At 42.1% G+C, this 57671-nt stretch carries 51 protein-coding genes, 1 tRNA gene and 1 pseudogene (1 of these 53 running past the window's edge); 29 read left to right on the forward strand and 24 right to left on the reverse strand.

Annotation, left to right across the window (positions count from 1 at the left end; genetic code table 11):
* Positions 1-409 precede the first annotated feature (409 nt).
* The 5 genes from HWQ39_RS29125 to HWQ39_RS29145 all read right to left on the reverse strand — a co-directional run bounded on the left by HWQ39_RS29125 (position 410) and on the right by HWQ39_RS29145 (position 6025).
* The gene (locus tag HWQ39_RS29125) at positions 410-955 is read right to left on the reverse strand and encodes a hypothetical protein (protein WP_292853199.1); all 546 of its coding nucleotides are present in this window, start codon (positions 953-955) and stop codon (positions 410-412) included.
* A gap of 128 nt (positions 956-1083) precedes the next feature.
* Positions 1084-2310, reverse strand: a complete 1227-nt coding sequence (locus HWQ39_RS29130) for a type II secretion system F family protein (protein ID WP_292853201.1) — start codon at positions 2308-2310, stop codon at positions 1084-1086.
* Positions 2311-2436: 126 nt separating this feature from the next.
* On the reverse strand, positions 2437-3561 hold the full coding sequence (locus HWQ39_RS29135; RefSeq protein WP_292853203.1) for a type IV pilus twitching motility protein PilT: 1125 nt from the start codon (positions 3559-3561) through the stop codon (positions 2437-2439).
* Positions 3562-3647: 86 nt separating this feature from the next.
* Positions 3648-5651 carry a type II/IV secretion system protein gene (locus tag HWQ39_RS29140; protein ID WP_292853205.1) on the reverse strand — a complete coding sequence of 668 codons (2004 nt, stop codon included), beginning with the start codon at positions 5649-5651 and terminating at the stop codon, positions 3648-3650.
* 227 nt (positions 5652-5878) lie between these two features.
* Complete coding sequence (locus HWQ39_RS29145) at positions 5879-6025, reverse strand: hypothetical protein (protein ID WP_292853207.1); 147 nt, start codon at positions 6023-6025, stop codon at positions 5879-5881.
* A gap of 286 nt (positions 6026-6311) precedes the next feature.
* Between HWQ39_RS29145 and grpE the strand changes: the two are divergent.
* Together grpE and dnaK are read left to right on the forward strand one after the other, a co-directional pair.
* A pseudogene (gene grpE, locus HWQ39_RS29150) lies at positions 6312-7051 on the forward strand (nucleotide exchange factor GrpE).
* A 226-nt stretch (positions 7052-7277) separates the two neighbouring features.
* Complete coding sequence (gene dnaK, locus HWQ39_RS29155) at positions 7278-9236, forward strand: molecular chaperone DnaK (protein WP_292853327.1); 1959 nt, start codon at positions 7278-7280, stop codon at positions 9234-9236.
* A 248-nt stretch (positions 9237-9484) separates the two neighbouring features.
* On the opposite strand, the gene HWQ39_RS29160 is transcribed toward dnaK, so the two are convergent.
* Positions 9485-9700 carry a hypothetical protein gene (locus HWQ39_RS29160; protein WP_292853209.1) on the reverse strand — a complete coding sequence of 72 codons (216 nt, stop codon included), beginning with the start codon at positions 9698-9700 and terminating at the stop codon, positions 9485-9487.
* A 227-nt stretch (positions 9701-9927) separates the two neighbouring features.
* On the opposite strand from HWQ39_RS29160, the gene dnaJ reads away from it, so the two are divergent.
* From dnaJ to HWQ39_RS29185, 5 genes are all read left to right on the forward strand, one after another.
* Entirely contained in the window at positions 9928-11058 is a 1131-nt protein-coding gene (gene dnaJ, locus HWQ39_RS29165; protein WP_292853211.1) for a molecular chaperone DnaJ, read from the forward strand.
* The gene (locus HWQ39_RS29170; RefSeq protein ID WP_292853213.1) at positions 11058-11315 is read left to right on the forward strand and encodes a sulfurtransferase TusA family protein; all 258 of its coding nucleotides are present in this window, start codon (positions 11058-11060) and stop codon (positions 11313-11315) included. The genes dnaJ and HWQ39_RS29170 overlap by 1 nt, the downstream gene beginning before the upstream one ends.
* Positions 11312-12418, forward strand: a complete 1107-nt coding sequence (gene rsgA, locus HWQ39_RS29175) for a small ribosomal subunit biogenesis GTPase RsgA (RefSeq protein ID WP_292853215.1) — start codon at positions 11312-11314, stop codon at positions 12416-12418. Before HWQ39_RS29170 ends, rsgA begins: the two co-directional genes overlap by 4 nt.
* 180 nt (positions 12419-12598) lie before the next feature.
* Positions 12599-13591 carry a 2-hydroxyacid dehydrogenase gene (locus tag HWQ39_RS29180; protein ID WP_292853217.1) on the forward strand — a complete coding sequence of 331 codons (993 nt, stop codon included), beginning with the start codon at positions 12599-12601 and terminating at the stop codon, positions 13589-13591.
* A 327-nt stretch (positions 13592-13918) separates the two neighbouring features.
* A complete protein-coding gene (locus HWQ39_RS29185; RefSeq protein WP_292853219.1) occupies positions 13919-15508 on the forward strand; it encodes a glycoside hydrolase family 57 protein in 1590 nt (529 codons plus the stop codon).
* Between the two features lie 198 nt (positions 15509-15706).
* Here the strand turns inward: HWQ39_RS29185 and HWQ39_RS29190 are convergent, their stop codons facing one another.
* The 3 genes from HWQ39_RS29190 to HWQ39_RS29200 all read right to left on the reverse strand — a co-directional run bounded on the left by HWQ39_RS29190 (position 15707) and on the right by HWQ39_RS29200 (position 17474).
* A complete protein-coding gene (locus tag HWQ39_RS29190) occupies positions 15707-16060 on the reverse strand; it encodes a DUF5615 family PIN-like protein (RefSeq protein ID WP_292853221.1) in 354 nt (117 codons plus the stop codon).
* On the reverse strand, positions 16057-16287 hold the full coding sequence (locus tag HWQ39_RS29195) for a DUF433 domain-containing protein (protein WP_292853223.1): 231 nt from the start codon (positions 16285-16287) through the stop codon (positions 16057-16059). Before HWQ39_RS29195 ends, HWQ39_RS29190 begins: the two co-directional genes overlap by 4 nt.
* 248 nt (positions 16288-16535) lie before the next feature.
* Entirely contained in the window at positions 16536-17474 is a 939-nt protein-coding gene (locus HWQ39_RS29200; RefSeq protein ID WP_292853225.1) for a hypothetical protein, read from the reverse strand.
* A 178-nt stretch (positions 17475-17652) separates the two neighbouring features.
* Between HWQ39_RS29200 and HWQ39_RS29205 the strand changes: the two genes are divergently transcribed.
* Positions 17653-17988, forward strand: a complete 336-nt coding sequence (locus HWQ39_RS29205; RefSeq protein ID WP_292853227.1) for a hypothetical protein — start codon at positions 17653-17655, stop codon at positions 17986-17988.
* Between the two features lie 246 nt (positions 17989-18234).
* Positions 18235-18453, forward strand: coding sequence for an AbrB/MazE/SpoVT family DNA-binding domain-containing protein (locus tag HWQ39_RS29210; RefSeq protein WP_292853229.1), 219 nt, complete (start codon positions 18235-18237; stop codon positions 18451-18453).
* Between the two features lie 22 nt (positions 18454-18475).
* On the opposite strand, the gene HWQ39_RS29215 is transcribed toward HWQ39_RS29210, so the two are convergent.
* From HWQ39_RS29215 to HWQ39_RS29240, 6 genes are all read right to left on the reverse strand, one after another.
* Positions 18476-23602: a hypothetical protein gene (locus tag HWQ39_RS29215; protein ID WP_292853231.1), complete on the reverse strand. Its 5127-nt coding sequence runs from the start codon at positions 23600-23602 to the stop codon at positions 18476-18478.
* Positions 23578-24909, reverse strand: a complete 1332-nt coding sequence (locus HWQ39_RS29220) for a P-loop NTPase fold protein (RefSeq protein WP_292853233.1) — start codon at positions 24907-24909, stop codon at positions 23578-23580. The genes HWQ39_RS29215 and HWQ39_RS29220 overlap by 25 nt, the downstream gene beginning before the upstream one ends.
* A gap of 1223 nt (positions 24910-26132) precedes the next feature.
* Positions 26133-26477, reverse strand: a complete 345-nt coding sequence (locus HWQ39_RS29225) for a DUF1815 family protein (RefSeq protein WP_179067221.1) — start codon at positions 26475-26477, stop codon at positions 26133-26135.
* A gap of 960 nt (positions 26478-27437) precedes the next feature.
* A complete protein-coding gene (locus HWQ39_RS29230) occupies positions 27438-27653 on the reverse strand; it encodes a DUF2839 domain-containing protein (RefSeq protein WP_292853235.1) in 216 nt (71 codons plus the stop codon).
* A 17-nt stretch (positions 27654-27670) separates the two neighbouring features.
* Positions 27671-27844, reverse strand: a complete 174-nt coding sequence (locus HWQ39_RS29235) for a hypothetical protein (protein ID WP_292853237.1) — start codon at positions 27842-27844, stop codon at positions 27671-27673.
* Positions 27845-27877: 33 nt separating this feature from the next.
* On the reverse strand, positions 27878-29455 hold the full coding sequence (locus tag HWQ39_RS29240; RefSeq protein WP_292853239.1) for an ATP-dependent DNA helicase: 1578 nt from the start codon (positions 29453-29455) through the stop codon (positions 27878-27880).
* A 135-nt stretch (positions 29456-29590) separates the two neighbouring features.
* Here HWQ39_RS29240 and HWQ39_RS29245 point away from each other — a divergent pair, with 135 nt between their 5' ends.
* A complete protein-coding gene (locus HWQ39_RS29245) occupies positions 29591-30553 on the forward strand; it encodes a M48 family metallopeptidase (RefSeq protein WP_292853241.1) in 963 nt (320 codons plus the stop codon).
* An 89-nt stretch (positions 30554-30642) separates the two neighbouring features.
* On the opposite strand, the gene HWQ39_RS29250 is transcribed toward HWQ39_RS29245, so the two are convergent.
* Positions 30643-31518: a type II CAAX endopeptidase family protein gene (locus tag HWQ39_RS29250; RefSeq protein ID WP_292853243.1), complete on the reverse strand. Its 876-nt coding sequence runs from the start codon at positions 31516-31518 to the stop codon at positions 30643-30645.
* Between the two features lie 148 nt (positions 31519-31666).
* The gene (locus HWQ39_RS29255; protein ID WP_094350106.1) at positions 31667-32104 is read right to left on the reverse strand and encodes an AbrB family transcriptional regulator; all 438 of its coding nucleotides are present in this window, start codon (positions 32102-32104) and stop codon (positions 31667-31669) included.
* A gap of 1470 nt (positions 32105-33574) precedes the next feature.
* Here HWQ39_RS29255 and HWQ39_RS29260 point away from each other — a divergent pair.
* Complete coding sequence (locus tag HWQ39_RS29260; protein ID WP_292853245.1) at positions 33575-34582, forward strand: succinate dehydrogenase/fumarate reductase iron-sulfur subunit; 1008 nt, start codon at positions 33575-33577, stop codon at positions 34580-34582.
* A gap of 74 nt (positions 34583-34656) precedes the next feature.
* On the opposite strand, the gene HWQ39_RS29265 is transcribed toward HWQ39_RS29260, so the two are convergent.
* The 4 genes from HWQ39_RS29265 to HWQ39_RS29280 form a co-directional block, all read right to left on the reverse strand.
* Positions 34657-35181 carry a Tol biopolymer transporter periplasmic protein gene (locus HWQ39_RS29265; RefSeq protein WP_292853247.1) on the reverse strand — a complete coding sequence of 175 codons (525 nt, stop codon included), beginning with the start codon at positions 35179-35181 and terminating at the stop codon, positions 34657-34659.
* 69 nt (positions 35182-35250) lie between these two features.
* On the reverse strand, positions 35251-35811 hold the full coding sequence (locus HWQ39_RS29270) for a hypothetical protein (protein ID WP_292853249.1): 561 nt from the start codon (positions 35809-35811) through the stop codon (positions 35251-35253).
* Between the two features lie 47 nt (positions 35812-35858).
* Entirely contained in the window at positions 35859-36776 is a 918-nt protein-coding gene (locus HWQ39_RS29275; protein WP_292853251.1) for a Ycf66 family protein, read from the reverse strand.
* Between the two features lie 247 nt (positions 36777-37023).
* On the reverse strand, positions 37024-37143 hold the full coding sequence (locus HWQ39_RS29280; protein WP_292853253.1) for a photosystem II reaction center X protein: 120 nt from the start codon (positions 37141-37143) through the stop codon (positions 37024-37026).
* A gap of 285 nt (positions 37144-37428) precedes the next feature.
* On the opposite strand from HWQ39_RS29280, the gene HWQ39_RS29285 reads away from it, so the two are divergent.
* The gene (locus HWQ39_RS29285) at positions 37429-37722 is read left to right on the forward strand and encodes a YggT family protein (protein WP_292853255.1); all 294 of its coding nucleotides are present in this window, start codon (positions 37429-37431) and stop codon (positions 37720-37722) included.
* Positions 37723-37804: 82 nt separating this feature from the next.
* Here HWQ39_RS29285 and accC read toward each other — a convergent pair whose 3' ends face one another.
* Complete coding sequence (accC, locus tag HWQ39_RS29290; protein ID WP_292853257.1) at positions 37805-39148, reverse strand: acetyl-CoA carboxylase biotin carboxylase subunit; 1344 nt, start codon at positions 39146-39148, stop codon at positions 37805-37807.
* Between the two features lie 182 nt (positions 39149-39330).
* Here accC and HWQ39_RS29295 point away from each other — a divergent pair, with 182 nt between their 5' ends.
* The 12 genes from HWQ39_RS29295 (at position 39331) to HWQ39_RS29350 (ending at position 49110) form a co-directional block, all read left to right on the forward strand.
* The gene (locus tag HWQ39_RS29295; RefSeq protein ID WP_292853259.1) at positions 39331-39519 is read left to right on the forward strand and encodes a hypothetical protein; all 189 of its coding nucleotides are present in this window, start codon (positions 39331-39333) and stop codon (positions 39517-39519) included.
* A gap of 62 nt (positions 39520-39581) precedes the next feature.
* Positions 39582-39662, forward strand: a tRNA-Leu gene (locus HWQ39_RS29300).
* A 502-nt stretch (positions 39663-40164) separates the two neighbouring features.
* Positions 40165-40794, forward strand: coding sequence for a chorismate lyase (locus tag HWQ39_RS29305; RefSeq protein ID WP_292853261.1), 630 nt, complete (start codon positions 40165-40167; stop codon positions 40792-40794).
* Between the two features lie 659 nt (positions 40795-41453).
* Positions 41454-43184, forward strand: coding sequence for a DUF3352 domain-containing protein (locus HWQ39_RS29310; protein ID WP_292853263.1), 1731 nt, complete (start codon positions 41454-41456; stop codon positions 43182-43184).
* 174 nt (positions 43185-43358) lie between these two features.
* On the forward strand, positions 43359-44426 hold the full coding sequence (gene ccsB / locus HWQ39_RS29315; protein ID WP_292853265.1) for a c-type cytochrome biogenesis protein CcsB: 1068 nt from the start codon (positions 43359-43361) through the stop codon (positions 44424-44426).
* Between the two features lie 199 nt (positions 44427-44625).
* The gene (locus HWQ39_RS29320) at positions 44626-44934 is read left to right on the forward strand and encodes a KGK domain-containing protein (RefSeq protein WP_179066929.1); all 309 of its coding nucleotides are present in this window, start codon (positions 44626-44628) and stop codon (positions 44932-44934) included.
* A 167-nt stretch (positions 44935-45101) separates the two neighbouring features.
* On the forward strand, positions 45102-45788 hold the full coding sequence (locus HWQ39_RS29325; RefSeq protein ID WP_292853268.1) for a hypothetical protein: 687 nt from the start codon (positions 45102-45104) through the stop codon (positions 45786-45788).
* 104 nt (positions 45789-45892) lie between these two features.
* Complete coding sequence (locus tag HWQ39_RS29330) at positions 45893-46039, forward strand: hypothetical protein (RefSeq protein ID WP_292853337.1); 147 nt, start codon at positions 45893-45895, stop codon at positions 46037-46039.
* A gap of 284 nt (positions 46040-46323) precedes the next feature.
* Positions 46324-46578: a SemiSWEET transporter gene (locus tag HWQ39_RS29335; RefSeq protein ID WP_292853329.1), complete on the forward strand. Its 255-nt coding sequence runs from the start codon at positions 46324-46326 to the stop codon at positions 46576-46578.
* A gap of 128 nt (positions 46579-46706) precedes the next feature.
* The gene (locus HWQ39_RS29340) at positions 46707-48362 is read left to right on the forward strand and encodes a radical SAM protein (RefSeq protein WP_292853331.1); all 1656 of its coding nucleotides are present in this window, start codon (positions 46707-46709) and stop codon (positions 48360-48362) included.
* Between the two features lie 90 nt (positions 48363-48452).
* Positions 48453-48641, forward strand: a complete 189-nt coding sequence (locus HWQ39_RS29345) for a CPXCG motif-containing cysteine-rich protein (RefSeq protein ID WP_012411100.1) — start codon at positions 48453-48455, stop codon at positions 48639-48641.
* 19 nt (positions 48642-48660) lie between these two features.
* Positions 48661-49110: an SRPBCC family protein gene (locus HWQ39_RS29350; protein ID WP_292853269.1), complete on the forward strand. Its 450-nt coding sequence runs from the start codon at positions 48661-48663 to the stop codon at positions 49108-49110.
* Between the two features lie 21 nt (positions 49111-49131).
* Here HWQ39_RS29350 and HWQ39_RS29355 read toward each other — a convergent pair whose 3' ends face one another.
* Positions 49132-49950 carry an SDR family oxidoreductase gene (locus tag HWQ39_RS29355; RefSeq protein WP_292853271.1) on the reverse strand — a complete coding sequence of 273 codons (819 nt, stop codon included), beginning with the start codon at positions 49948-49950 and terminating at the stop codon, positions 49132-49134.
* Between the two features lie 328 nt (positions 49951-50278).
* Here HWQ39_RS29355 and HWQ39_RS29360 point away from each other — a divergent pair, with 328 nt between their 5' ends.
* From HWQ39_RS29360 to HWQ39_RS29380, 5 genes are all read left to right on the forward strand, one after another.
* Positions 50279-50470: a chlorophyll a/b-binding protein gene (locus tag HWQ39_RS29360; protein ID WP_292853273.1), complete on the forward strand. Its 192-nt coding sequence runs from the start codon at positions 50279-50281 to the stop codon at positions 50468-50470.
* 318 nt (positions 50471-50788) lie between these two features.
* Positions 50789-51550, forward strand: a complete 762-nt coding sequence (gene crtW / locus HWQ39_RS29365) for a beta-carotene ketolase CrtW (protein ID WP_292853275.1) — start codon at positions 50789-50791, stop codon at positions 51548-51550.
* A 99-nt stretch (positions 51551-51649) separates the two neighbouring features.
* Positions 51650-52621: a 7,8-didemethyl-8-hydroxy-5-deazariboflavin synthase subunit CofG gene (gene cofG, locus HWQ39_RS29370; RefSeq protein WP_292853277.1), complete on the forward strand. Its 972-nt coding sequence runs from the start codon at positions 51650-51652 to the stop codon at positions 52619-52621.
* Between the two features lie 110 nt (positions 52622-52731).
* Positions 52732-53988, forward strand: a complete 1257-nt coding sequence (locus HWQ39_RS29375; RefSeq protein ID WP_292853279.1) for an FAD-dependent hydroxylase — start codon at positions 52732-52734, stop codon at positions 53986-53988.
* A gap of 418 nt (positions 53989-54406) precedes the next feature.
* Positions 54407-56281, forward strand: a complete 1875-nt coding sequence (locus HWQ39_RS29380; protein ID WP_292853281.1) for an iron uptake porin — start codon at positions 54407-54409, stop codon at positions 56279-56281.
* Positions 56282-56335: 54 nt separating this feature from the next.
* Here the strand turns inward: HWQ39_RS29380 and HWQ39_RS29385 are convergent, their stop codons facing one another.
* Positions 56336-57671, reverse strand: the 3' portion of a protein-coding gene (locus HWQ39_RS29385) for a site-2 protease family protein (RefSeq protein ID WP_292853333.1). The gene runs 185 nt beyond the window's last position; the window shows 1336 of its 1521 coding nt (coding positions 186-1521); its start codon lies beyond the right edge, outside the window — the gene reads right to left on this strand; its stop codon occupies positions 56336-56338.

Genomic DNA, 57671 nt, shown 5'->3' on the forward strand with positions numbered 1-57671 from the left:
ATCAAAACCTACGCTCTTATGGCGTTATTGCTGCTTAATTTTGTCCGAAGTATTGTTAATGAAGTCGAGGATCTAAATTCAGCTTAAGTAAGTCATATTGCACGTAGAGTGCGTTATGTTACGCGATGCAAAACCTGCATGTACTTAGATTTTTGAAAAAATCAAATTGGATTGCTATAGGATAAAAATATATTTATTTAGCTTATATTCACTAAAATAAATTTAAAATAAATCTTAGATTCTGTTTTTAAGCAATTGTACTGATTTCGCTTCAAACTAATAAATATAGTCAATACAAATTTTCAAACGGAGAAGATTAATATATGAGTTTGATAGATGATATATTTATGACTTTGTACAGTACGTAATTCCTATAGAATTGGTATAAATTTTTCTAACCAGGTGGAATTTATGGAGAGAAAATTTCTGTGAAATTTTCCTCAAGCAGTGAATCTGGTGTTTGCATAATAATAAATGGGAGTTCGGCTCCCACCAGACCTCTGGGGATGCGTTCTACAGTCTCACTAAAAACGACAAATAGAGGATATATAGTATTAGCTCCCTCACTCAAAATATGACTATGACGGAGAGGCATCAACCACTCATAATGATTGTCCAAGTAGACTTGAGTTTGTCGCCAACGTCCTAATAAATCAGAAAAGTCTTCGTGAGCGCGATGAATAAAAACTAAAATTTCGGCTCCAGTTTTGATTTTCCATTCTGGATCGCACATTAAAATTGCCACATCACAGGGTAAGCAAATTGTTTGTGGCGCTGTTGTAGCATTCCGAAGACGGACAATTGGCAAGGGTATAGTGATAACACTTTCATCTGGACGACGCAGACTAGGGATCATCTCCAAGTATGGACGATATTGCTTTAGTAAGGCGATCGCAGCTAGATGATTGCTGTACTCTGCTAAACTTGCTTCGTAGTGAGATTTTTGCACAGTCATAGTTTATTAAATAGTGAGGAATTAGGAATTAGAAGTTAAGAACAAAATTAATAAGTTAAGAATTAACAGTTTAGAAATAAAAAGTTTTAACTCCTAACCCCTAACTTCTAACTCCTACTATTAATCCCTTATCCCAGCTTTTCAAATACCGCAAACATAGGCAGATACATCGCTAATAAAATTGTTCCAACCATTCCCCCTAGAACTACAATCATCACCGGTTCTAAAATACTGGTCATTGCTTTTACTGCTTGCTCAACTTCATCTTCATAGAAATCAGCAACTTTCATCAACATTGCATCTAATTCTCCAGTTTCTTCTCCGATACTAATCATCTGAATTGCCATAGCTGGAAAAACGCCATCACTTTGTTGTAAAGCAATGCTAATCATACCTCCTTGTTGAATTTCCATGCGGGCTGCGTCTATGGCATTGGCAATTACTTGGTTTCCTGATGTATCTCGGACGATTTCTAAGCAAGTTAAAATTGGTACACCTGAACGAGTCAAAGAACCAAAAGTCCGGCTAAAGCGGGCAACCGAAGATTTTTGAATTAAGTCACCAAACAATGGCATCTTGAGGGAAAGACGATCAATTGTGATGCGACCAACAGGAGTTTTAGCGTATTGTGTAAAGGCAAATTTTAGTCCAATAAGAGCAGCAAGCAGGACGAAAGCACCCGGACTTCTCAAAAACTTACTAGCATCCATCAAGAATTGCGTTAGAGGTGGTAATGAGATTCCAATTTGTGTAAAAATCGTGGCAAAAATCGGAATCAGAAAAATGGTCATGCCTAGAAAGATCGCAACTGCGATAAAACCCACGACCGTTGGATAAGATAATGCTGATTTGATTTGGTTTTGTAGACGAGCAACATCTTCTAACAACTTAGCTAAACGATTCAATACTTCGTCTAGAACACCACCAACTTCGCCAGCTTGAATCATACTCACATATAATCCATCAAAACAGTCAGGATGCTTCCGCATTGCCTCTGAAAGATTCATTCCGCTTTGAACATCGGTGCTAATCTCCACCAGGGCTTGTTTCAGTTTAGTATTACTACACTGTTCAGAAAGTACCCCTAGACTTCTAACGATCGCAACTCCCGCATTCATCAAAACGGCAAATTGACGCGAAAAAACGGCTTTGTCTTTAACCGAAACCTTAATTAAGGAATTTTGGAAATTTTTGAAGGCAACATCTGGCTGAAATCCCTGAGATTGTTTGAGTTCTTGGATGACAAAACCTTGATCTCTGAGATTAGTCCGAGCTTGTACCAAGGATTCGGCAACAATTTTTTCTGTTCGAGAATTTCCTTGCGAATCCCGAACACGGGCAACGAAGTTTGGCATAAAATAAATTCAAAATAGTTGTTATTAATTGGCATGGGGCAATTTTATTTTGGATTTTGGATTGAGGATTTTGGATTAAATTTCAATCTAAAATCCAAAATCTAAAATCATTACTTCCCACTTCCTTTAATGCGCTTTGGCAGCCGCACCTGGTTTAGCACTTGCTGCTTGTGGCACAGAAGTACCGATGAGACGTTGGATTTCATCTGGCTTAGAAGTCTTAGACATCGCCGCTTCAAAGGAAATGGTTCCTGATTTGTAAAAATCGGCTAAAACCTTCTCCAGAGTTTGCATCCCCAATTTGCCACCAGTTTGAATAGCTGAGTAAATTTGAGATGTTTTGCCTTCTCGAATCAAGTTAGAAATAGCAGGAGTAACAATCAGAATTTCTTGAGCCATCACCCGACCATATTCACCAGGTTTAGGGCTTTTCTTGGAAACCAAGGTTTGGCTAAATACTGCCACTAAAGAGTTAGACAACTGCACCCGCACCTGGGTTTGTCTTTCATGGGGGAAAACGTCAATAATCCGGTCAACCGTTTGTGCAGCCGAACTGGTGTGTAGCGTGCCAAATACCAAGTGTCCTGTTTCTGCTGCGGAAATCGCCAAAGAAATTGTTTCTAAATCGCGCATTTCCCCTACCAGAACAATATCTGGATCTTCCCGCAAAGCTGCTTTCAAAGCATTAGCAAAACTCTTAGTATCTTCACCTAGTTGTCGCTGGTGAACCAAACTTTTAATTGGTTCGTAGACAAATTCAATTGGGTCTTCCACTGTTAAAATATGCTCTGCCTTGGTGCGGTTAATCAAGTCAATCATTGCCGCTAAGGTTGTTGTTTTGCCGGAACCTGTAGGGCCTGTCACCAGAATTAGCCCTCTGGGCTTATCTGTCATTTCCCGCACGATATCTGGCAAACCTAATTTTTCAAAGTTAGGAATCTTAGAACTTAATGCCCGTAAACAAGCAGCATAAGAACCACGTTCTTTATAAACATTGACCCGGAAGCGAGCTAAACCTTTAACACCATAAGAACAATCCAACTCCCAGTTCTGCTCTAAGGTTTTACGCTGGGTGTTGTTGAGCATACTAAAAATTAGCCTTTGACATTGATCAGCTGTTAATACATGTTCACCTATGGGGGTGAGTTTACCACTGATGCGAAAGTAGGGAGGCAAACCTGCGGATAAATGCATATCCGAGCCACCCAATTCAATCAATTGCTCCATCAAGTCTTCAATCATCATTTCCATAGTTCTGCTTCCTTTTAATATTTGTTATTTGCTCTTTGTCATTTGTTTTAAGTTAGTAAGTATCAACTAATGACCAATGACTAGTTTTAAAACCGAGCTGTCATACAGTAAGGACAATCCAACCATTCTTGTTTCAATGTGGCCTCGCAACTTCGGCAGGTAAGACCAGTCTTGCGTTTTGCTTTTAACTCGGCTTCCAAACCAGTATCAGTAAACGTCACCCGTTCTACTTCTTCTAGGGTGGTGGAACCTTCACGCACTAAGTCCAAACTGTAAGCCAGCAAGGTTTTCATCCCTTCTTCTATTGCCACTTCTTTGATGCGTTCTGTGGGTGCATCTTCGTTAATGAGAGTTTGGAGGTTTTCGGTGACTCGCATAACCTCATAAACACCACAACGCCCTTTGTAGCCGACGCCATTACATTTTGGGCAAAGCTGATTTTTGGCTTTGGCTTCGGCGATCGCATCTAGTGTCAAGGTGTTAGCTTTATAGAAGGTGACTCCGACATCAGAGGAAGCTGATAGACCATAACGAGCCAATTCTTCGGTTGTGGGAGTGTAGGGAATACGACATTCAGAACAGACACGCCGCACCAAACGTTGAGCTAGAACACCAATTAGGGAACTAGAAACCATGAAAGGCTCAATCCCCATTTCTCCCAGACGAGCGATCGCACCTGGGGCATCATTGGTATGTAAGGTAGTTAATACTAAGTGACCGGTCAAGGCAGCTTCAATCGCTGTTTTTGCCGTTTCCTTATCCCGCGTTTCACCCACCAGCAGCACATCTGGATCTTGACGTAAGAAAGCCCGCAACGCGGTAGCAAAATCCAGCCCTTTTTCTCGAATCACCTGTACTTGAGTAATCCCTGGAAGGCTGTACTCAATTGGGTCTTCTACAGTACTGATATTAATTCCGGGATCATTCTTTTCTGAGAGTGCAGAATACAACGAGGTTGTTTTCCCAGAACCAGTTGGCCCAGTTACCAAAATTAGACCGAAGGGACGGCTAACCATATCCTGGACAATATGTAAAGTCTCTGGATCGGTAATTAACTTATCTAATCCCAGTTGGGTAGAGGAGTTATCCAAAATCCGCAGCACCACCTTTTCCCCGTAGCGACTGGGTAAGGTATTCACCCGGAAATCGACTTTGCGTCCCTCAAACAGCCGTCGGATACGTCCATCTTGAGGTAGACGGCGTTCTGCAATGTCTAGATTGGAGATGATTTTAAATCGGGCTGTCACCGCCGGGATAATTTTTTTCGGTAGGGGATCGAAAGCTTCGCGGAGTACGCCATCCTTGCGAAACCGAATGCGTAAATTTTCTTCTTGCGGTTCGATATGAATGTCAGAAACGCCTTCATGCAAGGCTTTAGCCAGGATTCTATTAACTAGGTTGATGACTGGGGCATCCTCTGCACCCTTCATCGCTGCCCCTAGATCAGCCTCCATTTCTTCAGGAGCATCTGAAATATCGAGATTTCCGAGGTTTTCTAAATCCTGATTAATATCTGTAAACTTTTCTTGTTCCAGGTGCTTCTGTTTAACAGCCATTTCATCCAAGTATTGGTTGATTAGCTGTTGGTAGTCTTCCTGGGTAATCACCATCCGCTGCAATGCCAAGCCTTGGGGGCGCAAGATGCGATTCAGGTCATCAGAAGCTTCTAAATTATCTGGAGCGACCATCGCCACTAAAACTGAGGGTGGGGTTTGGTCTTCGTGTTTCGACAGTGGTACTAAACGATGGCGACGACAGATATCCACTGGGATCAGGGTTTCAATCAGATTCCCCATCATCGTATTGCCAACAGAGTTGACTTCAGGATCGAGGAATTCAACTCCGTATAGGATTTTAAGTTCAAATAGCTGCTGTTTTTTATATTGCCTGAGCAACTCAGGCGATAGTTGTTGCCCAGTGATTGACTCTAGTACTTCCGTTAAGGGTCTGCCAGATTTGCGGCTTTCAATTAGTGCCTGCCTCATCTGTTCGGTATTGACATAGCCAGATTGGACTAGCTTATTGCCGAAGGGCGAAAACTCTGTTCTGGTAGTTAGAGCGGTACTGCGCCGTTGTGGTGACGAGTTCATAAATGAGCAATTGATTTGGGGAAACCTCTACTTAAAGTATTCCCAGCCTGGGAGATAGAATTGTCATTTCCCAAAAAAGTGCTAAGTCACCGAAACAGTTCTGAGTGCTGAGTGCTGTTAGCAATAGCGAGGCGTTTAGTTGCAAAAAAATTGTAGGTTGGGTGGAGCGGAGCGCAACCCAACATATATCAGGATGTTGGCTTTGGCAAAGCCTCCAACGCCACTTGCTACAACGCGGGGAACCCGTGCAACGCAGTGGCTCCCCAACCTACGTCTAAAGAAAAATTGAGTGTTTTAAACCCACGGAGGTGGGTAAAGTCTCGTGTAGACAAGCCAGTGCGTTGGGCGGCTCCGCCGACTTGTTCGCGTAGCATCTCCCCCTGGGAGAAGCAACTGGCGCGCGGTTTCTAACCGCCCTTTTACTAAACCCCTACAGCGCGCCAATCTCCCCAGTCCCTAGTCCCCAGTCCTACTCGTTCGGGTTCCCGCCTTCGTAGTGTCTGGGCTAACGTGTTCACCATTTGTCACAATAAGAGGACGGTTAAATCACTTCCAGGAACTTCTCGGCAACAAAATCAGCCCCAGTGGCAAGTCGTGGATGACGACGGCTGCAAACTGTGGAGATACACTGCCATAAATAGAAACTGGAATGAATGGACAATGATCGATGAAAATAAACAGATAAACAATACAGCCAGCAATTGGGTGAACCAACAGAGGTAAAGCAAGCAATGATGAGTGACTCTCCAGCCCAAATTAATTTCAATGAATCTGGTAGTGAGGTGACAGAACAAGTGGCAGCCCAAACAGGAGATACGGCTACTATCAATCCAGACAATAGCTTCGCTGCAACCGAGAAAACTGAAGTGGACAGGGCAGCTTTGGCAGAACTGACTCAACAAATTGAGTCCCTCAAAACGCAGCTAGAAGAACGTAGTACTCAATATATGCGGATTGCTGCTGATTTTGAGAATTACCGGAAACGCACTAGTAAAGAAAAAGAAGACTTAGAGTTGCAGGTGAAGCGGAATACGATTTTGGAATTGCTGCCAGTGGTCGATAATTTTGAGCGGGCGCGATCGCACCTCAAACCGCAATCTGATGGCGAAATGACTATGCACAAAAGTTACCAAGGCGTTTACAAACAATTAGTAGATAGCCTGAAGCGCTTGGGTGTATCACCAATGCGTCCCGAAGGTGAAGAATTTGATCCTAACTTGCACGAAGCAGTAATGCGGGAACCTACGGATGAACATCCTGAAGGAAGAGTGTTAGAAGAGTTAGTGCGCGGATATTACTTGGGCGATCGCGTGCTACGCCATGCAATGGTCAAAGTAGCTGCTCCCAAGGAGGATAGCCCTGCTACACCGGAAGATCAGTCGAGTTCAGCCAACAGTTAAGCTGTAATCGCTCGCCTCGCTGACCTGAAGTGCCTGGGTTCTAGTAAGGACGAGCATCGCGTACCTAAATAAAAACAAGGCTTTGGATAACTCTCTGTGTTTTAACTTCTCTTTTGCTACCAGCAATAGAGGTTCCACAGACGTTATCCGCTAGCCTTTGTTCTTAGAAAAAAAGTTAGTGCGCGATATATTACAGCAGAATAAATCAGTAAAAATACTGGCAAATATGGGAAAAGTTATTGGGATTGACTTAGGCACTACTAACAGTTGCGTCGCAGTTTTGGAGGGCGGTCAACCACTGGTGATCTCCAATTCTGAAGGGGGACGAACTACTCCAAGTATTGTGGGATTTGGGAAAAGTGGCGATCGCTTGGTTGGTCAATTAGCAAAGCGCCAAGCCGTAACCAATGCTGAAAACACAATTTACAGTATTAAACGATTTATTGGGCGGCGTTGGGAAGACACTGAAATAGAACGCACTCGCGTCCCATACAACTGTATCAAAGGTCGAGATGAGACCGTTGATGTCCAAATTCGCTCAAAAAACTACACACCACAAGAATTATCCGCCATGATCCTGCAAAAGCTGAAGCAGGATGCGGAAAACTTCTTGGGTGAGGAAGTCACTCAAGCAGTGATCACGGTACCCGCATATTTCACAGATGCCCAAAGACAAGCAACTAAAGATGCTGGTACGATTGCTGGATTAGAAGTACTGCGAATCATCAATGAGCCAACAGCTGCGGCTTTAGCTTTTGGATTGGAAAAGCAAGACCAAGAGCAGCTAATTTTAGTATTTGACTTGGGAGGCGGTACTTTCGACGTATCGATCCTGCAACTTGGGGATGGCGTTTTTGAAGTTAAGGCGACTTGTGGTAATAACCACTTGGGTGGAGACGACTTTGATAATGCGATCGTCCTTTGGATGATGGAACGTTTCCAAGAACAAGATAAAATCGACCTTTCTCAAGATAAGATGGCGCTGCAACGCCTGCGGGAAGCGGCGGAAAAGGCAAAAATTGAACTCTCCAGCATGGTGAATACCTCCATCAATTTGCCCTTTATTACATCTGATGACACCGGGCCAAAGCATCTGGAAATGGAACTCAGTCGTTCTAAATTTGAAGAACTGGCCGCAAAATTAATTGAAGCGACTATCGAACCACTGATCCAATCGCTCAAAGATGCCGATCTTAAACCAGAAGCCATAGACCGGATTATTTTGGTAGGTGGTTCTACGCGCATTCCCGCAGTTCAAAACGCGCTAATTAAGTTTTTCAACGGCAAAGCTCCCGATCGCTCCATCAACCCTGACGAAGCCGTAGCATTAGGAGCAGCTATCCAAGCAGGTGTATTGGGTGGTGAAGTCGATAATCTCTTACTCTTGGATGTTACCCCTCTGTCCTTGGGAATTGAAACCTTGGGTGAAGTGTTCACCAAAATCATTGAACGCAACACCACAATTCCTACGAGTCGGTCACAAGTTTTTTCCACCGCAGTTGATGGGCAAACTTCAGTAGAAATTCACATCCTCCAAGGTGAACGGGCAATGTCACGAGATAACAAGAGTCTCGGCAAGTTTTTGCTCGCCGGAATTCCCCCATCGCCCCGTGGTGTGCCGCAAATTGAAGTATCCTTTGAAATCGATGTCAACGGCATCCTGAAGGTTTCTGCTCAAGATAAAGGTACTGGTAGAGAACAGAGTATCAGGATTACCAATACAGGTGGTTTGAGTAGCAACGAAGTCGAACGGATGCGCCAAGAGGCCGAACTGTTTGCTGAAGAAGATAGAAGACGTAAAGAACTGGTTGAACTCAAAAACCAAGCAGATAATTTGTTGTTCAGTTACGAATCCACCATCAAAGATAACAGCAGCTTTATCGGCGACCAGATAAAAACCTTAGCCAGTGAAAAAGTTTCCCAACTCCAAGCGGCAATGATTGACTCCAGCATTTCCACTGTGGAATTTAAGCAGCGCTTAGACGACTTCCAACAAACCCTGTTTGCAATTGGTGCTGATGTCTACAACCGAGCTAACAGCCAAAGTGATGAGATTGAGAAGGATTCAGCTAGTCTTTTTACTCCAGAAGTAGATTCACCAATGAACGGTACACTAATACCACAATTCAACTTTGATTTTGACGAAGAAAGTACTACACAGGCTGATTATGAGGCGATAGATTAAGGGTTGGGATTGGGGACTGGGGACTGGGCACTAGGGACGCAGAGCGAAAATTCCTCTTCTCTGAACCCTTTCCTCCTCTACACCTGTAACTCCTCAGACCCCTTACCTAATCACCAATCCCCAATCCCTAGTCCCCAGTCCTCTAAGTTGCAAATTTTAATTAAGACATTTTAATATATCTAAAATATTTAGCGAAGTTTCACAAGACCCCAGCGGTTTGCTAGATTGTAGAAGCAAATTACTTTGGGCTAGGCAGTGTGCCAGTTTAGATGCACTTCCATTGCATAAGGGTGGTTTTCCACACCTAATGGTGCGGCTAGCCCATCTGGTTGATGGGCGGGGTTTTCCTCTGCTACGTAGCACAATTGTAAAAGAGACAGCCGACTCGGCAGTGAGAAGTCTGAGCAAAGGCTTTCTCTGCTCTTAACTTCTATAGCTTTTGTCGTCTCCCACGAGGAAAGCATCTGTTACTCAAGATTTGTCGGTGATTTTTGTAAAAGCTAAAGGGTAAAATCAATTTATTAACAAAAATTAATTTTATCTTCTGTCTGACCTCCGGCAAGCCACCCTCTAAAGGATACTGTGTTGCTCTTGCATATCTGTCAAGCAAAACACTTTTCCATAGGGTAGCAAGTGACCGTGATCTTCTACTGACTTCTGCTTTCTTCCTTCTAACTTTTACCTTTGCTATATGGCCCGCGACTATTATGAAATCCTGGGTGTCTCTCGTGACACCGACAAAGAAGAAATCAAACAAGCCTATCGCCGTTTAGCCCGGAAGTATCACCCAGATGTGAACAAAGAACCGGGAGCGGAGGATCGCTTTAAAGAAATTAACCGCGCTTACGAGGTACTCTCAGAACCAGAAACCCGCGCTCGTTATGATCGCTTTGGCCCTGAGGGTGTGTCTGGTGCAGCTGGCGCGGGCTTTCAAGATGTCGGTGATATGGGTGGCTTTGCCGATATCTTTGAAAGCATTTTTAGTGGCTTTGCTGGCGGTATGGGTAATCCCACGCAACAAAGACGACGCAGTGGGCCTGCAAGGGGCGATGATCTGCGGCTAGACCTGAAGTTAGACTTTCGGGAAGCAGTATTTGGCGGCGAAAAAGAAATTCGCATTTCACATTTAGAAAATTGTGAAGTATGTAGCGGTTCTGGTGCTAAACCGGGAACCCGTCCTCGGACTTGTTCGACTTGTAGCGGTTCTGGTCAAGTCCGCCGTGTCACGAGAACACCCTTTGGCAGTTTCACCCAAGTCTCAACTTGTCCCACCTGTAATGGCACAGGGATGGTAATTGAAGATAAGTGTGATGCCTGTGATGGTAAGGGCGCAAATCAAGTCACAAAGAAACTCAAAATTACCATTCCAGCAGGGGTGGATAATGGCACACGCTTACGAATTTCTAGTGAAGGTGATTCCGGTCAACGTGGTGGCCCTCCTGGAGATTTGTACGTTTACTTGTTCGTGAATGAGGATGAAGAATTCCAACGGGATGGCATTAATATTCTCTCGGAAATCAAAGTTAGCTACCTACAAGCGATTTTAGGTTGTCGGTTAGAGGTAGATACGGTAGATGGCCCAGTAGAACTGATTATTCCAGCCGGAACTCAGCCGAATACGGTGATGAAGTTGGAAAATCGCGGCGTACCCCGCTTGGGTAATCCCGTCAGTCGTGGGGATCACATGCTGAACGTATTAATTGATATTCCCAATAAAGTCACCCCAGAGGAGAGGGAACTATTGGAAAAACTGGCTAAAATTAAGGGCGATCGCACTGGTAAAGGTGGTCTAGAAGGATTTTTGGGAAATTTATTTAAGTGATGATGCCCTCTTCTGTTTCAACTCCCGATGCTCAACTTGATTTACGCGGCACCCCTTGCCCGATTAATTTCGTGCGGACAAAATTACGTCTGGAGAAAATGCCATTGGGAGGTTTACTAGAAGTCTGGCTAGATCCAGGTGAGCCGATTGAGCAGGTTCCTGATAGTTTGACAATGGCAGGTTATCAGGTGGAACAAATTACAGACTGCACTAGTTATTTTTCTCTGCTAGTGCGTCGTCCAGTTGCTAGCCAATGACAGGGAAAAATTTTGCCGCAACTGGACAGTTATTGGGTACGGTGGTGGCTGTACAGGCCAATTTTTACCGAGTACAGCTGGAACAAGAGGATGGGGAGCAGGGGAGCAGGGGAGCAGAGGAGAAACTAGATTTAAATCCCTCCCTCCTCCTCTGTACTCGTCGAACACGCCTGAAAAAAATTGGACAACAGGTGATGGTGGGCGATCGCGTTGTGGTAGAAGAGCCAGATTGGGCTGGGAGACGGGGTGCGATCGCTGAGGTTTTACCCCGCCAAAGTGAGTTAGATCGTCCGGCGATCGCCAATGTCAACCAAATTCTATTGGTATTTGCTGTAGCCGATCCGCCTTTGGAACCTTATCAGCTCAGTCGGTTTCTGATCAAAGCTGAGTCTACTGATTTAGATGTGCTTTTATGCTTGAATAAAAGTGATTTAATTTCACCGCCAGAACAGCAACAAGTTAGCGATCGCCTTCTTGGTTGGGGCTATGAACCGATATTTATCAGTGTCAAAGATGGTATAAATACTGAGCAAGCCGCCAGATATTTGAGCAATAAAATTACTGTCATTGCTGGACCATCTGGCGTAGGTAAATCCAGCCTGATTAATACGCTGATTGACTCTGCCAAGCTGCGAGTTGGAGAAGTTTCGGGCAAACTGGCTCGTGGTCGTCATACCACTCGCCATATAGAATTATTTGAGTTACCTAAGGGTGGTTTACTGGCAGATACTCCCGGCTTTAATCAGCCGGATATGGATTGTATACCAGAAGAATTAATCCATTATTTCCCAGAAGCCAGAAAGCGGTTAGCTGTTGCTAGCTGTCGATTTAGTGATTGTCTGCATCGAGACGAGCCTGAATGTGCGGTGCGGGGAGACTGGGAACGATATGAACATTATTTAGAATTTTTGGACGCGGCGATCGCTCATCAAACACAGCTACATGAACAAGCCGATCCAGAATCTACGATGAAGTTAAAAAGCAAAAGCAAAGGCAAAGGGCAGAGTCAATACGAACCCAAGCTAGAAAGTAAAAAATATCGTCGAATTTCTCGGAAGACTCAGTTACAAGACTTGCAAGAGTTATATCGGGATGAAGAATAAAGCTGTACCAATAAGCTCATCCAGAATCAACTCTCAAGTTAAAAAGCAAAGACAAAGAGCAATTCCCAAAACTGACAATATTCAAAAGTCCCGCAGCTAGGCTTGTCGTAGACATCGCTCCTTTAAACGTCAAGGTATTATGTACTCGAACACCGTGCAGCATAAAGCCTGAGGTTTTGCATGAAAGTAGCAGTTTTCAGTACAAAAGCCTACGATCGGCAGTTTTTGTCAGCTGCAAATTCTCCCACCCAACACGAATTAGTGTTTTTTGAACCCCGCTTAAATCGGGATACGGCTATCCTTGCTGCCGGATTTCCGACGGTTTGCGTGTTTGTACACGATCAGGTTGATGCTCCAACTTTAGAGCTTCTCGCCTCAGGGGGAACTCGCTTGGTTGTCCTTCGCTGTGCAGGGTTTAACAATGTAGACTTGCAAGCCGCAGCAGACTTAGGAATTACTGTTGTGCGTGTTCCTGCCTATTCACCTTATGGAGTAGCAGAACATGCCGTAGGATTGATTTTGAGCCTAAATCGCAAAATTCATCGTGCTTATAACCGTGTCCGAGAAGGCAATTTTTCCCTAGATGGACTGTTGGGATTTAATTTGCACGATCGCACAGTGGGAATTGTCGGTACTGGCAAAATCGGTCTGATTTTAGGACAGATTATGAAGGGATTTGGCTGTCACCTACTCGCCTATGACGTTTATCGCAATCCAGAATTGGAGGCGCTAGGTGGAAAGTATGTAGAACTACCTGAGCTATTTGCTAATTCCGATATTATCTCTCTGCATTGCCCCCTGACTCCTGAAACGCATCACTTGATTAATACTGAGGCAATAGAACGGATTAAGCCAGGTGTGATGCTAATTAATACTAGTCGAGGAGCGCTGATTGATACCCTTGCAGTGATTGAGGGATTAAAGTCTGGTAAGATTGGCTATCTCGGTGTGGATGTCTACGAACAAGAATCAGAATTGTTCTTTGAGGATTTGTCTGGCGAAATTATTCAAGATGATATTTTCCAACGTCTGACAACGTTCCCCAATGTACTCATTACTGGACATCAAGCCTTTTTTACAGCAGAAGCTCTCTACAATATTGCAGAAACAACTTTTGCTAATATTACCGATGTTGAACAGGGTCGTGCTTGTGCGAATGAAATTCGCATTTAAACCTTTAGCAATATAGCAGTTCTCGTTCAAGAGAGGTACACCCGTAGGGACAATACCCTGCGGGAAGCCGCAACTCTTGGAGAAGCTCCGCGATCGCGTCTACATAAATTGCCCCTACGATAGATGTGGTTCAAATACATGAAAACTGCTGTAACTTAAGTTTCAGTACAACAGGTAGGAAAGAGCCAAAAACTTTGCGTTTTACTGACAGTATTGATTGAGAAAAAATCATTAACTACTCTTACGATCCCCATAAAGTCTTAAAATATTGTTAATTTCAGCCAAACCTCTCGACCTTCAACTTACAAGTATCACCCCAAAATCACTATGGCTATCGGCTACGTCGCGCTTGTACTCCACGCACATCTGCCCTTCGTTCGTCACCCAGAAAGTGACTACGTGCTGGAGGAAGAATGGCTCTATGAAGCCATTACAGAAACCTACATCCCCTTATTAAAAGTATTTGAAGGCTTAAAGCGAGACGGTATCGACTTTAAAATCACGATGAGTATGACACCACCTCTAGTGTCGATGCTTCGCGATCCTCTGCTTCAAGAACGCTATGAAGCACACTTAGCCCAACTAGAAGAACTTATAGCATTAGAAGCAGAACATAATCTCAACAACGGACATCTTCGTTATTTAGCTGAACATTACGCTACTGAGTTTAGCGAAGCGCGTCAGCTATGGGAACGCTACGGCGGTGACTTGGTGACTGCTTTTAAGAAGTTCCAAGACAGTAACAACCTGGAAATCATCACTTGCGGTGCAACTCACGGCTATTTACCGTTGATGAAAATGTATCCGCAAGCAGTGTGGGCGCAAATTCAGGTAGCCTGCGAACATTACGAGCAAACCTTTGGACAAGCACCTAGAGGCATTTGGTTGCCTGAATGTGCCTACTATGAAGGTTTAGACCGGATGCTAGCCGATGCTGGATTACGCTACTTCCTCACTGATGGACATGGTATCCTTTACGCCCGTCCCCGTCCGCGTTTTGGCACTTACGCCCCAATTTATACAGAAACCGGTGTTGCGGTCTTTGGTCGAGATCAGGAATCTTCCCAACAGGTATGGTCTTCTGAGGTGGGCTATCCTGGGGCAGCAGAATATCGAGAATTTTACAAAGATTTGGGCTGGGAAGCAGAATATGAGTATATTAAGCCCTATATTATGCCCAATGGTCAACGGAAAAATACGGGTATTAAGTATCATAAAATTACGGGGCGTGGCTTAGGACTTTCAGATAAGGCGCTCTACGATCCCTATTGGGCTAAAGAAAAGGCAGCAGAACACGCTGCTAATTTTATGTATAATCGAGAGCAGCAATCTGAGCATCTCTATGGTATAATGCAGCGTCCACCAATTATTGTTTCGCCTTATGACGCAGAGTTATTTGGACATTGGTGGTATGAAGGCCCTTGGTTTATCGATTACCTATTCCGCAAGTCGTGGTATGACCAAGGAACATATAAAATGACCCATTTAGCGGACTATTTGCGGGAGCAGCCGACGCAGCAAGTCTGTCGTCCTTCGCAGTCGAGTTGGGGTTTCAAGGGTTTCCATGAGTATTGGTTGAATGAAACAAATGCATGGATTTATCCGCATTTGCATAAAGCTGCTGAACGGATGATTGAAATCTCGCATCTGGAACCAGAGGATGAGTTGGGATTGAAAGCATTGAACCAAGCAGCCCGGGAACTGCTATTAGCGCAATCTTCCGACTGGGCATTTATTATGCGGACGGGAACTATGGTACCTTATGCAGTCAGACGGACGCGATCGCACCTGATGCGGTTCAACAAACTCTATGAAGACGTTAAAGTGGGCAAAATTGATAGTGGTTGGCTCGAAAAAGTCGAGTTAATGGATAATATCTTCCCCGAAATCAACTATCGTGTCTACCGTCCGCTATAGTTTCACATAAAGTAATTAACGAAAATCGGCGGGAATCCCAGTCTTTGAAGGGATGGGAGGAATAGCCGTCCGCCGATTTAGTTATTAGTACTAAGACTTTTAACATCCCAAACTTACGCATCATCTACCAGAACACAAGGCGCGATCGCATTTTATAAGGATTGCACTCTTCATACCATCTGCGATCGCATCTAAAATTCACGTTATTTTACGAATGCGAATACTTTTCGATGAAATAACAGTAAAAGCTCCTAATAATTCATCTGCGTGTTGATTAATGGCATTGGCAATAATTTCTGCTTTATCATTTGGAGATAAACCGAATAACCGAATTAATACCACACCTGTTGCAATTCGACGCAAACGGAATACTAACTCACCGAAATCTTTATCTGATGTCAATAAAATTGCAACTTCATTATTAGCCAAGTTCAAAACTTCATCGTCAGAAATTCCTGGTTCCATTTCCACAACATACAAAACTTCGTGACCATCAATTCGCAGACGTTCAACGATTTGCCAATCTAAATTTTCGTCCCCTAAAAACTTCAAGAAGCTTTCTCAGTGGTTGGATAAATCACATCATACCGCAAAGCTTGAGCCGCAAATGCCAAAGCTGCTTTAATTCCTTCATCGCTTAGTCGAGGATGCGCTTCGAGTATTTGCTGAGATGTTTCACCCGCAGCCAGTTTTTCGAGAATGAATTCAACTGTGATACGAGTTCCTGAAATGACAGGTTTGCCCATCATTATTTTTGGATCGGATACAATTTTTTGCATGAATTAAAATTATTTAGATAGATGATTAATATATAACGCGATATAAGGACGCAGTGGCAAGGGAGAAACAATAATGGCACAGAAACCCCATTCAATAGCTCAAACTCTCTGCCTGAACCATCTTCCCAGGCAAGAAACTCTTCAAAAGTCAGTGGTTGTGTGACGGTTGCATACATCGCCCTCGCTCTCTTGCTGACGGGTACTTCACTCAATGCTACCAAGATGTACAGCTTTGTCTATGACTTCAATCATCCCATAGGTCTTGGATGGACACACCTTTCTAAAAGTTTTTGTGTCTTTCCTAACAAATTATATGCAATAATACCTGATGTAATATCACCATCCAGATTATCGTAGAAGTACGAAGAATGAGCATCTTCTGCTCCAACAACCATTGCCATATCTGATTGACCCATATTGTTTAATGTTTTCTCCATCCCGTTTGCATACTGCCACACATAGTGATCGCAGAATAATAAATCTGAGCTAATTTCATCTTCTATGGCAGCTTTGAGAGGATAGGCAATTAAGTCAGAGGAATGAATTATATTTACCCATCTCAACTTCTGCAATCCAGCAGTTTCTTCTTTGTTAGAATTTTTTAAATAATAATTGATAACCGAGAAATCAATATCTAGCATTTGCTTAAGGAATAAGAGAGGAGAACCCAATGTCGTAATGCTAGCTAAATTTAACAGATTTAGTTTCTTACGAAAAATAAAAGCTGGATCATCATTATCTAAAGTATCTGAAAAAATGAGATCCCACAGAATTAAACTACCTAGAGAATGAGCTATCAAATGAATTTCTTGTTGATTGGAGTGGTCATTTAAGAACTGACTCAGTTGTTCAACGATAGTTTTACGTATTGCTTTACCGCGATCGGGATTTTGATAGATTAAAAAATCACTTAAAAAATTACTGATTATCTCATTTCTTCGTTTTTTGTATCTGTAAATATCATCATACGAACCTTTATATTCTTTATGTTGTTCACAAAGTCTAGAACAATCTTTCTCAATATATCCAATAGTTTGATGTTTCTTATTGTTGAATAAATTTCCCCAGAAACTTGAGTAAAAGTTTGCAGGGGTTGCTAGTTTTTTGTGGATTTTTTTTATGAGTACGTTAGCATATCTAGAATTATGAGTGTTGACACCGTGGATAAAGAATACAAGCATACTCATGAGTAATTACAGCTATAACTACTAGAAATTGTACTGTTATATATTTCCCCATAATCAACCTCAAATTACTGCGCTATAGAACAATTGTTATTTGATGTTGAGCCGTACAAATTTCGGGGAACACTAAACTTGAAACCCCAAGAAGTCTGTTATATCAGTATTTACTAGAGGATATAGTATGGACGAATTCGTAAGGAAAGCAGCTGGAATAGGTTTGCCTGCAATTATACTTATAATTACGATGGCTACTACAGGTCTTACCGGAGCTGCTGCTATTACAGCAGCTTTAGCAATGTTGGGGCCAGGAGGGATGATAGGTGGTATAGTTCTGCTGGGAATAATAGGCTTGGCAGCTGATATGCTATCTAAGTTTGGCCTAGAGACATTGTTAATAGCCATCTATAGACAGCGCCTACAAAATGGGGAAACTCGTAATAATATCTGCCAAGAAATTAACTGGTTACCTATTTCTGGAGATTTAAGGCGCAGGCTTAGAGAAGAATTTGGGTGCTAATTGCTTTAAGTAAGCGATATTTGTTAGTGAGTATGGCCCCACCTGCTAAATTAAGGAGAGATTCTAGGAATGGGATCGCCTACGGTGGGGCCTAGTCCATCGCACAAATGCCACTTATCCTCTTTCACATCTCCACTATTCTGAAAATAATTCCTGACGCAATTACAAGCTTGCGCCAACAATTTTTCTAGACTGGAGTCAAAGTCTAAATTGAGGACATAAAAACGCTTAAACAACAAACACACTATGCGGATTACACCTGACGGTCAGATTACCATCCCTCCTGAAATCCGAGACGTACTAAACATTTCTCCTAACCTAGAATTAGCATTTGAAATCGAAGGCGATCGCCTCTACTTCAAGAAAATACAACCTATCGATCAAATCTCAACCTGGATTGACACCATGCGGGGTTGTGCTGCTGGAAACTTCACCACTGACCAAATTTATGACCCTCACCCGTAGCGACGATTAATCAAATAGGCTATCACCTACTAGAACACAAGGCACGATCGCTATTCATTACCTTTTGATTAGTCTGCAAATAATCATGGAGCAAATGGCAACCCTGCGCTAGTAATTTTTCTAGTTGGATATCTGCCAAATTCTGTAAAATCACCGTACCATTAGCACTTCCCGCAGCCAAAGTTTTGCCGTCATGGCTGAAAGTGACGCTGGTTAACTCATCTTTATAACCTTTCAAAGCAATCAGTAACGTCCCTTCTCGGTTCCAAAGCCTCATGTTGTCATCACTGCTGGCTACCAGAGTCTTACCATCGGGGCTAAAACTGACACTGATGAAACTATCGCCATCTCCCGTGAGATTATTTAGTAATTCACCGTCTCGGCTCCAAATCTTCACTGTGCTATCAATACTAACTGAAGCGATCGCCTGACTATCTGGCGACCAAGCAACCCCATTTACTCGGCGGATATGACCAGTTAATGTGTATAGCAATTTACCATCGACACTCCAGATTTTCACGGTTTTGTCATCACTAGCTGAGGCTAGCAACTTGCCATCTGGACTAAAGCTGACCCAATTCACCGCGTCTTGATGTCCCTGCAAGGTGTTGAGCAGTTGACCGTTACGACTCCAAAGTTTGACTGTTTTATCTTTACTAGCTGAGGCAATTACTTGACCATTAGGCGACCAAGCAACACCCAAGACGGCATCATTATGACCTTGTAAGGTGTTGAGTAATTGACCGTCATCACTCCAAAGTTTTACCGTTTTATCTTTACTAGCTGAAGCAATTACTTGACCGTGGGGGCTGAAACTAACGCCCCAAACTTGGCCTTTATGCCCTGTGAATGTACGGAGAAGTTTACCGTCTAGACTGAAAATTTTTACAGTTTTATCTCGGCTTGCTGCTGCTAAGGTGCGATCGCCTGGGCTAAAACTGATGCTAGTAACCCAGTCATCATTATCGGCTTTGGGCTTTCGCAGCAACACATCGTCCCAATGCCAAAGTTTAATAGTTTTGTCCCGACTGGCGGAAGCAAGGGTGCGACCATCTGGGCTGAAGCTGATGCTGTTCACCCAATTATTGTGCCCCTTCAGGGTTCCCAGCAATACACCTTCAGAACTCCAGAGTTTGATTGTCTCATCGGTACTTGCAGAAGCGATCGTTTTTCCATCGGGGCTAAACGTGACGCTGGTAACTCCAGCACTATGCCCCGATAAGTTTCGCAGTAGCTTACCTTTCAGATTCCACAGTTTGATAGTCTGGTCTAAACTAGCAGAAGCAATAGTTTGACCATCGGGCGACCAAGCTACACTTTTGATTGCATCTTCATGTCCCTGTAAGGTGTTGAGTAATTTCCCGTCCCGACTCCACAGTTTCACCGTCTTGTCAGCACTCCCAGAAGCTAGGGTTTGACCATCAGTTGACCAAGCGACACCCAAAACTGCACCATTATGTCCCTGCAAGGTTTTGAGTAATTTACCTTCCCGACTCCACAGTTTCACCGTCTTGTCGGTACTCGCTGAAGCGATGATCTGACCATCAGGGCTAAAACTGACACTATTTACTACAGCTTGATGCCCTAATAGAGTTGCAAGCAATTGACCCTCTCGACTCCAAAGTTTTATTGTTTTGTCTTGACTGGCGGAAGCAAGGATTTGACTATCGGGGCTAAAACTGACGCTATTGACTACATCATCATGCCCCGACAAGGTTTTGACCAAGCTACCATCGGGACGCCAAAGTTTGATTGTATTATCCGCACTGGCTGAGGCAATTAAAGAGCGATCGCGATCGCTGCTAAATGTAACACTATTTACCCCAGATATATGCCCTTCTAAGCGGTTATACTCCCTTACCCCCGAAACTGCTTGATAAAGCGCCGTCTGCACTTGCTCTCTTGTATAGGAATCGACCCAAACTGTTTGTTGTAATTTTTTCCCCGCCTTTAAACCTTCCTTTAAAGCATCAATACCTTTTTGTGAGGCAAAAAGGGCTTCACTGGATACACTCAGGGTTTTAATTTCGCTATCTATTGCTGTGACTATGGAAACACTTAATCCTAATATGGCGAGAACGGAAGCAGTTAGGGCAATTTTCAGCGAACGATTTAATTTAGCTTCACTGAGCCTTTGTTGTTCTTGACTCTCTGCGAGTTTAGCTGTTAACTCTTTTTCTTTAAGTTCAGCTCGCAATTGCTCAATTTCTAACTGGCTTAATTCTTCCCGCTTTTGTAACTCCCGCAATTCTGTTAATAAATCTAATCCTTGTTGGGTATGAGGAACTACGAATTTAGAACGCTGCTTATTTTGGAGTTCGCTTTTAAGTCGCTCAATCTCGGCTTTACTTTGTTCTACTTTGTAGCGTAGTTGGTTAAGTTGTACCTGTAAGCTCGATTCTTGTTGTTGTAGATAACGAATTAAGTCTACTAAATAATCGTGAATCAGTTGATAGCGTTCTGGGACATCAGGAAATAGAACCACTAAACCGGAACTAACTAAAATATCTAATACTAACTCTAACTTGCCAGCATCTTCTAACTCTGCTAGCTGCGCTGCTAATTCAGCACGAGTTTTGAAAGGTCGGTTGTTGCTTTCATCTGTTAATAAATATAAGACAAGTAACGCGGCTCGTTCATTTTCTGGGCCGCAGTCTTTAATCAGTTCCTTAAGATATCGCTCGATGAGTTTGTTGGGTCTATATGGCTGATATTCTTCTAGTGTAGTAATGCGCTCATCTTGGATTTGCGCTCCCACAACTTGTAATTCAATGGGGCGGACTTCTCCAAATTCAGTTGATAAATCTTCGATTAAGGCATCAATTAAAGCCGGTTCTAAATTAAACTGCGATCGCTCGGTCAATTTTCGGATAATTGCTTTAGCATATTCTGGCGAAAAATTATTTAATTGATAGCGGATATGCTTGTCGAGAATATTATTATTAATCGCTTCTAGTGCCGAAAGATGTTTAAAGTCTAACAAGCGATGTAAATAATCTTCTCGCAAGGAAAGGATAACTTTGACAAAGGGTATATTCAGGCAGTCGCTAATAAATTTATCAAATTCTTGCTTTTGATTGCGATCGCTATAACCAAAGAAAAATTCTTCAAACTGGTCAAAAATCAAAACTGTGATCAGATGGTTGTCAGCATTTTCTTTTAGTTGTTGTAAAATTCTGAGGATGGTAACAGGTGTGCCAGAGTAGGGTAAAACTTCTGGTTCAATGGCTGCTTCTGGCTTAATATCAGCATAAATAGCAAGGGATGCGTCACAAAAGATCGCCTCACTTAAAGATTTCCCTAATTCCCGCGCCCAATCGGTGTAAACTTGCAGTACCACAGGCACGGCTATTTGATCGCCAATGGCTCGATTTTGCAGTGCTGGAACTAAACCTGCCGTGACGGTGGAACTCTTACCCACCCCTGACTGTCCGTGAATCACCGTCAATTTTTGATCGGCGCGGCTAATTCTGCCAATTAAGTTATTAATATCACGCTCCCGACCGGAAGCCGCAATTTCTAAAGCAACGCTGCTACTTCCAGAAGGTGCCATCAATGCGGGGTTTGTCGCCTGTCTTTGGGGTTGCAAGCGTCCTGCGCCAATAAAAGCCCGAAAACCGTACTGCTGCTCAACAGAACGCCGTTTCTGTCGAATGCAATAGGCTTCTAGATAGCGCCCTTCTTCAAAGTATAGCGATCGCAGTGTCCGTAATAAGCGAATATAACGATGGGCATCGTATTGATGGGCACTGTTTTCTAAGGCTGCTGGTAGTTCTTTTGTTGCCTTGTCTAAGTATTCATGAGCTACTACTAGTTCACCTAAATTTCGCTGTGCCTTCGCCAACACTAAATAGTAAATTTGCCCCAATAATAATGGAAATAAGCAGTTATAAGGGTCGTTCTGCTTTTGCGCCTCACCTAATTTCAGCAGTGATACGTGTGCTAAAATACTTGCCTGTACCCACCGCGACTGCTGTACAGCCACTTGTGCCAGAAAACCGTAGTCACAAGCTAATTGAATTTGACTACCATAAGTTTGATGTAACTCCAAAGAATTTTGAGCAACTGTCTGCAACTCTTCCCACTCTTGCAGATATTGCAAAACCTCTGCAAGTTGATTAATAAATCCAGCCACTATATCTAAACGCCCAGCTACCTGCAAGATATTTAAGCACTGCTGAAAATAAGATTTAGCTGTATTCCAATGGCGGCGGTTTTCTGTTTGATTTTGCTCTGCAAAACGGCAGTAACACAGCCCAATATAAAACAATAAAATTCCCTGTCGCAGCAGTAGGGGAGATGGGCGATTAGGAGGCATAAATGAAGAAAATACCCCCTCATTTCCCCCTGTCCCTGCTTTCTCAGTTTCCGCCAACTTTTGCCAAACTTGCAAGCTTTGCTGAAAATGGTTTAAAGCTTTATTGATGCGATCGCTAATATAATTATCTAGACCAAAAACAAATTCTAAACTAGCGTATAATTCTGGCTCTAAGGTAATACCACGATTGTGCAATTCTCTAATGGCAAAGTGAAGTTCATAGCTATGTTCCCAGACTTGCTCGACAGTGGAATAATGCTTTGCAACTTGCAGATTTTGATGTTGTGCAGCATCACTAAGTAACACCGTAGCAAATAAAGAGTCAGTTTCCTGTTGCAGAAATTGCAGCAGTGATTGAGTTGTCATTTCAAACCGAATCGGTGTCGCCGCCCAACTAGCAAAATCTGGTGCCAAACGGACTACTTTTTGCAATATTTCTTCATTCACCCACAAAATCATCGGAAATGGGTGACGTTTGCGAAATTCATCCCGAATATGATTAATAGACCTCAATAAATCATCGATTCCATCTACTGACTCTAAACCCAAAATCATCAACGCCGATGGCGGACGATCTTCGGTGAGCAGTTGTAAATGAATACTTGTATAAAGACTTCTAGCATTATGTGGCAAAACGACCTTTAAAATTTGGTGTCCTCCTGAAGAGAGTTCTTCGAGTCGTTGCAGCATTCGCTCTTGCAAAGCTCGATAATTGCAGCACACCAAGACTAGAGAAAATTGACCGCTAGAAAGGGTAATTGCTCTCCCTAAACTCCGCAGAGCTTGCTCATTAGCTGCTCTGACATCTACTTGTGGGTGTCGTTCAACCATGATTTAAATTTTTCCGTCTCTGCTAAAACTGGGTTGACGGCAAACCAAGCTCCCTGATGATCGCGGTATTCAAATACAAACAAACTTCGCAAGAGAGTATAGTATTCTATATCACCTCTAACTCTCTGCTGTTGCACCACCTGAAAGATTAATTCCCACTCCTGGGGATCGATGGCGTTAGCTCGGTAATCTCGCTGTCTTTGAATCACCAATTCGACACACTCCCGCTCAAAGGGTGGATCTTGTTCTCGCAGACAGTCAAACAGCAACCCTAGTAAGTCGCGCACATGACCACCACTAATCAAGCACAATCGATCTAAGGTTTCTAGACTATCAAACACTTCTGTAATTAAGCCTAACCGATCGCTAGCTAAAATGTCTGGAAAAGCTCTAGCTAGCACCATTTGGCGCAACATTGTTAGCCCTTGCGGAAAAATCTCGCCAGAGCGCAGACGTACAGGTATCATCGGCAAAACTTTTGGTGCAACTCCACCCCCCAAACGATGCTGAAGTTCGGCGCTATCGTTGGAAAAAGTCAAGGCTAGGGGAATAGTGTAGACTACATGACAATTCAGTTTGCGTAATTGTTCACCACGCTGAATAAATAAATATTCTGGCAGCGATCGCCCCGATGGTAAAGGTCTAATTGCGACTCGATCCAAGTTATCAACAATCACTACCAGTCCTTTTTTCCCCCTAGCTTTTAGTTGCTTGATGGCAGGTTCTAGTAATTCTTGATTAATTGACTGTAAAATGTTTGCTGTTCGCGGTTCTAGATAATCTCTTAGCCGCCGCCGCAATTGGGGACTTTCTTTAGTTTTAGCTGTAATTTTGGCAATTCCTACAGATAACTCTGCTTCTACCCCAAGTTCAATAGGCGTTTGCAGAAAATCGACAATTTCACCAAACAACTTGGTAAAATAGGCAGGTTTGAGCCTAATTTTCATCGCTTCTAAGCTTTCACTTACCTGTCCTGCGATCGCTAACAAAATATCAGTCACATCCACATCGGCCATTTCTAAGACGTGGGTAGACTCAAAGTAAACTACATGAAATTGCTCCACTTCTAACTCAGCTTGCAGCCGCAACAACTCCGTTGATTTTCCACAACCGAGATGCCCAGTAAATAGCTGACAAGTTGGAGCATTTGGAGAGATTCGAGCGATCGTGCGCTGCAAAGCCTCGATAATTTTGCCACCCCGTACCGCAGCAAAATCGATATAGTATCGGCGATCGCTAAGGTTTCCTATAATTAGAGGTCTGCTCGGATTGCAAGCCTGATAAAATCTTTCTAAATCTAGGAGCATAACTAATCAAGTTCACTCAGGAATGGGGATGAAAAAATTTACTAGATAAATATATTTATTTTAGGTAATTTATGCCTTCTTTTAATCAAACTACTAACTAAACTAGCAGTATTCTGGATAATTGTTTATATCTATAGGAATCCGATAGCGAAGCGGTAGCGAGTCATCGAGCGTCTTTGATTACTGAACTTACTTGTGTAAGGAGGGAACTCCTAACTCGGAAGAAGGGAATAGACGTGTACTGAGTTTTTTCACCCAATCAAATACGAGTCCTATATGTTTGATATAGCATATATTAATAATGATGTTTGAGTTAAATTAAGCAAAAATACTACTATAAGTACAAATAGCAAAAATATCTAATATCAAATAAGGTACTCTTATGAATATTAAAAATATCCAACACAAAAAAAGGTACTGTTAAGTACAATTTTGTCGCTCTCTTGAAGGGAGCATCTCAACGAAAGCAAATATACCAAGCAATTAGAAATCGCGGCTACAAAAACCAAGTCCGCCTATGCAGACTCAAAGAATTTGAAACCCACGGAGGTGGGTTATGTCTGTATAGCCGCGACTTCTGGTCGCCAAGGTTAGTAATAATTTAGACTTTTCCAACATCCTCTAAGCTATCTGAGAGATTTTTTCAACTTCAAATTATTGTTAATAATCTGACCGAAAACGAAAAGTATACAAGCCCCTAAATTTATTTATCGGGATCATTAATTCATTAATTTTGAATTCGGAGCTTATCCCTTTGGGGATCTTGCTACGCGCAGCGTCTCCAAGAGTTGCGACGTGACTCGCTCAATTTTTCAAAACTTCAATATCTCTTATTTCTATTTTTCCTCTGCCTAGAGTCACAAAAGCGGGTAAAGCACTTTACTTCTTGCCTTGGTCTTTACCTTTGTAATCACATCACTGGCGGTAAAGTTAAAAGTTCTCAAATGTACTGTTGTGAATCGCGTTGCGCCGAATGTAGCTGCACAAATAAAGTCCGCATGCGCGGACTAACGCCAAAATAGGGTTTCAAATTTAATCTGACGAGAGTAATAAAAGAGCGTTAGTGAGGTTTTGGCAAATCCAAAAAATTTGCGATGGGCAAGCTACGAGCCAATCACTTAATGGTAATGGAGAATGGGTAAGAGCGATCACTAACTAGGCCACTATTACCGATTACCAGTTACCGATAATCAATTTATAACTTGCCATCGATCTTTGGAAACTTAATACTTCTTGGCAAGAGTTTTAGTGCCTGTATCAGTTTGCATAGATTGCTTGACAAGATTAGCCAGTTCGTCTAACTGGCTAATTGCTTCCGCACCTTCTAGCTTCATTAATTCGCGGTCATCCCGCATTTCCGTCCAAGTGATCCCGTAATCGGACACTAAAAACCGAATTAGATGGTTATCACCCAAGCTAACCATAAATGATGCACTATTCATTTGGTCGCCACAGGTGTAGCAAGACGCGGGATACCCACGCCGCTCAAGTACAACCGCCAATGCTTGCAGGTTCATTACCAAGTCTTGGACGAATTGTCGATGTTGATGTGCTAGTCTCAGAAACACTTTTGTCCTCCAGACACCACAGTTATTTGAGTCTCTTTTATATTTTCTTTAGATTTTCTCATCCACTGGTATTGTAAACTATTCACTACAATTACCAGACAGATAATATTGAGTCGTTAATTGACTACCTTGTTTAGGGTAGCGGATCGGGGTTTTGAGGGCCGTATCAAACTATTCAGTTTGCAAATTCAAAATCTCGGACAGAATTGCTAAATTTAACTATATCTTTATACACTTCTGTCAGGGTAGATTCTTACAAGAAGCGATCAGCCTTAAGAGTAACTTAAATTTAGCACTAGTCAAGTGCGGAAAAGCTATATATTTCGTTTTTATTGATGACATTTAGCCAAGTTGACTATAAGTAGAAGCTATGACATAGTTTTACGTCACTATAGTGTCTTTTACTCAGATATTTGGTCTATTCTCTTTCTACCGTAGATTTTGGTATAGACAAATGACGAAGTATACCAAACTCATTCCTCCTGTATACATAAAGTTAAACAGATGACAGTGCAAATCTCATATTCCGTGCTAATAGTAGGTCAACCGTAGCTCTTTACACAAACTTCACGTAATTGATAGACTAATAGGCTTGGGTTAGCAATAAGAATTAAATAACATACAAACATACACAAGTCTGAAATAGTTTACTCACCTGGTTTTTCGTGTCAGTTTTACCCCACCCTAACCCTGCCCTTATAAAGGGCAGGGAACTAGATTTATTTTTTCCCACCTTTCCAAGGGGGGATTAAGGTTTTTCACAAAGCCAAGTTGATTGATAGACAAAACAAATCAACCCAACACTGACAATACCTAAACTCAGGAGAGCAATGTTGTCATTTAGGCAATATTTTTAACTATTTTGGGAATATAAACCGCCAATTTGACAATTTGGTGCAATCTTTCACCAATAATTACGAATTACGTAGCTTGCTTCTCGCCGGAGGCGAGTATTACGAATTAGTAGACTACTTGCCACCAACCGAAAGCTGGGCCGATAAAACGGATAGTTGCCCATCCTACAACCATAATACCAATGCCTATCCAGGCACCACGAGTAGTCCAAGCGACAAATTGTTCGCCTTGATTTTTTGTGATGGGAACCCAAGGCAAGATGCGAGCCTCTTGACCGTATGTTTCCTTCTGTGTGGTTTTACGACGTTTTGCTTCACCCATAATCAGCAACTCAAATTTTACTTAGGTTCTAAATTTATTTTGCCAGGAATCATCGCTACAGAGAGGCGATGAATCGCATATCTTTTATAAGCTGATAATAGTGCTTGCTTTGAAGCGATCGCATTTTGGTTGACAAAATTTAAATTGAGTATGGGGCATTGGGCAAAATGCTCCGTTATCGCTAACAGCACTCAGCACTCCTAAAGGGCATTGGTAACTGGACTTTAGGCGGAATTTTCATCATCGGTATTAGAAAACAGACTCGGATCGAGATAGTTGATGCGTGCCAGAGGACTTAAAGCTGCGAGAATTTGAGCGCCGTAGCTGCGGTTAACTACACGACTATCAAGTAAAGCTACGATTCCTTGACTTTCTCGTACTGGAGCGATCGCACGTTGTAATTCATTTAAAGCTGCTGGCAACAAGTATAAACGGAACCAATCTTGATGCGATCGCTTATAAAGAGCTACTCTACCAGCTACCAGGGGATTTTCCAAAGATGGTAGGGGTAAAGTCGCAATGATTAACAGATGAGGTGCTGGCAAAACTCGTTGATGTTCTCGCCAAAATTCCCAACCGCTAATCAAAATACCATTTTCATCCAAACAAGTTTTTTCTACTTGTACCCGCGAACCAAACTCTGAGGCCAAAATTGTCGCAACTTGAGATTTTAGTGGTACATCCCCCACCAAGATAACCGTCAATCCTGGTACTGTCGCACTTAAACAAACCAGTGTGCGGACTTTGTGAATAAATGCCGCTTGAAACTCTGGTGTGTTAGGTAGAGGCAACTTATAAGGTACATAAAGTTGAATTGCTTCTGCTTGACTCTCCGAAGAGAATTTTAGGCAAGTTAAATCTTCCAAACCCAGGCGTTGGCGGAAAAGGGGAGCCTCAGTTTCCGGTTCGATGGCGCTACCAACTAAAACGACTGGTTGTCGCTGCCAAATTGGCGAGAGTATTTCGCCTAATTCCATTGGGGCGTAGTGCAAAGAAAATAAACCTTGTCGATGGGCAATAGTCGCCCAGAAGAGAGGAGGGGGGGCAGGGGAAGCAGGGGAGGTAGGGAGGAAAAGATTTTCATCAAGGGTTTGAAATTGTTGCCAGAATTGTTTCCAAGGTTCTGGCAGTGATTGTACTGACTCTAAAGCCAAATACAGACGACTCAAAATTTCTATTTCTGGCTGGGAAATTAGATAGCACTGATATGGATTAGCCGGATGCTGGAAAAGTTCGTGTGTTAGTTGTATCCGTGCTTCGCGAATTGCTTCAGCTTGGTTTGGGCAAGCCAGCATCAGTTGATCCCAGTCATGGGGTTGAATATGTTGGGTAAGTTGATCGCGCACCCAATCTTCGAGATCGTCTACCCCATCAATAATTGTAGGAATACCTTGGGGAAAGCGATCGCCACCAGCCAATTGTCCTCTTAACCAAGCTTCTGGGGAGGTTAACAGCAGCCCTTGAAACTGGGCATCAGGCCAAGCGTCACCTGTTCTAATCGATTTATTGGTTGGTAGCCACTGCTGTAGGCGGGGAATTTCCACCCGCAGCAGAAGTTGCTGCACTGCTTCTTGAGCAACAATAATTACAGGGCCATGCCACATTAGGGCTGATGCTACGAAACTAGTACGATACCGCCCTTGATAACCACAAACTGCCCCGACTTGAATTAGGGCGCTACGTCCCAGGCGCAAGGCGCGTGCTACCAACCGTGCCATCGTCAAATGATGGGGCCAGGAAGGGAACCCCGCTTGCGATCGCAAAAAGTTATGTAGTGACAAATGAACTTCTGCCTCAATCACACGCTTACAATTCCATACAAAGTGACTTTTACTGCCAATTGCCCCATTTCTATTATCTTGTTATTTGTCCTTTGTCATTTGTGATCCAAAAATAATGACCAATGACCAATGACAAATCACCCAATACCCTGAATTATGCCAACTTACACAGGAATTTCCAGCGAAGCCTTCAGGCATCCACTAGATCGCCAAGCCGAGCAAGCTTTACGAAATTTACCAGGATTTGATTTAATCGCTCGTAAATTTGTGGAATTTATCTACGAACGCCCTCAATTAGTCTATCTAATGGGTAACACCATCCAAGTCGGGCCGCGTCAATATTCCACTATTTACCAGATGTTTCGCGAATGCGTCCGGGATTTAGATATTTACCCAGAACCAGCACTGTTTGTCTCGCAAAATCCCGAAGCAAATAGCTATGCGTTGGGGCAAGAGAATCCTTACATAGTTATAAATACAGGGATATTAGACTTACTAGACGAAACCGAGATTCGGACGGTGCTAGCCCATGAACTGGGGCATATTAAATGTGGTCATACTATTTTAATTCAAATGGCGATGTGGGCGATGAATGCTGCCTCTGCCTTGGGAGAATTGACCTTCGGCATCGGTAATATTGTCACCCAAGGCTTGATTTACGCCTTTTTTGAGTGGCGACGCAAAGCCGAGTTATCGTCAGATCGTGCTGCACTACTAGTGGTGGATGACTTGAATCCGGTGATGTCAACGATGATGAAACTCTCTGGCGGTAGTCACAAATATGCCAATGAGTGTAGTTTACAAGAGTTCATCAAGCAGTCAGAAAATTATCAAGCGCTAGATGAAGATGGACTGAATCAGATATATAAATTCTTGATCTACAATGGCGCTCAAGGTAGTATGTTGAGCCATCCTTTCCCTGTTGAACGCTTGCATTACTTACGGTCGTGGGCAATATCCGAAGAATATCAGCAAATTCGCCGAGGAAATTATCAGCGATCGCCTGCTTCTGGATCGGTAAACGTTTCAGCAGAATCTTCTGAAAATCAAACAGAAGCTTTACGCCGTCAAATTGAAGAATTACAACGGGAAATCGACAGAATCAGAAGGAATCAGTAGTTTTTAGCACTAAAGGTGGATTTAGATCCCCGACAACTTTTACGAAGTCGGGGATTTGGGTAGCAACTTTTTACAGGAAATTAAAATCCTTAAGAGTTTAACCAGATAATTACTCCAGTTCCCAGTACACAAATAATTCCCGCCAAGCCAGCTAGGGGTTTGTTATTTTTACCAGTGAACCAGTCAGAGACTTTACCAGTGTAAGTAATTAGTTCTGCTGTATCTATGGTAGCGATCGCCCATACCCATCCCGCGTGCAGTCCCCAAGCTAAACCCAAATTATCACTGGCGGCAAAGCGTGCCAACACCAGCACCATTCCCATCAGCCATAATCCAGGCAGTTGGGGTAAAGTTTCGCGTTGTTCCCAAACCAGATGTAACAAGGCAAAAATTAAGCTAGAAATTACTGCTGCTACCCAAACTGGGTAATCTTGCGCTAATTCTGTGAACAGGAAACCGCGAAAAATTAATTCTTCTATGCCACCGACTAATAACGCTATTAAGAAAATCGGTAGTAATATGGGTAGTAGTAACTTGAAATTCGTCTTTTCAAAAGAACATAAACCTAACCCGAATTGTCCACCAAATACAATAGCTAGACTCCCGACTCCCAAAGCAAAACCTAGCGCTAAATAGCCAAGAGTTGAAAGATTAGCAACAAAGCCGTAATCTGAAAAAGATTTATTAGTCAGCCAAACAACTCCCCAAAGAATCAGAGGAGCTAATAGGTAAAGTGACACCAATAATGGCATTTTCTGCTCTGGTTGCAAAGGTTTAGGGGGTTGCCAATTGAGCAAAATTGCTGATACTGTCGCTACTGGCAACCAGCAAACTATCCAGCAAACAAAAAATGCCACCACTATCACTAGTGCTGGTGCATTTTCTATAAATGCCAGTAATGCATTGACCGAAGGCTCAAAGAAAGTTATCAAAATAAATAAAAAAACACGATAGACTTCTTGCATTATAGATTTCTTGCCGATTAATCAAGACTCTACTAAATTTGGTGACTTCTGCAAGGAGTCTAATCGTATTTTTTACCTGGTTATCAGTTTGCTGTTGGGCTAGGGACAAGTTATCATCACCTGAAACTTATCCCTACCATCAGCAAATTTACTCTTCGTCTTCCAAATCTTCGTCTGATTCGTCAGAATCTATATCTTGTGAGGTTAGTTTTTTATCACTTTCACCTAGTTGAATCAGGTGAATATGTTTGTATCCCAGTCTAATTTCAAACTCATCTCCAGCCTTTAAGCCCATTGCTTTGGTATATGTAGCACCAATTACAATCTGACCATTTTGATGGACACTAACCCGATATGTCGGTTCGCGGCCACGACCATCTTTCGGTGCTTCTGGACTTAGAGGAATTCCCCTAGCAGATAGCAAAGCGTCATAAAAATCGGTGAGATTGACACGCACCTGGTTATTCTTAGTAACAGTGTAATAGCCGCACTGTTTAGCTCTTTCTCGGCGTGGTAATGTGGAAAGTTCTTTTACTTTAGCAAGTAGTGCTTTTCCGGTTAATGGCGCGGTTGCAGTTTCAGTCATTATGCTCAAATTTTCCTTACTCTCTCCAAGCTGATAAACAATGTAGTCTTATGCCAGCATTTGACTTTTTAGCATTTGCATAGAGCTACTGAAGACCCTAATGTAACGGGTGAATTCCTGCCGATAGGAGCCAAAAGCACTTCTATATATGGTTGTCTACAACCAACTAGAGGCTATAGTTACCATAGACATTAATTTTGGTGATGTTACGGCACTTTTAACCATTATTCGCCATCAGAAAGAAAACTATTTTTTCCTTTGGCGCTATTGTAGCGGTGTAACTTTCAATCACCTTTACAAATGGGGTAGGTTCTACTGCAAATAAGTCGTAGACGCAAAAAATTGCAGGTTTTTCACTTTCAGTGCTTGCCTTTCTTGCCAATGAACAAGTAGAGTTTTCTCTACTCGTCCTCCCAAGCTTAGGACAGCATAGTATTTTAATAGAGTCCTACGGGCATACACCCCTTTGTCCTGCCAGTAGAGACGCGAATTCTCTTGTCTCTACATTACGAATCAACAAAGCAGTAGTAACCGCGCTGATACGGCTATTGATTCTGGTTTTGTCACTTCGTAATTTTATATTAAATACTAGCATGGACTAATAATAGCAAAATAGTTGTTTAATTTTGAATTAAAGTTGCTGGTAAATTTTTATTTAAATTCCTGGACTTGAAAGTTGAAAAAAGCAGTGACGATTTTCTTAACCCTTTATTGCAAGCCTGAGCATTGCCATCTAGATTTTATAAAAATTTATATAATTGAGACGAGCAGTTTTGACCAATGAGTTCAATCCAATATTTTCTAGATTGAGAGCAAGCCAAAAACCAAAAAGTCTCGCCTATCAGGGTTTCGCGGTTCTCTAACTTTTATTTGAAAGTGGTGAGGATTTTTCCTCGGTTTATTATCTTCAGGTCAAAAGTGGTAAGAGGATTTTGCACGTCTGTCTATGGGAAGAACAAATCTCTTAACATCTGCCTAGTGATTGATTGCTACTACTATATATTAAACATGGGCTTTCACACTTCTATATAATCAAAAAATTCTGCCTTCGCTACGGCCTGACAGAATTTTAGAGTCAGGACTGCTTGACTCTAGTTGACATCAAGATGTGTTGCTAACCTGACATGCATTTCATTTGGATATGCTCGCTAGGTCAAAAATTAACCTAAGTTCCTTTTTAAGCAAACCCTCTTTCCTTTATATTCCCAAATAGGTAAATTCAATGCAAAGCGGCAATTACATTTTTGGCGTTTTAACTCAGAATTTGACAAAATTCTTGTTTAAAGGGCTGCTACAAGTAAAATTTTAATGGTTATCCTTAAACTAGAATCAGTTGCCTTTTAATCGTCAGTCTATTAACATCAGAGTTTGAATTAAGGGCAAAAAAGTATAGCTCACTTTTCGGAACTACCTGCTTGACCCATGATTTTTGAGGCTGGCAGAGCAATTTTAAAATTTTGGTTAATGGTTATGGAAGTTATTTTTAAGGTCATTCGACAGCAACAAAATGCCTCCCCTGTTGTACAAACCTACCTGCTAGAGGCAGAACCAGGTAATACAATCTTGGATTGCCTCAATCAGATTAAGTGGGAGCAAGATGGAACTTTGGCATTTCGCAAAAATTGCCGTAATACCATTTGTGGTAGCTGTGCTATCCGAATTAATGGGCGTTCAGCTTTAGCTTGTAAAGAAAATGTTGGCAGTGAACTTGCCAGATTACAACAAATACCATCATCCCCAAGTAAAGTAAATGCGATTCCTGAAATCACGATCGCGCCTCTTGGCAATATGCCCGTGATTAAAGATTTGGTTGTAGATATGAGTAGTTTCTGGAATAATCTTGAGGCAGTTGCCCCTTATGTGAGTACAGCAGCACGACAAGTACCTGAAAGAGAGTTTTTGCAAACACCACAAGAGCGATCGCGCCTCGATCAAACTGGTAACTGTATTATGTGCGGTGCTTGTTATTCTGAATGCAACGCCCGTGAAGTTAATCCCGACTTTGTAGGGCCTCATGCCCTTGCCAAAGCTTACCGAATGGTAGCAGATTCCCGCGATAGCGATACCGAAAATCGTTTAGAAAGCTACAACGAAGGTACTAAAGGCGTGTGGGGTTGCACCCGTTGTTTGTACTGCGATTCAGTTTGTCCAATGGAAGTTGCACCATTAGAACAAATCACCAAAGTTAAACAAGAAATTCTCACCCAGAAACAAGCCGACGATAGTCGCTCAATTCGTCACCGAAAAGTATTGGTAGATTTAGTTAAAGAAGGTGGTTGGATTGATGAACGTCAATTTGGTTTACAAGTTGTCGGTAATTATTTTCAGGATTTAAAAGGATTACTCAGTCTTGCACCCCTCGGTTTGCGAATGATCCTCCGGGGTAAATTTCCCCTATCATTTGAACCTTCAGAGGGGACAGAACAAGTGCGATCGCTCATTGAATCTGTGCAACAAGAAGTAGGGAATAAGGAATAGGGAATAGGGAATAGGGAATAGGGATTAAAAGAATTCTTTCCCAGTCCCCAGTCCCTAGTTCCCAGTCCCCAATCTCAACGCGGTTCTTGAGGTATATTCAACGGCTGTCCATAACGGTCATATACTAAAACATCCCACTGCCCGTTATTACTAGATTCAAAGGCAATCCTGCTACCATCAGCGCTAATTGTAGGGTTGCGGACTTCCGCTTGCAAGTTATTAGTCAAATTCCGCGATTGGCGTGTTTCCCGGTCGTAGAGAAAAATCGCCGATCGCCCCTGACGGCTAGCACCAAAGACAATATAACGACCATCTTGAGAAACACTGGGATGATTTGCGATCGCATCAAAGGAGTTTAAACCTGGTAAATCAACCAAATCACGAGTCACCGTATCAAACATATAAACATCTTGGCTACCCCGTCGGTCAGTAATAAAAACAATGTATCTCCCAGAAATTTGGGGGTTTAATTCCGACGCTAAACTATTAAGACTCCGACCCCCTGGATCAAAGGGATAACTCAAAATTCGAGGGTAGCCAAAACACCCAGTCAATAAACTTAAGCAGAAAAATACAGGTATAAAAAAAACACGTTTCATATAATTTAGTCATTAGTCATTAGTCATTAGTCAATAGTCTCACAACTCCTAACTCCTAACTCCTAATTCCTACGGAGGTGAACCTACGGTTGCACCGTTGGGAATATCTAACTCAATATTTGGCCCCCGGTCTAAGACTTCAATATCCCACTGTCCACGGGTGGCGGTTTCAAAGACAACATAACGTCCATCTGGGCTGATATTTGGTTTTCTAACCCAGCCGCGATAAATTGGTGTGACAATTTGCGACTGTTGTGTAGCGCGATCATAAAGCGCTACCACTGGTCTACCTTGATCACTAGTAAGATAAGAAATATAACGCCCGGTGTAGCTCAAACTTGGACTTTCGGCAATTGTCTCCTGTCGGTTTATTCCCGGTGTGTTAATAAACAGTTGCCTCTCCAAATCGTATACCAAGAGTTGCTGATTACCGTTTCGATTAGATACAAACGCTAAAAAGCGCCCATTTCCACTCAAAGCAGGTTGCTCCTCGGTGTAGCGACTGTTGAGGGAAGTAGGCCCTATAGGGATATCATTAGAACCACAAGATACAAGTAAACTTGTTAAACCAAAAACCAGGCTCCAATGAATTGGTCTTTGGAGCCAAAATGTCGGCGTAAATTTTTCCACCTCAACTGTTTTCCGTCGCCTCTAAATCTACTTCCACACCAAATGTTTTAAACATCGTCATCAAAATCGGTCAAATTATCTGGCCGCTCATTTGGTTTTTCAATTGGATTGTATGGCACATAATCAGTTGGGATTGCATCATCATCTTCGCGTGGTCTTCGAGGAGTTGAGTCAGTGGATGGACGACGCCTTCTCGGTCTGGGAGCAACATCATCTTCACTACTTTCGGGACGCTGCGGGCCATTATTACTGCGGCGAGAGGGTTTTCTGACTTCCCCACTCGAACTTTCCCAATCATCAACTTGCCTAGATGAAGAACCCCAATTTTCTTCTTCAGAGCTTTCAGAAGGGCGATTTACAGGACGACCAGAAGTCCGCCGACGCGTTTTGTCAGTTGGAGCCTGTCTTTCACTACTGCTACTGCTGTTACGGCGTTCTGTACGACGGGGGGGTTGCTCCTCGTAATAGTCATCACGTGTTGAAATCTCATCCCTACTACCCCGAATTCGGGGACGCACGGGGCGATCCTCTTCTTCATAAGGTAGTGGATCTAAGTCTGCATCCATCTCAGCTTGATACTTTCTGCGATCATTGTACGAATAGCGATCGCTAACTGGTCGATCTTCGTCCACAATCGGAGTGTTGCGCTTTGCTTGCTGGGTAGCTATACTCCGCAGGCGAATACTTTCAACTGCAAAAAATACAGTTGTGCCAACTAAAAGTAATTGACCAAATTGTAGAATTGGGTCTAGCCGCCATCCTTGAAACACGAGAATAAAGCCGCAAAGCAAGCCGACTGCCGCAAAAAAGATATCTTGATCCCGTGACAATTCTGGACGCACAGTGCGGAGAAAATACAGTGCTGCCCCAGCCACAGCCAGGAAAATTCCTAGAATACTGGCTGAGTTTGCTCCAAAATTTACCTGAGCCAGAAAACTGGCTGAGTTCAGCCCAAAATTTATCATTGCTGTTTTCCCAATATCAAATCTATGTTAGCGAGTCACAATTAAAATCACTACTGTAATTAGTCACGAAATATTGAAGCTTCAAAGCCTCTGGCAAAGAAGCTCTGAAGCTATTCACCGAAAAGTAAAAACACATACTTCTGTCATCTACAACCGCCACCAGCCGCAGAAATTGCTGCTTTTAGTGCAATTAAGTAGATAGCTGACAGACATTTGATTACGAGAGTTAAATTAACTCTCATAAGCATTATGAACGCTGAATTTTATCCTTTTGGCTAATGAAAATTAGACCAACTGTAACAGGTACTACCACAATTGCAGCACCCCAAGCCAGACTCCAAAGAAAATTTGCTAAAGAAGGCGTCATACTTCTAAACCTTTTTTTACACACTTCATCCTAATTTTAATAGTGTATTACTTTCTTGAGAAGCCTCTAACTCCGAACTGCCAAACTTGGTAACTGCTGTGAGGGAGTTTGCTTTTCTATTCCAGAAGGAAATGGCAGCATTTGGTTAAAATAATGATGAGAGTGCTTTACAAAGCTTCAAACTATTGTTGTAGCGATGTCTACGACGGGCTACGCCTACACAAAGCCAGGCTTGCCCTTGCCCAAGTTTTTTCTTTCTGTACAGATAGATAGTAGCTGAAACCGATGACTGGTGTTAACCTGACTGCTTGGATTCTTGGCCCTGTATTAGGGGTGATGACATTTTTATTTATATTTCGTATCATTCTCACTTGGTATCCGCAAGTGGATCTGAATCGTTTGCCTTTTAATTTAATATCTTGGCCCACTGAGCCATTTTTAATCCCGCTGCGAAAGCTAGTGCAACCTATAGGGGGAGTAGACATTACACCGATTATTTGGGTTGGTATCTTCAGCCTGCTGCGAGAAATCCTACTAGGTCAACAAGGATTGCTGACTATGCTATCTCGTGTGAATTAGGGATGGGGTATTGAAAAGAGGCAGAGGAACAGGGTGCGGGGGGCGGAGGGGAAAATTCTTCTCCTCTGCTCCCCCCAGTCCCCTAACCGTTCATTTCCTGCACAAAATTTGTATAGACTTTACCCTGCAAAAACTGTGGAGTTTCCATAATTTTTTGATGAAACCCGATGGTAGTGGGTAGTCCAGTGATGGCACATTCCCGCAGTGCGCGTTTCATCCGGTTAATAGCAGTGGGTCGGTCTGGGGCCCAAACAATTAACTTGCCAATCAAGGAATCGTAGTAAGGCGGGATTTGGTAATCTGTGTAAACGTGAGAATCAATCCGAACACCAGGGCCGCCAGGGGGAAGATAGCCGCTGATCCGTCCAGGAGAAGGGCGAAAGTCATGATCGGGGTCTTCAGCGTTGATTCGGCATTCGATCGAATGGCCTCGTAATACTACTTGGTCTTGGGTGAGATTGAGTCTTTCCCCTTGGGCAATGCGGATTTGTTCAGCAACTAAATCTATCCCCGTAATCATCTCTGTCACAGGGTGTTCTACTTGAATCCGGGTGTTCATTTCCATAAAGTAGAATTTACCGGATCTATCCAAGAGAAACTCGATAGTACCTGCACCACTGTAATTAATGAATTGGGCAGCTTTAACAGCAGCTTGTCCCATCTTCTCACGTAGGTCTTGGTCGAGAGCCGGACTAGGAGCTTCTTCTAGTAGCTTTTGATTCCGGCGCTGAATTGAGCAATCGCGTTCACCCAAGTGAATGACATTACCATAGTTATCCGCCAAAATTTGAAATTCGATGTGGCGGGGACGTTCAATAAATTTTTCGATGTAAACGCCAGAATTACCAAAAGCTGCTCCTGCTTCCCCTTGGGCTGCGAGAAAAAGTTTCACAAACTCATCTTCAGAACGCACTAGGCGCATACCCCGTCCACCGCCACCGGCTGTAGCTTTAATCATTACTGGATAGCCCATATCCTTGGCGAATCCTAATCCTTCTTGCTCGGATTCTACCAATCCCTCACTACCTGGTACTGTCGGGACTCCAGCTTTTTGCATGGTTTCTTTGGCAGTGGATTTATCGCCCATCCGTCTCATAGCTTCTGGAGTTGGGCCGATAAAAGCAATATGATGGTCGGCACAGATTTCCGCAAACCGGGCATTTTCTGCCAAAAAGCCATAGCCTGGATGAATGGCAGTGGCATTGCGTGTCAGTGCAGCGGCAATGATATTGGGAATATTCAAATAACTTTTACTGCTAGCAGGTTCGCCAATGCAAACCGCTTCATCAGCAAGTTGGACGTGGAGAGCATTACGGTCAACGGTGGAGTGAACCGCAACTGTGGCAATCCCCATTTCTTCACAGGCGCGGAGAATGCGAAGGGCGATTTCTCCCCGATTGGCAATTAATATTTTGTCAAACTTCATTTTTTAGTTTCGATATCATTACCAGTAGATTGACATTTTCTCTGATCCAACTTGAAACAACGCTTCCGCATTATTTCAAATTATTGCAGGAGATTCGCCACCCTGATTTTAAGCAAACGTAAGATTGCAGGCTTGTTGCCTTTAAGGGTCTTACTACACTAACAACATTGCTGCTGTAAGTCTTGGCTAGACTACCAAGCTGGGCTTTTGCAATTGCTTACGGCGGGCGGGTACGCGATGGCTACGCCCGCCGCAGGCATCGCACCGCGCCGAACACAGTCGCTCTACCCTTTTTAATATCACTTGTGCAGCTGCTAGATTTCTGTCAGTCTGATACCGCCTTGAAAAAATTTATATTTTTGAGCAACTGAATTTAGATATCACCTTACTATAATTATTTTCTTATGCTATAGTCTATCTTTAGACAAACCATGCGGATGTGGCGGAATTGGTATACGCGCACGCTTGAGGTGCGTGTGGCTTTGCCTTGCGAGTTCGAGTCTCGCCATCCGCATTTTAGCTTGTCTAACCATAGGGTCAATAGTCAAGGATCAAAAAATCTCAGACTATTGACCCTTAAATATAAGTTTTAGTTAGTATTCTAGTGATTGTCTGAAGTAATGAAGTGTTACTAGATACTAGTCAAGTTTGCATTGTCAAAGTACTAGTACCGCAAGGCGGAATTAAAAATTAAAAATTAAAAATGAATACAGCGTAAGCGTTTCATTGATTTTGAATGGGTGGTTTATTTACGTCGTGTTGTACTAGTTTTTTGTAAGAAGTATTCAGGAGTCAGAATGGGCTAAACCTTAGCTATCCGCTAACAGGGTTGAATTCTGTACGACTGGATAATGAATATTGGTTAAAAGCGAGTGGAGTAGTGGGCGAAACTACTATTAAATATTCTCGCATTAAAACTCAATCCCTTTATGGGTGGAGTTTTCTGAATTTTGAATTCTGTATTCTAACTCCTGATTTATGCTTTTATAGAGATACGTGAAGTTTTGTAAAAAGCATTGACTATTACTTTTACGCCCACAAACAACCTAACAGTGCCACCAGCTTGGCATCGCCTGGCTCCGATTTGGCAAGGAGGGGAGGAAATAATTCAACAAAGTTTGGCTCACACTCAGCTAGCACCTGCTTGGCAACTAATGCTTTTGGGTGACGGCTCCCCAACACGTCACTTAGAATTGCTCACGGGTGAGCCTGTAGAAGTAGATGTTATTGATATGTCATTGATTGGTATGGACTTGGATGCTGCTCCTGAGTTAATCCAAGCTGTCCCAGGGCCTCGATTGCGACGACAAGTATGGCTACGTACTGTTTCTGGTCAGAGATTAGCCTATGCTACTTCATGGTGGGAAGCCAGTCATATTGATGAGTATTTGCAAAACCGTTCATTACCAATTTGGGCAAGTTTAGCTCGTCTTCGCACAGAGTTGTATCGCGATGTTCGAGGGATTTACTACGGTGACTCATCAGCACTACAGTCTGGTTTTGACGTAACTGGGCCTTTTTGGGGCCGCCACTACTTGTTTTGGCATCATGGACAGCCATTGACTTTAATTTATGAAGTTTTTTCGCCTTATTTAACCAAATATCTGGGGCCTATGCAGTTGAGTGCTGTTAATGTTGAGGCGTAGTATCATTTAAAACTTTTTCATCCTTGACAGTGTGCCCCAGAGCATGAGAACTTTGCACCAATTTCAATAAAACTATTGTTGTAAAGTAGGCACTATCTACAGTATTTAATTAATTTTAGATTTTTTTTATTTCTCAATAAATTACCAATTTATTCTCAGCAAAAATAACATCCACTTTGTATCATTTTGATGCAAATTCCCAAAAACGATGGTTTAACGACATATCTAACTTGGAAGATTGGTAATCGATGCGAAATGTCGAACACTGAATTGATCGTGGTTAGATAAAGTTAATACAACGGGTGGAAACTCTGTAAATAGAACGTGGTGGTGTGGATTGCTGATAACTTGCAGCAATGCCCAAGTTAGTTATATCCTCGAAGTGCTTGAAATGACGGATGTGAACTTTTGGAGACTTACCGATAGAGGCAACCGTTTAAAGGAAGTATCCTGCGAAATTTAAGAAAGCGTGTTAAAAAAGGTAACTAACCACGAAAGAACTGCTTTTGAAACATTCGGGAAGGTTGATTACGGAAATATCATCAATTTTTAGGATGGAAAAATTTATGCAGTTAACTACCCTAGATAACGAGAAATTTATTGGTTAATTTAACCAATCAAGCAAGTAATGAGTTTGCAAGTATGAGGTATAGGTTTCAATGGCACTACCTCTTGTGTCTGTTCGGATGAAAAAAAGTAAGAAACCATCTCTGGTGCTGACGCTCTCGGCTGCTGGGTTATTGATTGGTGCGGGGAGTGCAACATACTGGTTGTTAGCTCAGAGAGGGCTATCTTCTAGCGATTTGCTAGTAGGTGCAAATATTATTCCTGGTGATGCCCTGTTTGCGGTTTCTTTAACAACAGATCCCCAGCAGTGGCAGAAGTTGCGGCAGTTTGGGACAAGAGAAACCCAAGCAGAACTGGACAAAAATTTAGTCCAGTTACGCGATCGCTTTCTGACTAATAATGGTTATGACTTCCAAAAAGATATCGCTCCTTGGGTGGGCAATGACGTTACCATCGCAATCCTTGCTCCAGCAATCGGGAGTAAACCTGCACCCAAACCAGTTACTACCAACCAAGATGCTGGTAGCGATCAGCAGTCGATGGTAATGGTATTGCCAGTAAAAAACCCAGAAATCGCCAAAAGTATTTTGGCACAACCCAAAACCCTTAAACAAGGCAAATGGATTGACCGTACTTATCAAGGGTTCGCCATCAAACAAAGTGAGGGACAAGTAGGGGAAAACTTCTCAGCCGCATTACTAGATGGGCGTTTTTTAGTTATAACTGATAATCCTAAAGCTACAGAAAGAGCGATCGATGCCTACAAAAATAAAACATCCTTGGCGACAACAGGAGGCTTTACCGATAATTTCCCAAAAATTGCCGATTACCAACCCTTTGCCCAGTTTTATGTAAATGTGCCAACAGCAGCCAAAATAGCCGCAGCCTCTCCAAATCGCCCTTTACCTGCTCAAGTTTTGGCTCAACTGCAAAATAACCAAGGTTTAGCGGGGACAATTACCTTAGAGTCAGAAGGAATCCGCTTCAAGGGCGTTTCTTGGTTAAACCCAAATAGTCAAAGAGTGCTGGCGGTGGAAAATAAAGCTGGCAAAATGCAAAGCCGCCTACCAGCCGAAACCTTAATGATGCTTTCGGGGGGAAACTTACAGCGGTTGTGGGGAGACTATGTTTTAACATCCCAGGGAAATCCTCTCTCGCCGATCGCACCAGAACAGCTACGAGGTGGTGTAAAATCTCTTACCAATCTTGATTTAGATAAGGATTTACTCAGTTGGATGAAAGGTGAATTTTCACTATCAGTGATTCCGACTACCCCAAAAGCAGGTTCACCTGATGATTTTCGTTCTGGCTTAGTGTTTATGGTAGAGGGAAGTAATCGCAACTCAGCTGAAGCATCCTTAAAACAGCTTGATGATGTGATGAGAAATCAATACCAGTTCCAAGTTCAACCGGGGAAAGTCGCTGGACAACCCGTTGTTAACTGGATTTCACCTTATGGTACTTTAACTGCTACCCACGGTTGGTTAGATGGAGATGTCGCCTTCTTGGTAGTGGGCGCTCCGATTACGGATAAAATTGTTCCTAAACCCAACAACACACTAGCTAACACTCTTCCCTTCCAACAAACAGTTCCTACAGAACCAAATCCGACAAATGGTCAATTTTTCCTGGATGTGGAAAAAACTGTGAAAAATTTTCCATTACCAACTCTAATTCCCAATCAACAAACTTTGCTAGATGCAACGCGCTCAATTGGGATGACATCTGCTGTCAGCGACAGTCGCAGTAACACCTACGACACTTTTATCGCACTCAAAAAAGTTACTAATGCGACTGCTTTGCCTACTCCAGAGAGTAGATAGGGGATTGGGGAGTAGGCAGGGGGCAGGGAGCAGGGAGCAAGGGAGAAAAGTTTTCCCCTCCGCACCCCGCCCCTCTGCCTCTTTTCCAATGCCCCATTCTCTATTTCCCTTTAACCATATAGGATCAAAACAGTCAGAATCGATATTTTAAATTATCCACGGAGAGAAGACTTTATGAATCTGGTTATACTCCAGAATTGGCTGGACAATGCCTCCTTTGCCATATTATTCCTGACAATGCTGGTGTATTGGGGAGGAGCGGCTTTTCCGAATCTGCCTTATCTAGCCGCTTTGGGGACAGCGGGGATGGCGATCGCAAATTTGTGTATAGCTACTCTATTGGGTGCAAGATGGATCGAAGCTGGTTACTTTCCCTTAAGTAATCTCTATGAATCTCTGTTTTTCTTAACTTGGGGAATTACCGCAGTCCATCTGATTGCTGAAAATAGTAGCCGTAGCCGCTTAGTAGGAGTTGCTACAGCTCCGGTGGCAATGGCGATCGCAGCTTTTGCTACCATGACACTACCATCCCAGATGCAGGCGTCAGAACCTTTAGTACCTGCCTTAAAGTCAAATTGGCTGATGATGCATGTCAGCGTGATGATGTTGAGTTATTCTGCTTTGATGGTGGGTTCGTTATTAGCGATCGCTTTTTTAATTGTTACTCGCGGTCAAAACATCCAATTACAAGGCAGTTCTGTTGGTACTGGCGGCTATCGCAGCAATGGCTACCGTTTGCACAAAGCCACTGAACTAATTTCTCAACCATCAGCCCCCACTGTCGAAAATAATGGCTTTGCTCGTTTTGAAAGTAGTAGCAACGGCAACGCGAACACCGCTGTTTTGGGTTTAGTCACAACAACCCCAATCCAAAATCCAAAATCCGAAATTCAAAATTCTGAACCCCTTTCACCCCAACGCCTTAGCCTTGCTGAAACCCTCGACAACATCAGCTATCGCATCATTGGACTAGGATTTCCCCTGCTGACAATTGGCATCATTGCCGGTGGTGTTTGGGCTAACGAAGCCTGGGGTTCTTACTGGAGTTGGGACCCGAAAGAAACTTGGGCATTAATCACCTGGTTAGTGTTCGCAGCCTACCTTCACGCCAGAATTACTCGCGGTTGGCAAGGGCGCAGTCCTGCAATTTTAGCCTCCGCCGGCTTGCTTGTCGTTTGGGTTTGCTATCTCGGTGTGAATCTTTTGGGTAAAGGTCTGCATTCTTACGGTTGGTTTTTCTAATACAGTGATTCCATACACTCTGACCTTACTTCCCTTTGAGGAGAGTTTTAAATCTTACCCCTTCCTTTGTAAGGAAGGGGTTGGGGATTAGGTCTGTATTGGACTCAACTGAAAACCGCCATAACCTTAAAATCATTATTTTATTTCGGATGAACTGTTATATCTATGGAAAATATAGATTTAGTGACAGGAGATTTTTATGGAAGATGGATTTGAGAGACTAAATCATGATGAAGTTGTGTCTATAGAACCAGACACTTTTAATAAGTTAAATATTGCTAAAACTTTTAAAGTCCGTGATTTGATTACAGCAATTAAGGAATATATTGGAGCAGAAGAGACAGATGAAGTAAATTTATATACCCAAGGATTAAATTGTGAAGTTTTGCAATTTAGCACTCAGGGATGGAAAAAAGGAAAAGTTAGACTTGCTTTAGAATTTTGTTCTGATGAATCTGAGTCACCACTTGATGAAATTTTTCAAAAACTCAAACAAGTGGAAAACTAATACTCAATGAAGATTTCTAAGTTCATTGATGAAACTAAGTTAACAGGATATTAACTTCAGAAAATATTTATGCTTCGAGGGTGAGTGTCTTACTCGCCCTTTTTTACTGGTATTGCTATAGTAGCGGATAACACATTTAACTAAGTGCGATCGCATCTACTATCAGTATGGGTAAAGAGTCTCAAAATCAGTTAAAACATTTTGCTGCTTTAAAATCCAGATACCAAGCAACTCAATATCAAAATTCATCACCCGCTAGTCTGTTGTATTTCATATTGCGAAAAGTTGACTTAGGAATTGAACTCAGTCACTTAGAATTTAATTGGTTGAAAGAGTATGAGCTTGTTGAGACTTTAAAAGCTATCAAACAAGAGCAGCGACATAGATTCCAAGAATTTGGAAATCTAGAATTTGAATTCTCCAAATTAAAATCTAAGTATAAAGCTACAAAGCATAACGTTTCTTGGCAATCCAGTCATCTGTATTTCATACTTTTGAAACTTGAGTCAGGAAATTTCCTCACTGATTTAGATGTTAAATGGCTGAGAGCAAATGGTTTAGATGAGACGAATCAAATTGCTCAAGAGGTAAACCGATTTATTCAACTGAAATCTAAGTACAAAGCTACTGACGAACTAGAAGCACTTACTCCTGATAATCCTTTCCGAAAAGCAGCGTTAGAATTGCTGTACAATTTGCAACCAAACTTACAAGTCACTCAAAATAAAGACGAGGAAGATAGGGAATTACTTATGCGATTGGCACCACTTTACCAACAAGACCGCGGACAGGCGATACAAGAAGGAGAACAACGGGGACTCCAAACAGGAATTCAGCAGGGAGAACGCTTATAGCGGTTCCCATTCAGATGAGGTACAACATTACATCGCAAGGTGTAGGGGCACGGCATGCCGTGCCCCTACGGCTGTACCTTACTAGGTCGGGAAACGCTATAGTAGTGGAAAACTTGCTCGAAGTTCGCTTTGGTGAAATAGATAATGAGCTTCAAGCAATTATTGAACCTTTATTATTGTTACCACCAGAAGAGTTTACGCCTTTACTGTTGCAGTTGTCTCGTGAAGAATTAATTCATCGGTTTTGCTAGTGTTTATCACATATCCTTGAATGAGTTTTATTTTGTCATGCTAATTGCATTTATAATCGGTCTTTTTTGGTGGTTAATATACATAAATTAAAATTTTTACCGATTATTCTTGCTAAGACTGTGATACATTTTTAGATTACCGACTTATTGAATAAGTTGGTAATCTTATTGTTAAGCTGTTGTAGCGATCGCTACAACAGTGTAAAATGTTTCATCTAGTGTTGTATTAAGCAGACAAGGACGATCGCTGATGTATGATATGGCAACTTAATATAAATGAAAACATGGATTTTCTGACAATTCTAGGATTAGCTGCCGCCACAATAACCACAATCTCTTTTTTGCCACAGATGCTTAAAACTTGGCAAACAAAATCAGCAAAAGATGTTTCTTTAGTGACACTAATTACATTCATAACTGGTATCTTTTTGTGGTTAATTTATGGAATTTATCTACAATCTTTACCAATTATTCTTGCCAACAGCGTAACATTGGTTTTTAACTTAATAATTCTATGGCTTAAAATTAAATATAGATAATCCGGCTCATAACTAAGACCTCTGACACCATAAAAAGTATATATTCTGTTAGTAACAGTAAAAATAATTGCCAACTGCCTTTGTATACTCTTTGTCTAAGTGTATTAATTACGAATTACAAATTATGAATTATTATGTCTGTATTTGACTCTGAACGTCTTCTATTTAACCCCACTACCCAAGATAACAACGCTATTCCCATAATCTTCGCCTTTCCCAACGAGTACAGCGTAGGTATAACTAGTCTCGGCTATCAGGTAGTGTGGGCAACTTTTGCAATGCGTGATGATGTGCAGGTGAGTCGCCTGTTTACCGATATTCACGAACAACTCCCTAGAACACCGGAAATTATGGGATTTTCGATTTCTTGGGAACTGGATTATGTGAATATTTTAAATTTGCTGGAATCTTTAGAAATTCCCATTCGAGGAACCTCTCGTGATGATTCTCATCCGATAATCTTTGGTGGTGGCCCCGTTCTCACTGCGAACCCCGAACCTTTTGCAGATTTTTTTGATGTCGTTTTACTGGGGGATGGCGAAACCCTGTTAGGGAATTTTATTGAGGCTTACAAAGAAGTCAGAAATGCCTCAAGACAAACTCAACTAAAAAGACTTGCACAAATACCAGGAATTTATGTACCCAGTTTATATGAGGTGGAATATCACACCAGAGATGGTGAAGTAAAGTCTATTAAACCAATTTCTCCCGAAATTCCCGCAGTGGTGCAAAAGCAAACTTATCGGGGAAATACGTTATCAGCGTCAACTGTAGTCACCGAAAAAGCAGCATGGGAAAATATTTACATGGTGGAAGTGGTGAGAAGTTGTCCAGAAATGTGCCGCTTTTGTTTGGCGAGTTATCTCACACTGCCTTTTAGAACAGCGAGTCTGGAAGATTCATTAATTCCAGCGATCGCCAAAGGTTTAGAAGTCACAAACAGGTTAGGATTATTAGGAGCTTCAGTTACACAGCATCCAGAGTTTGAGGCGTTGCTAGATTATATTAGTCAGCCAAAATATGATGATGTCCGTCTCAGTATTGCCTCAGTGCGAACTAATACTGTAACAGTCCAGTTAGCCGAAACTTTGACGAAACGAGACACGCGATCGCTTACCATTGCAGTAGAGAGTGGTTCTGAGAAAATCCGGCAAATCGTCAACAAAAAGCTGCATAACGATGAAATTATCCAAGCAGCGATAAATGCCAAAGCTGGCGGATTAAAAAGCTTGAAACTCTACGGAATGGCAGGAATTCCTGGTGAAGAAGCAGAAGATTTAGAGCAAACCGTGGCGATGATGCGTAATATCAAAAAAGCTGCGCCGGGATTGCGCTTAACATACGGATGTAGCACCTTTGTACCCAAAGCACACACACCATTTCAATGGTTTGGGGTGAATCGTCAAGCCGAAAAGCGGTTGCTGTTTTTGCAAAAACAGCTAAAACCCCAGGGAATAGAGTTTCGCCCAGAAAGCTATAATTGGTCGATTATACAGGCTTTGTTATCGAGAGGCGATCGCAGAGTGTCCCAACTTCTCGAACTTACTCGTGACTTTGGCGATTCCTTAGGTAGCTACAAACGTGCTTTCAAACAACTCAAAGGACAAATCCCCGATTTAGATTTCTATGTCCACGCCGAATGGTCAACAGAACAAGTATTACCCTGGAGCCACTTGCAAGGGCCTCTGCCACAGTCTACACTACTAAAGCATTTGGCTGATGCTAAAAGTTATATCAATCCATCCCCAAAAGAATTACAGCCAGTATTGGGGACTAGGGACTAGGGACTGGGGAATAGAAACTAGGAATTAAAAGTTAATACCCAGTACCCAATACCCAATACCCAGTACCCAATACCCAGTACCCATGAATTGATGCAAAACACAGCTGAGTATTACTGCGCCTATTGCGGCGAACCGAACTTAACTTTTATTGATTTGAGTGCTGGAGGACAGCAATCTTACGTTGAAGATTGTCAAGTTTGTTGTAACCCAAATATTTTGTACGTTCGGGTTGACGAAGATACCCTAGATATCGAAATTGATACCGAATCCGAAAGTTGAATTTTAGGTTTTTCTTTCCATGCTGCACTTTAAACATTCCTCAGTAATTAATGCCTTACCAGAAGTAGTTTGGAAATTTCATGAAAGGCCAGATATTTTACAACTGTTAAATCCACCTTGGCAGCCAGTTCAAGTAGTTCGTCGTGAAGGAGGGTTAAACGTGGGTGCTATCACAGAATTTCGCCTGTTTCTCGGCCCACTACCCTTAACTTGGTTAGCGCGTCATACTGAATGCGAAAAATATCGTCTGTTTACCGACGAACAGATATCTGGTCCCTTTGAATCTTGGGTACATCGACATGAATTTGAACCGGAAGCTGGCAAAACTAGGATGACTGATGCCATTTCCTTCTGTATGCCTGGTGGAGGAACAGTTGAATTTGTTAGTGGTTGGTTGGTGCAAGTGCAATTAGAAGCAATGTTTCGCTATCGCCATTATGTGACCAAACGAGAATGTGAGTCACAATAGCAACTTGGGTTAATAGCAAAATTAATTATCCTGATTCTTCAAACCTTGCCGCGAAATCCACTTTATCAAACCAGGAAACAAGCGATACAAAGCTTGTGAGAAATTCGCCGAACCAACCATCACTTTTGACTTTTTATTCTTGACAGCATCCCAGATAGCATTTGCCACATCTTCAGGCTTTTCCACTACCGGAGTTTTCAGCACATTTTCAAGCTGTAGACGGCGAGTTTGAGTATCTTGCTCATCCTTGCCCCGAAAAACTGCTCGTTCCATTAAAGTACTCTTAATTAAATTCGGATAAATCCCACAAACATGAATACCTTTTGGCTGTAGTTCTACTTGTAGGGCTTCCGTTAACCCAGTCACGCCAAACTTACTAGTACAGTAGGGAACTAAGTAAGCACTTGGCACTTTACCACCGATGGAACTTAAATTAACTATAGTTCCACTTCGACGCTGGAGAAAATGAGGCAAAAGGGCATTAATAGTGTGGATATATCCCCATAAATTAGTATCTATAATTTGATGCCAATCACTCAAAGAAAACTGCTCTACTGGCCCCGATGCAAAGATGCCCGCATTGTTTATCAGCACGTCAATATAATCATAATTTTCTAATGCCTTTTGCATTAATGTATTTACCTGAGATGAGTCAGTGACATCGCAAGTAACCGTTAATGGTGCTGCACAGCCAATGCTTTGCACCTCCTGCGCTAAGGTTTCCAAGCCATCAGCACTACGAGCTGCAAGTACCAGGTCATATCCTTGCCGCGCAAATAAAAGAGCCGTTGCTTTGCCAATGCCTTCAGAAGCACCTGTAATCAGTACCGTAGGAGCCATAATTTAAGTTTTAAAAACCTATTTACTGTTTATTAGTTTGGATAATAAAGCTCCAGAAACCTTCTAACTTTCGTTAGATTTTTGATTACATCCAAAATAGTTTTTTAGTGAGATTACAAGTTCTGACTAGCAAGTGTTTCGTAAAAATACCTCTGGTCTATAGGCTAATAAAAGCTATTATTGAACTTTTGTTAGATAAATATTTCTTAAACTCTTTAAAATCTCATTCTTTAGAGTTGCTTCTACTTTGAAACTAGAGATAGATAGCGCTCAATAGGTAAGTTAAGTAATATGAACTAAGTAATTAGCTTCTTAAGGTAACTTAACAATGGCACTTTATCCTAGTGATAAAACTGAGACTGCATACAATGGCAAAGACCGCAATGCTGGTGATCTTGGGCTAACTCCTCAGTCTGAACTTTGGAACGGTCGCTTGGCTATGATCGGTTTTCTAGCTTACTTACTGTGGGATCTCAATGGTTATAGCGTAGTGCGGGACGTACTTCATCTCATTTCCTAAACTCCCCGCTAATTATTGACCATCTTTGTTGGAGGCTGAGATTGTATCCCAAGTATCGAAGATAAGACACTGGTTATAGTAAATACTAACTTTTCCAGTGCCTTTACTTATATCACCTAACCTTCCAACCGAAAACAGTTTTTAGAATAGCAGTTGCTTGTGTAATACTAGTTAAAGTATCTTAATATTTCTACATACTTTTGAGTATTGGCATTGTCCAGTGTAAAACATTGACCACTAACAGATTTTATCGGTTAGTTGTTTTTGTAATAACTATATTTTTGGAATTTTTATCTGAATGCTAGGCGGACTAAAAGCGTGATCCAGTTAGAACAACCACCCAGTCATCAAACAAAACTGACTCCAATAGTGAGAACTAAATCTCAGTTTAAGGGACTTTTCATTGCTATTATCATTGTTACTGCATGGGTTATTAGCTTGAGTTTATTACTTCCCCTTGACATCTCCAAATCAAAACTTTGGGTGCTATTGCCTAGCATAGCTTGGCAAACATTTTTATATACGGGATTATTTATTACATCTCATGATGCTATGCATGGGGTAGTGTTTCCCCAAAACAGCAAAATTAATCATTTTATTGGAACATTGACCCTATCTCTTTATGGTCTTTTACCCTATCAAAAATTATTAAAAAAGCATTGGTTACACCACAACAATCCAGCAACTCAAAGAGATCCCGATTTTCATAATGGTAAACACAAAAATTTCCTTGCTTGGTATCTACATTTTATGAAAGGTTACTGGAGTTGGGGACAAATAATTGCCCTCATGATTATTTATAATTTTGTTAAAAATATACTCCATATCCCCAGTGATAATCTAAATTACTTTTGGGTGTTTCCTTCACTTTTAAGTTCATTCCAATTATTTTATTTTGGTACTTTCCTTCCACATAGCGAACCAAAAGGAGGCTATATTCAGCCTCATTCTGCCCAAACGATTAGCCGTCCAATTTGGTGGTCATTTATCACATGCTATCATTTCGGCTATCACGAGGAACATCACGAATATCCCCATTTTCCTTGGTGGCAGTTACCAGAAATTTATAAAGCAAAATAGCTCTTGTTTATCTAATAAATAAGTGGGCGTGAATAATTAAAGGTTTCAGCCTTTAAAATAAGTCTGGGGCTGCTTACTAAAAGCAAATTTATTCTGCTTATGCCAATTAATGATTCTCGTCTTGTCACCTATAGCCCTGCTTATACAATCGTTCCCACTTACGAGTGCTTTAATCGCTGTAGCTACTGTAACTTTCGCAGCGAACCGGGTAAAAGTCCCTGGATGAGTCTTTCAGATGCAGACAGTATTTTAAAACCACTTCAAAGTGAAAAAGTCTGTGAAATTCTCATACTTAGTGGTGAAGTACATCCCCATTCACCAAAGCGTCAGATGTGGTTTCAGCGGATTTATGATTTGTGTGAATTAGCGCTTTCAATGGGGTTTTTACCACACACAAATGCGGGGCCACTGAGTTTTGAGGAAATGCAAAAGCTCAAGCGTGTAAATGTTTCGATGGGGCTGATGTTGGAACAGTTAACGCCAGCATTGTTAAAGAGTGTACATCGCCACGCACCGAGTAAATTACCAGAAGTTCGTTTACAGCAATTGCAATGGGCGGGAGAGTTACAGATTCCTTTTACAACTGGATTACTGTTGGGAATTGGGGAAACTGTAGATGATTGGTGGGAAACCTTGGAAGCTATATCTGATATGCACCAACGTTACCATCACATTCAAGAAGTTATCCTGCAACCTCATAGTCCAGGATATCAACAAACCTTTGATGCACCACCTTTTGACCCTCATCAGTTACCAGAAGTAATTTGTAGGGCGCGTCAGATTTTACCGCCAGATATTACGATTCAAATTCCGCCAAATTTAATTCCAGATGACCGATGGTTACTCGCTTGTATCGAAGCTGGTGCAAGAGATTTGGGTGGAATTGGGCCAAAAGATGAAGTTAATCCCGATTATCCTCATGTTCAGGAACAGGCATTAAGAGAAATTTTACAGCCTGCGGGGTGGGAATTAGTGCCGCGATCGCCAGTTTATCCGCAATTTGATAGCTGGTTGTCGGGGGAATTACAAACAGCTGTGAAGCGATCGCGGAATACTATGTTATTGGTTTAATAATTTGCTACTAACTTGGGCAAAACTGTACTTAGTTTAGCTTGTGAAGTTGCTCAAGAAGGCGCGATCGCGTCAAAATAAGAGTTAAGACGCTGTAATCTAACTTAACAATGACCATAACGCAGCTTGGGCAAATTTCCCCTCAACCAACACCGCCAAATGAGCAGGAATATGAATATGATTTGGTAATTGTCGGAGGTGGGATTATTGGATTAACTCTAGCCTCTGCTTTAAAAGATTCTGGCTTGAGTGTCTTGCTAATTGAAGCGAAAGTGGCATCAGCGGCGGTAGCCAAGGGACAAGCTTATGCAGTTCACAAACTTTCGTCGCTAATTTATGAAGGTATTGGCGTTTGGGAGAAAATGTTGCCTCAAATCGCTAAATATTGCCGAGTCCGTCTTTCTGATGCCGATTATCCCAATGTGGTGGAATTTACCACAGATGATATAAATACAGCAGAATTGGGTTATGTGGCAGAACACCAAGCGCTATTGCAGCCGTTGCAAGATTTCGTCCAAGATTGCCCAAATGTGACTTATTTCTGTCCGGCGGAAGTGGTAAATACGCAATACCAGCAGAATATAGTCGCCATCGATATAAAAGTTGCCGATCAGCTAAGGACAGTTCGCAGCAAATTAGTTGTCGCAGCAGATGGATCGCGATCGCCAATTCGGCAAGCTGCTGGCATTAAAACTTCCGGCTGGAAATATTGGCAATCTTGCATTGTGGCATTTGTCAAACCAGAAAAACCCCACAATAACACCGCTTACGAGAGATTTTGGTCTAGCGGGCCCTTTGCGATTTTACCTTTACCGGGGAACCGTTGCCGCATTGTCTGGACAGCGCCCCATGAAGAAGCAAAAGCTTTGTGTGCTTTAAATGATGAGCAATTTTTGGCAGAACTAAGCCACCGCTATGGCGATCAGATGGGGAAACTGGAATTACTAGGCGATCGCTTTGTTTTTCAAGTACAACTCATGCAAAGCGATCGCTACGTTCTCCCCCGACTAGCATTAATTGGTGATGCGGCGCACAATTGCCATCCCGTCGGCGGACAAGGTTTAAATTTAGGTATTCGGGATGCAGCGGCTTTGGCGCAAGTAATTCAAGCAGCGCACAAGGCGGGTAAAGATATTGGCGATATTCAGATTCTCAAAGGTTATGAACGCTGGCGCAAGCTAGAGAATCTGACAATTTTAGGTTTCACCGATTTATTAGATCGGATGTTTTCTAATAATTTCTTCCCTGTGGTAGTAGTTCGTCGTCTGGGTTTATGGTTTTTACAGCGAGTACCTGTATTAAAAGTATTTATGCTCAAATTGATGATTGGCTTGAAGGGACGGACTCCAGAATTAGCAAAACGATAAACTCCTTTGGGGAATTCAAATTTGCTTTCGTCTAAATCAAAACACTTAGATACCCGACTTCTCTAATAAGTTGGGTATCTGCTTATTCACCACTGATTTAGGATTGCTATATTTCATAACCGTTTATCTTATATCCAATACCATAAAAGTACACCAATCTAATTATTCTTTTGCCAATAGTAATTATTAGAATTATCAATAGTACTAATTGTTAATTCTTTGCAGAAATAGTATTTACTATAATTTAATACTTGCGACATAACCTGATGCTTTGATAAGTCAAATTAGGAAGAGACTTTCTGATTTGCAAATTTTAAAGTTAACAAGACCATCTTGCTAACTTTAAATTTACTTATCAATGTCATTTAAATATCGCAATCAAATTTGTCACCATTTCATATATAGATTGGGAGTTATCATGGCAAAATATCTACTAGCTTCTGCTGGGGGAGTGTGCTTTTTATGGTTAATTACTGGCTTATCACCAGTACAAGCCCTGCCTAGTTTAGAGATTGAAAATAAAAATGCAGCAATTTCTCAAGATATTGAAAGCCATGAAAAAGTTTATTTTAACAAAAGCAATTTAGCCAATGCTATTTCTGATGAATTACCGATATCTAATGAAAGCCAAAAAAATTTAGAGGTAGATTCTGCTAATAATTCTTTACAGGTAATCACACCACAATCGACAAATTCATCTCAAGCATCAGACAAACTTGCACAAGTAACATCCGTATCCCAATTGTCTGATGTACAGCCGACAGATTGGGCTTTTCAAGCACTACAATCTTTAGTTGAGCGCTATGGTTGTATCGCAGGTTATCCCAATGAAACCTATCGCGGTAATCGAGCGATGACTCGCTATGAATTTGCGGCTGGCTTAAATGCTTGTTTATCTCGAATCAATGAACTAATTACGACATCAACTGCTGATTTGGTCAAAAAAGAGGATTTAGCCAAGTTACAGAAACTACAAGAACAATTTGCTGCGGAATTGGTAACATTACGGGGTCGAGTAGATGCTGTAGAAGAACGTGCAGCAAAACTAGAAGCAAATCAGTTTTCTACTACTACCAAACTTAATGGTGAGGCAATTATTGCTGGTATTGGTGCTACTGGCGGCGCTCCCAATCAGAGCGATCCGAACTTCATGCTAGTAAATAGAGTGCGGTTAAATCTCACCACTAGCTTTACTGGTAAAGATTCATTAATTACTGGATTGCAAGCCTATAACTTTTTGGGTGGAACCGATGGACAGGGTAGCTTACAACAAAGTTTAGGATTAGCTTCACCGCTTTTAAGTGCAAGTAGCGCTCGTACCAGTTTTGAGCCGCAATTTCCGGGGATAAATGTCAATACTTTGTCGGGTGTTGGCGCAAACAGCGTTCAGCTTTACAAATTGCTGTATATTTTTCCCGTCGCTAATAAATTAACCTTGTTTGCGGGAACTGCGGCGGAAACATCAGATGCTTTCCCAGCAATTACGCCTTTTTATGGTGAAGGACAAGAATCAATTTCTCGTTTTGGCAACTTGAATCCTGTACTACGGGTTTCTGGTGGAACTTCGGGTACTGGTTTAGCATCGGCGGCAGGATTTATTTTTAATATTTCGCCAAATTTGGATTTAAGAGCTTTATACGGCAGTGTAAATGCCAATTTACCCGAAAAATCTGCGACTGAGGCAGTACCAGGAGTTTCTACTACACCTTTGGGAGCAGGTTTATTTAGTGGTAGTAGTATTATTGCCACACAGTTAACCTTCAAGCCAAGTGCCGCTCTGGATATTGGTTTAAACTATGCCCACAGTTATCACGAAATCAATATTTTGGCTACAGGATTAGTTAGTAGTGATATCGGTGCTTTAGCAGGGGTTGCAACTGGAACACCGCTCACACTCAACTCTGTTGGTGGTACGGTAACATGGCGATTATCTCCCAAGATAGCCTTATCTGGCTACGGTGCAGCAATATTTGCTGATGCTGCTTCTAATACCGTGGATGCTTCCACCACCTTTACAAGTTGGATGGCGGGAATTCACTTCAAAGATTTATTCAAGTCAGGGAACACTGCTGGAATTCTTTTTGGTCAACCCCTTTTCCGTACTGATGCTAGTGGTTCGGCTCAACTTGGTGAAAATCGAGCTACTCCTTACCATTTGGAAGGGTATTATCGCGTGAAACTCAGCGATAATATCAGCATCACCCCTGGTGCTTTTATTCTATTTAACCCAGAAGGTGACAGCAGAAACGAAACAACAACTGTAGGTGTACTTCGTACTACTTTTACCTTTTAACATGAGCAGCAAAGTAGTACAAACTTACCTTTTTTGGCTGTGTTTTAATACTTTTTAAATTTGCAAAAAGTTAGCGATCGCTTGTGGTAATGGCAGAATGATTACAATCAATAAAGCCATTGCCAGTAATCCCAAAACGTCACGTTGGTTATCCAATTCAGTGACATCATTCAGTGCCGGTTCATCAATCAACGGCATAAATAATAAGATAATCGCCCACACCAAAAATTCTTCTCGTACTAAAGCCAGTAATAGCAACAACATCCGAGCAATTTGACCAATTACGAGAGCAGTTCTTTGTCCAAACATCGCATGGACAATATGACCGCCATCCAGTTGTCCTACAGGCATTAAATTTAACGCTGTGACAATTAGTCCCAGAAAACCTGCGACTGCAACTGGATGCAAGTCAAGGGCTGATTTTGCTGTTAACTGACTTCCCAAAGCTAACTTCGAGAGTATCGCCAGTAAAATTGAATACTTAGGATTCAGGGCATCAGGATTCAAAAGTCGGGTTTTTTCATTCAGGGAAACTATATCAGAATGAGCCAAGCCCCATATTAGTAATGGCAAGGTAACAATAAAACCTGCAAATGGCCCAGCAATACTAATATCAAATAAAGCTTTACGGTTGGGAATGGGACTACGCATCTGAATAAATGCACCAAAAGTTCCCAAAAAGAAAGGCACGGGAATAAAGTAAGGCAAGGTCGAGCGAATCTTGTAAAATCTCGCTGTCAAATAATGCCCAAGTTCGTGAATGCCCAAAATAGTCATCAATCCTAAAGCATAAGGTAATCCTTTGAATAGGACATTTGGGTTAGATAGAACTGTGAACAGAGAGCTAATATTCCATATAGGCGGCAGAGTAACACCAGCAATTTCCACACCGACCAAGGTAGTAGTTAGTAAAGTAGCTACGAGTAGTAAAAGTGCTAATCCTGGTCGAGTTAAGCGTTCTTGGTCGCGTCGTGGTGTATTTCTTTCTTTAGCAGCTTGAACGTTAGGAACCAGCACAAAGAAAGGTTTATCATTTAGACCTTCTTGAAAGATTAGCAAGAAGCGATCGCCAAATTGTGCTTCAATATTAGTCTTAATCTGCTGGTAAGCATTGCTGGCTTTAGTTCGCAACTGACCACGGCAAATGACAGATTGGGGTCGATACTCAATATTTTGAACGTAGTATACAGACCAAGGAAAACAATTTCGTAGTAGGGTTTCTTCTATTGGTTCAATGGGACGCACTATTGGTTCTGGGGTAGGCTGGATAGTCGGCTGCAATTCTGAGGCTTGGGGTTGGGCTTCGGTCTGTGTATCTCTTGGTACTTGACGCCCCCATTGAAACAACATCCAGTACAACACTGTGCAAACAAATATTGACCAGATGATC

Origin of the sequence: Nostoc sp. NMS8, from assembly GCF_017115045.1 — a bacterium.
Lineage (GTDB): Bacteria > Cyanobacteriota > Cyanobacteriia > Cyanobacteriales > Nostocaceae > Nostoc.

What these genes read in the sequence shown, in the direction of transcription:
- HWQ39_RS29125 (WP_292853199.1), bottom strand. Translation starts at nt 955, where the DNA reads ATGACTGTGCAAAAATCTCACTACGAAGCAAGTTTAGCAGAGTACAGC.
- HWQ39_RS29130 (WP_292853201.1), bottom strand. Translation starts at nt 2,310, where the DNA reads ATGCCAAACTTCGTTGCCCGTGTTCGGGATTCGCAAGGAAATTCTCGA.
- HWQ39_RS29135 (WP_292853203.1), bottom strand. Translation starts at nt 3,561, where the DNA reads ATGGAAATGATGATTGAAGACTTGATGGAGCAATTGATTGAATTGGGT.
- HWQ39_RS29140 (WP_292853205.1), bottom strand. Translation starts at nt 5,651, where the DNA reads ATGAACTCGTCACCACAACGGCGCAGTACCGCTCTAACTACCAGAACA.
- HWQ39_RS29145 (WP_292853207.1), bottom strand. Translation starts at nt 6,025, where the DNA reads ATGCTACGCGAACAAGTCGGCGGAGCCGCCCAACGCACTGGCTTGTCT.
- dnaK (WP_292853327.1), top strand. Translation starts at nt 7,278, where the DNA reads ATGGGAAAAGTTATTGGGATTGACTTAGGCACTACTAACAGTTGCGTC.
- HWQ39_RS29160 (WP_292853209.1), bottom strand. Translation starts at nt 9,700, where the DNA reads ATGCTTTCCTCGTGGGAGACGACAAAAGCTATAGAAGTTAAGAGCAGA.
- dnaJ (WP_292853211.1), top strand. Translation starts at nt 9,928, where the DNA reads ATGGCCCGCGACTATTATGAAATCCTGGGTGTCTCTCGTGACACCGAC.
- HWQ39_RS29170 (WP_292853213.1), top strand. Translation starts at nt 11,058, where the DNA reads ATGATGCCCTCTTCTGTTTCAACTCCCGATGCTCAACTTGATTTACGC.
- rsgA (WP_292853215.1), top strand. Translation starts at nt 11,312, where the DNA reads ATGACAGGGAAAAATTTTGCCGCAACTGGACAGTTATTGGGTACGGTG.
- HWQ39_RS29180 (WP_292853217.1), top strand. Translation starts at nt 12,599, where the DNA reads ATGAAAGTAGCAGTTTTCAGTACAAAAGCCTACGATCGGCAGTTTTTG.
- HWQ39_RS29185 (WP_292853219.1), top strand. Translation starts at nt 13,919, where the DNA reads ATGGCTATCGGCTACGTCGCGCTTGTACTCCACGCACATCTGCCCTTC.
- HWQ39_RS29195 (WP_292853223.1), bottom strand. Translation starts at nt 16,287, where the DNA reads ATGCAAAAAATTGTATCCGATCCAAAAATAATGATGGGCAAACCTGTC.
- HWQ39_RS29200 (WP_292853225.1), bottom strand. Translation starts at nt 17,474, where the DNA reads ATGAGTATGCTTGTATTCTTTATCCACGGTGTCAACACTCATAATTCT.
- HWQ39_RS29205 (WP_292853227.1), top strand. Translation starts at nt 17,653, where the DNA reads ATGGACGAATTCGTAAGGAAAGCAGCTGGAATAGGTTTGCCTGCAATT.
- HWQ39_RS29210 (WP_292853229.1), top strand. Translation starts at nt 18,235, where the DNA reads ATGCGGATTACACCTGACGGTCAGATTACCATCCCTCCTGAAATCCGA.
- HWQ39_RS29215 (WP_292853231.1), bottom strand. Translation starts at nt 23,602, where the DNA reads ATGGTTGAACGACACCCACAAGTAGATGTCAGAGCAGCTAATGAGCAA.
- HWQ39_RS29220 (WP_292853233.1), bottom strand. Translation starts at nt 24,909, where the DNA reads ATGCTCCTAGATTTAGAAAGATTTTATCAGGCTTGCAATCCGAGCAGA.
- HWQ39_RS29230 (WP_292853235.1), bottom strand. Translation starts at nt 27,653, where the DNA reads ATGGGTGAAGCAAAACGTCGTAAAACCACACAGAAGGAAACATACGGT.
- HWQ39_RS29245 (WP_292853241.1), top strand. Translation starts at nt 29,591, where the DNA reads ATGCCAACTTACACAGGAATTTCCAGCGAAGCCTTCAGGCATCCACTA.
- HWQ39_RS29250 (WP_292853243.1), bottom strand. Translation starts at nt 31,518, where the DNA reads ATGCAAGAAGTCTATCGTGTTTTTTTATTTATTTTGATAACTTTCTTT.
- HWQ39_RS29255 (WP_094350106.1), bottom strand. Translation starts at nt 32,104, where the DNA reads ATGACTGAAACTGCAACCGCGCCATTAACCGGAAAAGCACTACTTGCT.
- HWQ39_RS29260 (WP_292853245.1), top strand. Translation starts at nt 33,575, where the DNA reads ATGGAAGTTATTTTTAAGGTCATTCGACAGCAACAAAATGCCTCCCCT.
- HWQ39_RS29265 (WP_292853247.1), bottom strand. Translation starts at nt 35,181, where the DNA reads ATGAAACGTGTTTTTTTTATACCTGTATTTTTCTGCTTAAGTTTATTG.
- HWQ39_RS29275 (WP_292853251.1), bottom strand. Translation starts at nt 36,776, where the DNA reads ATGATAAATTTTGGGCTGAACTCAGCCAGTTTTCTGGCTCAGGTAAAT.
- HWQ39_RS29280 (WP_292853253.1), bottom strand. Translation starts at nt 37,143, where the DNA reads ATGACGCCTTCTTTAGCAAATTTTCTTTGGAGTCTGGCTTGGGGTGCT.
- HWQ39_RS29285 (WP_292853255.1), top strand. Translation starts at nt 37,429, where the DNA reads ATGACTGGTGTTAACCTGACTGCTTGGATTCTTGGCCCTGTATTAGGG.
- accC (WP_292853257.1), bottom strand. Translation starts at nt 39,148, where the DNA reads ATGAAGTTTGACAAAATATTAATTGCCAATCGGGGAGAAATCGCCCTT.
- HWQ39_RS29310 (WP_292853263.1), top strand. Translation starts at nt 41,454, where the DNA reads ATGGCACTACCTCTTGTGTCTGTTCGGATGAAAAAAAGTAAGAAACCA.
- ccsB (WP_292853265.1), top strand. Translation starts at nt 43,359, where the DNA reads ATGAATCTGGTTATACTCCAGAATTGGCTGGACAATGCCTCCTTTGCC.
- HWQ39_RS29320 (WP_179066929.1), top strand. Translation starts at nt 44,626, where the DNA reads ATGGAAGATGGATTTGAGAGACTAAATCATGATGAAGTTGTGTCTATA.
- HWQ39_RS29325 (WP_292853268.1), top strand. Translation starts at nt 45,102, where the DNA reads ATGGGTAAAGAGTCTCAAAATCAGTTAAAACATTTTGCTGCTTTAAAA.
- HWQ39_RS29335 (WP_292853329.1), top strand. Translation starts at nt 46,324, where the DNA reads ATGGATTTTCTGACAATTCTAGGATTAGCTGCCGCCACAATAACCACA.
- HWQ39_RS29345 (WP_012411100.1), top strand. Translation starts at nt 48,453, where the DNA reads ATGCAAAACACAGCTGAGTATTACTGCGCCTATTGCGGCGAACCGAAC.
- HWQ39_RS29350 (WP_292853269.1), top strand. Translation starts at nt 48,661, where the DNA reads ATGCTGCACTTTAAACATTCCTCAGTAATTAATGCCTTACCAGAAGTA.
- HWQ39_RS29355 (WP_292853271.1), bottom strand. Translation starts at nt 49,950, where the DNA reads ATGGCTCCTACGGTACTGATTACAGGTGCTTCTGAAGGCATTGGCAAA.
- HWQ39_RS29360 (WP_292853273.1), top strand. Translation starts at nt 50,279, where the DNA reads ATGGCACTTTATCCTAGTGATAAAACTGAGACTGCATACAATGGCAAA.
- cofG (WP_292853277.1), top strand. Translation starts at nt 51,650, where the DNA reads ATGCCAATTAATGATTCTCGTCTTGTCACCTATAGCCCTGCTTATACA.
- HWQ39_RS29375 (WP_292853279.1), top strand. Translation starts at nt 52,732, where the DNA reads ATGACCATAACGCAGCTTGGGCAAATTTCCCCTCAACCAACACCGCCA.
- HWQ39_RS29380 (WP_292853281.1), top strand. Translation starts at nt 54,407, where the DNA reads ATGGCAAAATATCTACTAGCTTCTGCTGGGGGAGTGTGCTTTTTATGG.